Raw genomic sequence first — 55,206 nt, forward strand, 5'->3', positions numbered from 1 at the left:
TGCTCTGGATCGCGCGCTGGCCAATCACTTCTGCTCGAAGGTGATGGCACGGTCGGTATGGAACGCCTCAGTCGTGTAGCCCTGGCGCGCCTCTAGCGAAGCACTAGCCACGGGCGCATGAGAGCGCTTCTCTTTTGCGACTACAGGAGGCAAGTCAGTGAGCGGACAACCCAAAAAATTGCCTGAGGGCGGATTCCGTCGGCCTGTACTCGATCCACCTGACGAGGTCTCAACGCTTGTCGGTCGCGTGGTCGCACATTGGTCGTTCTTAGAGTGGCTGCTGCGCCAATGCACCTACACCCTGCTCGGCATCACGGACATACTCGGGCGAGTGGCAGTGCGCGATCCAAGGCCAGAAGAGCATGTCCGAATGATCCAGGAGCTGATGGAACTGGCGGGCTTCACTACTACCGTCAAACTTACCGAGTTGATGGAAGACCTGCGTTCGATTAAAAACCTGCGGGACAGCATCGTCCACGGCGTCTGGACGGAGAACATCGAGACTGGCCGACTGACGATCTTTGTTGACTCTGGGAACTGGACCCCACCCAAGATGCATGGGAAGGTGAGCCGGCGCGTTGTTCCAGAGGCGCGCGAAATAAATGCCGAGGGCCTAGAGTCTGTCCGGTCCGGTATTCATGAGGCGGCTCATCAGGTACAGCATCTCCTGATGGAACTGGAAAAGCAGGTGCTTGCATCGAACGGAACATATCCACCTGCACGTCCCTTGGGTCGTCGCGTCGATGATCCCAAAACAGGTACTTCGCAGCCCCGGCGTTCGGGTAGCTGATACCCACTCGCACGAACCCGTCCAAGCTCCAGGACACCAACCGCCTAACGTGCTGCGCGGCCACCGAGGCGTGCCGAGCTCAGGCGAAATAGGAGCCATTTTGTTGAGTTGCTGAGACTCAAGCTCGGCAAAAAAAGAAGCCGGCTCATCAGAGCCGGCTTCATCATTGCTGTTTTTCCCCGGATTTTCCCAAAAGACTCAGCAGGAGCCCTAAGTTGTTGATTTTAAAGGGAAAATTTGGTAGGCGCGATTGGACTCGAACCAACGACCCCCACCATGTCAAGGTGGTGCTCTAACCAGCTGAGCTACGCGCCTGGGTCTTGAAGCATGAGATTGTAGCAGAGGCCGCGCGCTGTTCTCGCGCGCTCACCGCCGCCGCGCCGAGCGCACGCCGGTCACTTCGCGCACCAGGCCCAGCACGCGGCCCAGCCGCGCCGAATCGCTCACTTCCACCGTGAACGTCATCCAGGCCGTGCCGCGCACGGATTGCGTCTGCACGCCGATCACGTTCATCTTCTCCTTGGCGAACACCTCGGAGATGTCGCGCAGCAGTCCCTGCCGGTCGGTCGCCTCGACCGCCACGTCGACCGGGTACACCGCGGTACCGTCGCCGCGGGGCCGGCCCCACTCGACGTCGATCACGCGCTCGGGCGTGCGTGCGGCGATCTCGCGGAAGTTGCTGCAATCGGTGCGGTGGATGCTCACCCCCTTGCCGCGCGTGACGAAGCCCGCGATGGCGTCCGGCGGCGCCGGCTTGCAGCAGCGCGCCAGCTGCGTCAGCAGCGAATCGATGCCCACCACCAGCACGCCGCCCTTGGGGGCGCGATCGGGCGCGCGCGCCTTCTTCAGCAGCAGGTAGTCGTCGGCCGGCAGCGGCGCCCCGGGCGGATTAAGGAGCGTCTCGATGTTGCGCAGCGAGTACTCGTCCTTGCCCACTACGAAGAACAGGTCCTCGGGCGTCTTGAAGCCCAGCTGGCTGGCCAGGTCGGTCTGCTTCATGGCCGTGCGGCCCTCGCGCTGCAGCAGCTTCTCGACCGCCTCCCGCCCGCGGGCGACCGTCTCGTGCCGCACCTGCTCGTTGAGCCAGGCGCGCACCTTGGCCCGCGCGCGATGGCTGGCCAGGAATCCGAGCTCCGGGTTGAGCCAGTCGCGCGACGGCCCGCCTTCCTTGGCCGCGACGATCTCCACGGTCTGGCCGTTCTGCAGCGGCGTGTTCAGCGTCACCATGGCGCCGTCGACGCGGGCGCCCCGGCAGCGGTGGCCCAGGCTGGTGTGCACGCTGTAGGCGAAGTCGACCGGCGTCGCCCCCTGCGGCAGCTCGACGATCGACGCCTGCGGCGTGAGCACGTAGATGCGGTCCTCGAACAGCCCCTCGGCCGAGCCGGCCAGGTCGCGCTCCCACGCCAGCAGCTGGCGCAGCACGGCGATCTTGGTGTCGTACTCGCTGGCCGCGGCGACGCCGGCGTAGCCCTTGGCGCCCGCCTCCTTGTAGGCCCAGTGCGCGGCGACGCCGTGCTCCGCATGGTCGTGCATGGCCTGGGTGCGGATCTGGATCTCGATCGGCCGGCCGGCGGCGTCGCGCACCACCGTGTGCAGCGACTGGTAGCCGTTCGGCTTGGGTCGGGCGATGTAGTCGTCGAACTCCGAGGCGATCGGCTCGTACTGCTGGTGCACCCAGGCGAGCGCGTCGTAGCAGTCGCGCACCTCGGGCACGATGACGCGCAGCGCCCGGACGTCGAACACCTGCGCGAAGTCGAGCGACTTGCCGCGCATCTTCTTGACGATGCTGTAGATGTGCTTGGGCCGCCCCTGCACCTGGGCCGCGACGCCCTGGGCCGCCAGTTCGTCCTGCAGCGCCGAGCGCAGGCGCTCGACATCGCCCTCGCGCTCCACGCGCTTCTCGTCCAGCAGGCGCGCGACCTGCTTGTACGTGTCGGGCTCCAGGAAGCGGAAGGCCAGGTCCTCCATCTCCCACTTGAGCTGCCAGATGCCCAGCCGGTTGGCCAGCGGCGCGAACACATGCAGCGTCTCGCGCGCCACGTCGGCCGGCGGCGTGGTCTTCTGGCCCGCGTGCCAGCGCAGCGTCTGAAGGCGCGAGGCCAGCCGCAGCATCACCACGCGCAGGTCGCGCGAGAACGCCAGCAGCATCTTGCGCACGTTCTCGGTCTGCACGCGCGGGTCGTCGCGCGCGCCGCCGTCGCCCGCGTCGCGCGCCTGGCGCTGCACGCGCACCAGGTGCGTGGTCTCCACCGCGAGCGCGGCATAGCTGTCGCCGAAGGCCTTGGCGATCACCTCCTGCGGCTTGTTCAGGTGGGCGCACGCGTAGACCAGGTAGCTGGCCGCCTGCATCGCCTCCGAGCCGCCCATGGACTTCAGGATGCCCGCCACGGCGTCGGCGTGCGCCAGCGTGTTCTCGCCGGTCTCCAGCGTCTCGCCCGCGATCAGCGGCTCGGCGAACGCGCGCGCCCGGGCCAGGGCGTGGGCCTGCTGGGGGAGCGCCTGTTCCGCCGCTGCGATCAGCTCGGGAACGGGGCCGCCCTCCACGGGTTCGGCCGTCTGCCGCTTCATGGCCGCAACAGGAAGGAGGTGACGGCCTCGACCTGGTCCGCCGCCACCAGGGTCGGCGCGTGGCCGACGCCGGGAAGCTCCAGCAGCTCGGCGCGCGGGCCGCGCTGCGCCATGGCCTGCGCGGTGGCGTGGGCCAGCAGGTCGGAGTCGGCGCCGCGCAGCAGCAGCGTGCGCGCGGTGATGGCGTCGTACAGGGCCCAGATCGCCGCCTCGCCCTGGGTGGCGGACTGCTCGGTGATGTCGCGCAGCGGCACCGCGATGGCCGGGTCGTAGTGGAGCGTGAAGCCGCCCTCGGGGTGCGGCCTGACCATCGGCTCGGACAGCGCCATCCACTGCTCGGGCGTGTGGGGCCCGAAGCCGGTGGAGATCTGCCACATGGCGTCGGCCGCCTGCGCGACGCTCTCGAACCGGCCCGTCTTGCCCAGGTAGGCGCCGATGCGCTGGATGGCCTGCCACTGGATCACCGGCCCGACGTCGTTGAGGACGAGGCGCCGCACCGGCGCGGGCAGCGGCAGGCCGGGCGTGCCGGCCACGGCCAGCCCGATCAGCCCGCCCATGCTGGTGCCCACCCAGGACAGGTCCTGCACCGGCGCCGCAGCATGCAGCTGGCCGAGCATGGCCAGCATGTCGGCGGCATAGGTCGGCAGCACGTAGCCCTGCGGGTCTTTCAGCCAGTCGCTGCGCCCGCGGCCCACCACGTCCGGACAGGCCACGCGGATGGCGCCGCCGGCGAGGTCCACCAGCGCCCGGGCGAGCACGTCGAAATCGCGCCCCTGGCGCGACAGGCCGTGCACGCACACGACCACGCGGGGCGCGGCGGGGTCGCCCCAGGCCCAGTACGCCATGCGATGGCCGCCCGCGGCGTCGGGACACGGTACGTAGTTCAGCGTAGGGGCCATCAGCGGGGAAACGTCCGATACTTCGCGCGCATCGTACCAACCACGAACGAAAGACAGCTTCCATGTCCATGCTCACCGGCAAAACCGCCCTCGTCACCGGCTCCACCAGCGGCATCGGCCTCGGCATCGCCAAGGCCCTGGCCGGCCAGGGCGCGAACATCGTGCTCAACGGCTTCGGCGACGTCGAAGGGCCCAAGGCCGAGGTGCAGAAGCTCGGCGTGAAGGTGGGCTACCACGGCGCGGACATGAGCAAGCCGGCCGAGATCGAGGACATGATGAAGGCCGCCGCCGCGCAGTTCGGCCGCGTCGACATCCTGGTCAACAACGCCGGCATCCAGCACGTGGCCCGCGTCGAGGACTTCCCGGCCGAACGCTGGGACGCGATCCTGGCCATCAACCTGTCCAGCGCGTTCCACGCCACCCGGCTGGCGCTGCCGGCGATGAAGGCCGCCAACTGGGGCCGCATCATCAACGTCGCGTCCGTGCACGGCCTGGTCGCCTCGGCCGAGAAGTCGGCCTACGTCGCCGCCAAGCACGGCATCGTCGGCCTGACCAAGGTCGTTGCGCTGGAGAACGCCACCACGGGCATCACCTGCAACGCCATCTGCCCGGGCTGGGTGCTCACGCCGCTGGTGCAAAAGCAGGTCGATGCCAAGGCGGCCGCCAACGGCTGGACCAACGAGGAGGCCACGAAGCGCCTGCTGGGCGAGAAGGAGCCCTCGATGCAGTTCACCACGCCCGAGGAGCTGGGCGAGCTCGCCGTGTTCTTCTGCTCCCCCGCCGCCAACAACGTGCGCGGCGTGGCATGGAACATGGACGGCGGCTGGGCCGCGCAGTGAGCCAGTGAGCCGACGTCAGGCCGCCAGCGCCAGCATGCGGTCCTGCGCCAGTTCGAAGCGCCCGCTGCCGGGCGCGTAATCCCAGCGCTCGATCCGGCACTGGCGCGGCTGGCCCGGGCGCGCCGACCAGCCGATCAGGTTCACCGAATTGCAGGTGCCGTGCCGCACCCGGCTGGACACGGCCGTGCCCGCCTGCACGCACCACATCGGCCGCGGCGTCGGCATCTCGCGCGCCGCCAGGTCGAGCACGTACGGCAGGTGGATGTGGCCGCCCAGCACGAGGTCCGCGCCGGCGCGCGACCACGCCTGCAGGGCCGCTTCCGCGCCGATGAGCCGGTCGTGCTCGTCCTCCGCCCGCAGCACGGCCGCGGGCTGGTGCGTCACCACGATGCGCAGCTGCCCCGCGCGGCCGCTGCGCAGCTGGTTGCACACGCGGGCGACCTGCGCGGCCGACACCTCGCCGTTCTTGTGGCGCGCGGGCCGGGTGGTGTTGACGCCCACCACGAGGAAGCCGTCGGTCTCGAGCGTGGGCTCCAGGCGCGGCCCGAACGCACGCAGGTAGCCCGCATACGGACGCAGCAGCCGGCCCATCACGTCGAACAGCGGGATGTCGTGGTTGCCCGGCAGCGCCAGCATGCGGCCGATGCCCAGCTCGCGGCAGAAGGCCTGGGCGGCGTCGAATTCCGCGCGCCGCGCGCGCTGCGTGATGTCGCCGCTGAACACCAGCACGTCGGCGCGGCGTTCGCGTGCGAGCGCCAGCAGGGCGGCCACGACGTCGGGTTGCTCGGTGCCGAAGTGGGTGTCCGACAGGTGCAGCAGCAGGCTCAGGGCAGGTTCCTCGGGAAGGCGGATTTCATTCGACGGCGACCCGGTCGGCCGGGGCGGGCATCATCAGCGTGAGCGGCGCGGACGCGACGGCGAAGCGCAGGGGCGGCGCCATCACCTCCACCTCCCCGTCGGCCGCGACCTTGAGCTTGCGGGCGCCCAGCACCTGCACGGTGAGGCTGCGAAAGGCAACGCCATCGACCTCGTCGGCGCCGCCCAGCCGCCCCAGCGCGCCGCGCAGCACGAGGCCCAGCAGCCGCCAGCTGCCGATCGGACGCAGCATCACGGCAGCGAGCCGGCCCTCCCCCGCGCGCGCCGCGACGCCCGGCTCCATGCCGATGCGCTGCAGCTGCAGGCGGTTGTTGCCGACGAACAGCGTGGGCGTGGTGACCCGCGTGCGCTGGCCGTCCATCTCGATCTCCAGCGCCATCTGCCGGCGCCACTGGAACAGGGTCACCAGGCCGGACAGCACGGCCACCCAGCGGTGGCGCCCGAGCTGCTGCTTGAACGACTCGCGATCCTGCAGCAGCTGGGGATACAGGCCCAGGCTCGCATTCACCAGGAACAGCCGCCCGTTCACCTCGCCCACCTGCACCGGTTCGGGCCGGGCGCCCAGCAGCGCCCGCGCGGCCTGCTCGAGGTCCTGCGGGATGCCGTGGTCGCGGCCGAACAGGTTGAAGGTGCCTTGCGGCAGCACGCCCAGCCGGCACCTGTGGCGCCAGGCGGCCTGGGCGACCGCGTTGATGGTGCCGTCGCCGCCGACGGCCACCAGCACGCCGTCTTCGGCCACCGCCTGCGCGGCGGCGGCATCGGCGGCGCGCGCAAGCTCGCGCGGGCCGGCGATCTCGACAAACCGGTGCTTGCGGCCCGCGGCGTCGAACACGCGCGAGAGGGTCTGCCGCGTGGCCTGCACGTCATGCTCGCCCGAACCGGGGTTGATGACGACGAACAGCTGGGGGCCGGCCGGCGGCGGATCGCGGGGCGGGAGGGAGTCGGGAGGGTCGGCCCACATGGCCGGCCGAGGTTAGGCCCCCGGTTGGGCCAGGCCCTGTCGGACGGCGGCTAGCGAAGCTGTACGGAACCCGACACGTTGACCACGACCGAGGCCTTGCCGGCTTCGACCGGCACCGGCGCATCGGCCGCGGGCGCGGCCTCGGCGGCCGCCATGCGTGCCATGGGCCGGATCGGGCCCATGTCCTGCGCCTGCACCGACACCTCGCGCAATGCATAGCCGTTGAAGCCGAAGCCGCGGGCCATCTCGCCCGCCTTGGCGCGAAAGCGCGCGATGGCCTGCGACTGCGCCTCGCGCTCGGCCTGCTCGCGCCGCTCGCGGCTGAGGCGAAAGCCCGAGCCGACCACGTTCAGGCCCGTCAGCCGGCCGGCCGTCTCGCTCACCCGCGCCACGTCGGTGCCTTCGAGCACCAGGTCGGCCATGCCGGTCCAGCTGGCGATGCGCCGGTCGCGGCCGTAGCGCGGCAGCACCGCGAAGTTGCCGGTGCGCACGTCCAGCGCGCCGGGCTGGGCGGACTTGCGCGCCTGCGCCAGCGCGGCATCCAGCGCGGCCTTGAGCTCGGCCTGCACCTTGCCCGGATCGGCGCCTTCGCGCACCGCCTGCAACTGGATGCTCAGCAGGTCGTGCGCGACCTCCACGGTGGAATTGGCCGACAGCTGCACCACGTTCTCGGGCACGGGCAGCACCTGGGCATGGCTCGTCGCTGCGGCGGCGACAGCGAGCACGACGGCGGAACAACGGATGAGTCTGGTGATGTGCATACTGGTCTCAACGCGCAAACCCAAGGGCGGGTTCACGCTCGAAAGTGATTCGCTCCCATGGGGGGCAACTTGTGTAACAGTGTGTCATTCAGCCCCGGGTTTCCCCGCACGGTCCTGTCCAACGCCCGCAGAATCGCCTCTGTTACAAATACGTTTGGAGCAACATGACACAAGCTGCAGCCCGCACTGACAAGATCCTGGTGGTCGATGACGATGCGCGCATCCGCGACCTGCTCAGGCGCTACCTGACCCAGGAAGGCTTCGAGGTCATCCTTGCCGAAGACGGCAAGGCGCTCAACCGTCTGATGCTCCGCGAGACCGCGGACCTCATCGTTCTGGACCTGATGATGCCGGGCGAGGACGGATTGTCCATCTGCCGCCGGCTGCGCGCGGCGAACGACCGCACCCCGATCATCATGCTCACCGCCAAGGGCGAGGACGTGGACCGCATCGTCGGCCTGGAAGTCGGCGCCGACGACTACCTCGGCAAGCCGTTCAACCCGCGCGAGCTGCTGGCCCGCGTGCACGCCGTGCTGCGCCGCCGCCCCGCCCAGGAAGCCCCCGGCGCGCCCTCCAGCGAGAACGAGGTGGTCAACTTCGGCCCCTTCGCCTTCGACCTGGGCGCCCGCACGCTGCGCAAGAACGGTGAGGAACTGCCACTGACCACCGGCGAGTTCGCGATGCTCAAGGCGCTGGTGCGGCATCCGCGCCAGCCGCTGTCGCGCGAGAAGCTGGCCCAGCTGGCGCGCGGCCGCGAGTTCGAACCCTTCGACCGCAGCCTGGACGTGCAGGTCTCGCGCCTGCGCAAGCTCGTCGAGCTCGATCCCGCCTCGCCGCGCTACATCCAGACGGTGTGGGGCGTCGGCTACGTGTTCGTGCCGGACGGCGCGGGCTGAGCGGGCACCATCGGGGCGCCGACCGGGGAACCGGCGCTCGCCGCGCGACAATGAGCATGCATTGCGCAGGAGCCCGGATCGATTCCGTGCCCGGCGCCCGACCACAATGATCCGAGGGGACATCACGAGAGCCGAAGCCACCGGGCCGGCGCCGCTGGAGACAGCGCCGGCACCGCTCGACATGCGTCCCAGGGTCGGCCTGTCCCTGTTCTGGCGCACCTTCTTCCTGCTGTCGCTGCTGCTGATCGGCTCGATCGTCGCCTGGCTGCAGACCTTCCGCGCGCTCGAGTTCGAGCCGCGCGCGGTGCAGACCGCGCAGCAGATCGCCTCGCTGGTCAACCTGAGCCGCGCCGCCCTGCGCTACTCGGACGCCATCGCGCGCGTCTCCCTGATCAAGACGCTGGCCGAGCAGGAAGGCGTGCGCATCCTGCCGAGCAAGCCGACGGACGTGTACCTGGTGTTCGATTCCAGCTCGCTGGACGAGCGCATCGCCGACGAACTGCTGTCGCGCCTGGGGCCAGGCACCGTGCTCGCCTCGGCGGTGAACGGCGAGAAGGGCTTCTGGGTCGGCTTCAAGATCGACGCCGATGCCTACTGGCTGCTGATGGACCGCAACCGGTTCACCAAGGTGGGCGGCCGCACCTGGCTCATCTGGCTGGTGACGGCCGCGGGCCTGTCGCTGGCCGGCGCCGCCGTCATCGCCCGCCTGATCAACCGGCCGCTCAAGCAGCTGTCCTTCGCCGCCAGCCGCGTGCGCGACGGCGACTTCGACGCCAGCCGGCTGGACGAGAAGGCCGTCACCAGCGAGATCCGCGAGGTGAACATCGGCTTCAACCGCATGGCCCAGCAGCTCGCCAAGATCGAGCAGGACCGCGCCGTGATGCTGGCGGGCATCTCGCACGACCTGCGCACCCCCCTCGCCCGCCTGCGGCTGGAAACCGAGATGAGCGTCTCGGACGCCGATGCGCGCGAGCACATGGCGGCCGACATCGACCAGCTCGACGCCATCATCGACAAGTTCCTGGACTACGCGCGGCCCGACCATGCCGAGCTCAAGCCGGTGAACCTGCGCGACGTGATCGATGCCTGCGTGTACGCGGTGCAGGACCACGACGACATGCGCATCCACGTCGACGTGCCCAAGACCCTGCACGTGCTGGCCGACGAGGTGGAGCTGGCCCGCGTGGTGTCCAACCTGCTGGAGAACGCGCGCCGCTACGGCAAGACGCCCGAGACGGGCATCGCCGTGGTCGACGTCGCGGCGAAGTCGCGCAACGAGTGGGTGCTGCTCAAGGTCCGCGACCACGGCATGGGCGTCGCGCCGGAGGCGCTGCCCAACCTGGTCAAGCCGTTCTTCCGCGGCGACGCGGCGCGCACCGCGGCCACCGGCGCCGGCCTGGGCCTGGCCATCGTCGACAAGACCGTGCAGCGCATGGGCGGCATCTTCGCGCTGGCCAACACCACCTCCGGCGGCCTGGCCGCGCACATCAAGCTGCAAAAGCCCAGGGCGCAGGTGGCGCAGCAGTCCGGCGGGACGCCGCAGCCCCGCGGCGAGCCGGTCACCTGACGCAGCGGCGCACCCGCGCGGTGCGCTGACGCGGGCCGGCAAGCGCGTCCTACCGCTGGGCCATGGCTGCCGCGGCCAGGATGGCGCATGGCCCCACCCGGCGTGGAACACGAGTCCCTCGAGGACGAGATGCGCGACACGGTCGAGGAAGCGCGCATGGTCATCCCCGGCGCGCAGGCGCTGTTCGGCTTCCAGACCATGGCGGTGTTCAACGAGCGCTTCGAGCAGCTGCCGGCAGCAGGCGTCGCGGCCTATCTCGCCGGGCTGGCCCTGCTGGCGCTGGCGATCGCGCTGCTGATGGCGCCTGCCGCCTGCCACCGGATGGCCGGCCGCGGCCAGGTCTCCCGGTCGCTGGTCGACCTGTCCTCGCGGCTCATCACGCTCGGCATGGTGCCGCTGGCGCTCAGCCTCGCGCTGGACGTCTACGTCGTGGTGCTGGCGACGGTCGACCAGCAGGCCGGCGCGCTGCTGGGCGGCGTGGCCGCGCTGCTGGTGTTCGGCGGCCTGTGGTTCGTGCTGCCGGCGGTGCGGCGGCACCGGCAGTCGCCGCGGGCGTAGGCCCTCGTCAGGCGGCGTGCAGCAGGACCACCGCGCGCGCCTCGATGCTCTGGCCCTGCCCGACGGGGCCCAGCTTCTCGGCCGTCTTGGCCTTCACGTTGACCTGCGACGGCGCCAGGTCCAGCGCCTTGGCGATCCGCTCGCGCATCGCCTCGATGTGCGGCGCGAGCCGCGGCGCCTGCGCGACCACCGTGCTGTCGACGTTGCCGATCGTCCAGCCGGCCTGCGCCACCCGGCGCGCCGCTTCGGTGAGCAGCAGCACGGAGTCCGCGCCCCGGAAGCGCGGGTCGGTGTCGGGAAAGTGGCGCCCGATGTCGCCCAGGCCGGCCGCGCCCAGCAGGGCGTCGGTGATCGCGTGCAGCAGCACGTCGGCGTCCGAATGGCCCAGCAGCCCGCGCTCGTATGGGATGGCGACGCCGCCGATGACCAGCGCCCGCCCGGGCACCAGCGCATGCACGTCCCAGCCTTCCCCGATCCTGATGTTCATCGCTGCCTGCTCCCGAGCACCGCCTCGGCCAGGGCAAAGTCCTCCGGCCAGGTCACCTTCACATTGAGCGCGCTGCCGGCCACCAGCCGCGGCCGCAGCCCCAGGGCCTCGACGGCCGAAGCCTCGTCGGTCACGGCATCGCCCGCCTGCGCCAGCGCGCGCCGCAGCAGCCCGAGCCGGAACATCTGCGGCGTCTGCGCCAGCCACTTGGCCGCGCGCGGCAGCGTCGCCGCGACCCGGCCGCCCTCCTCCTGCTTGAGCGTGTCGGCCAGCGGCTGCGCGAGCAGGCCGCCGACGTCGTCGTCCAGGCAGGCGTCGATCAGCCGGTCGATCCATTCCGGCCGCACCAGGCAGCGTGCGGCGTCGTGCACCAGCACCCAGTCGTCGTCGCCGGCGCCGCGGCGCGCGAGTTCCTGCAGGCCCAGGCCCACGCTCGCGGCGCGCGTGGCCCCGCCGCAGCGCGCCACCGCGTAGCCGGGCCCGTCCTGCAGTCGCGTGTCCTGCGGCGCCACCACGACCAGCACCGAGGCCAGCCGCCGCACCCGCGCGAGCGCGTCCAGCGTGTGCAGCAGCAAGGGGCGTCCGGCGAGCAGTTCGTACTGCTTGGGCCCCGCGGTGCCCGCGCGACTGCCCGTGCCCGCGGCCGGCACGAGCGCATGCAGGCGCACAGGGGAATTCGAAGGATGAGCAGCCGCCAAGATGGACGACATTCTAGAATTGGCCCACACCCCTCGCCTTCGTGCCGAGGGGTGTTTTGCATTTGCCCTCCTTCCCGATGGATCTCCCCAAGCTGTCCCCCGGCAAGCGCTTCGCCTTGCCGCGCCCGCCCGGTTCGGCCGACGCGCTGCTGCTCGCGCGCCTGGCCGCGCGCGAAAAGGCCGCCGGCCACCCCGTGGCCATCGTCACCAGCGGCGCGGCCGACGCGCAGCGGCTGCTGGACGAACTCGCCTTCTTCGAGCCCGGGCTGCGCTGCGCGCTGTTCCCCGACTGGGAGACGCTGCCCTACGACACCTTCTCGCCGCACCAGGACCTGATCAGCGAGCGGCTGGCCACGCTCTGGCGCATCTCGCAGGGCGAGGCCGACGTGGTGATCGTGCCGGCGACGACGGCGCTGTACCGCGTGGCGCCGCCGGCGTTCCTGGCCGGCTACACCTTCCACTTCGCCGTCAGGCAGAAGCTCGAGGAAGCCAAGCTGCGCGCGCAGCTCACGCTGGCCGGCTACAACCACGTGACGCAGGTGGTGAGCCCGGGCGAATACGCCGTGCGTGGCGGGCTGATCGACCTGTTCCCCATGGGCTCGCCGGTGCCGTACCGGGTGGACCTGTTCGACGACGAGATCGACTCGATCCGCACGTTCGATCCCGATTCGCAGCGCAGCCTGTACCCGGTGCCCGAGGTGCGGCTGCTGCCGGGTCGCGAGTTCCCGATGGACGACGACGCCCGCGCCAAGTTCCGCAGCCGCTGGCGCGAACTGCTCGAGGGCGACCCGACCCGCAGCCGCATCTACAAGGACATGGGCAACGGCGTCGCCACGTCCGGCATCGAGTACTACCTGCCCCTGTTCTTCGACGAGACGGCGACCGTGTTCGACTACCTGGGCCCGCAGGCGGCCCTGGTGCTGCACGGCGACGTGGAGCCGGCGTTCCAGCGCTTCTGGCAGGACACGAAGGACCGCTACCGGCTGCTGCAGGGCGACGCCGAGCGGCCGATCCTGCCGCCCGAGGCGCTGTTCCTCACCGTCGAGCAGTTCTATGGGCGGGCCAACGAGCACGCGCAGCTGGCGCTGCGCTCGGGCGTGCAGGACGTCGAGGACAGCGCGGTGTTCCGCAAGCTGCCCGACCTGTCGGTGGTGCGCGGCGCCGAGGACCCGCTGGCGCGCTTCAAGCAGCACCTGGCCGCGGGCACGCACCGCGCGCTGGTGGTGGCCGAGAGCGCGGGCCGGCGCGAGAGCCTGCTGGACTTCCTGCGCGCCAGCCACCTCGCGCCGCCCGCCTTCGAGTCGCTGGAGGAGTTCCTCGCCAGCGACGAGAAGCTGGGCATCGCCGCCGCGCCGCTGGCCGAAGGCTTCAGCTGGCCCGAGGAGGCGATCGACCTGGTCACCGAGACCGAGCTGTTCGCGGCCGGCGCCACCACGCGCCGGCGCAAGAAGCAGGAGCAGGTCAGCGACGTCGAAGCCCTGATCAAGGACCTGTCGGAGCTGAACGTGGGCGACCCCGTCGTCCACGCGCAGCACGGCATCGGCCGCTACCGGGGCCTGGTCAACATGGACCTGGGCCAGGGCAACACCGAGTTCCTGCACCTGGAATACGCCGAGAAGGCGACGCTGTACGTGCCCGTGAGCCAGCTGCACCAGATCAGCCGCTACACGGGCGTGTCGGCCGACGAGGCGCCGCTGCACAAGCTGGGCTCGGGCCAGTGGGAGAAGGCCAAGCGCAAGGCGGCCGAGCAGGTCCGCGACACGGCGGCGGAGCTGCTGAACATCTATGCCCGCCGCGCCGCGCGCGAGGGCCACGCGTTCCGCTTCTCACCGCAGGACTACGAGACCTTCGCCAACGACTTCGGCTTCGAGGAGACCGCCGACCAGGCCGCGGCCATCCATGCCGTGATCCAGGACATGATCTCGCCGCGCCCGATGGACCGGCTGGTGTGCGGCGACGTCGGCTTCGGCAAGACCGAGGTGGCGCTGCGCGCCGCCTTCATCGCCGTCACCGGCGGCAAGCAGGTGGCGTTCCTGGCGCCGACCACGCTGCTGGCCGAGCAGCACTACCAGACGCTGGTCGACCGCTTCTCCAAGTGGCCGGTCAAGGTCGCGGAAATGAGCCGCTTCCGCTCGCAGAAGGAGATCACCGCCGCCGGCAAGGGCCTGGCCGACGGCAGCGTCGACATCGTGGTGGGCACGCACAAGCTGCTGTCCGGCACGGTGAAGTTCAAGAACCTGGGCCTGCTCATCATCGACGAGGAACACCGCTTCGGCGTGCGCCACAAGGAGGCGATGAAGGCGCTGCGCGCCGAAGTCGACGTGCTCACCCTCACCGCCACGCCGATCCCGCGCACGCTGGGCATGGCGCTGGAGGGCCTGCGCGACCTGTCGGTCATCGCCACCGCGCCGCAGCGCCGGCTGGCGATCAAGACCTTCGTTCGCAACGAGGGCAACGGCGTCATCCGCGAGGCGGTGCTGCGCGAGCTGAAGCGCGGCGGCCAGGTGTACTTCCTGCACAACGAGGTCGAGACGATCGAGAACCGCCGCGAGCGCCTCGAGGCGCTGCTGCCGGAGGCGCGCATCGCCGTGGCGCACGGCCAGATGCCCGAGCGCGAGCTGGAGCGGGTGATGCGCGACTTCGTGCAGCAGCGCTACAACGTGCTGCTGTGCTCGACCATCATCGAGACCGGCATCGACGTGCCGACGGCCAACACCATCGTGATCAGCCGCGCCGACAAGTTCGGCCTGGCGCAGCTGCACCAGCTGCGCGGGCGGGTCGGCCGCAGCCACCACCAGGCCTATGCCTACCTGATGGTCCCGGACACCGAGGGCCTGACCAAGCAGGCGGCCCAGCGGCTGGACGCGATCCAGCAGATGGAGGAACTGGGCTCGGGCTTCTACCTCGCCATGCACGACCTGGAGATCCGCGGCGCCGGCGAGGTGCTGGGCGAGAACCAGAGCGGCAACATGCTGGAGGTGGGCTTCCAGATGTACAACGACATGCTGTCGGAGGCGGTGCGCTCGCTCAAGGCCGGCCACGAGCCCGACCTGCTGGCGCCGCTGTCGATCACCACCGACATCAACCTGCACGCCCCGGCCCTGCTGCCCGACGACTATTGCGGCGACGTGCACCTGCGGCTGTCGTTCTACAAGAAGCTCGCGACGGCCAGGACCACCGACCAGATCGACTCGCTGCTGGAGGAGATCGTCGACCGCTTCGGCAAGCTGCCGCCGCAGGCACAGAACCTCATCGACGTGCACCGGCTGCGCGTGCTGGCCCGGCCGTACGGCGTGGTGAAGGTCGACGCCGCCCCCGGCGTGACGAACGTCACCTTCCGCCCCAACCCGCCGGTGGACCCGATGCGCATCATCGAGCTGGTGCAGAAGAACCGGCACATCAAGCTGGCGGGCAACGAGAAGCTGCGCATCGAGCGCGAGCTCAAGGAGCCCAAGGACCGGGTGCAGATGGTGCGCGACATCCTGCGCGCCCTCGGCCAGCCGAAGGTCGCGGAGCCCGCGTAGCGGGCGCGCGACCTTCGTCCCCGCGCAGGCGGGGACCCAGCAGCGTACCGGAGCCCGCGTAGCGGGCGTGCGACCTTCGTCCCCGCGCAGGCGGGGACCCAGCAGCGTACCGGAGCCCGCGTAGCGGGCGCGCGACCTTCGTCCCCGCGCAGGCGGGGACCCAGCAGCGTACCGGAGCCCGCGTAGCGGGCGTGCGACCTTCGTCCCCGCGCAGGCGGGGACCCAGCAGCATGCCGGAGCCCGCGTCGCGGGCGCGCGACCTTCGTCGTGGCGACCAGGAAGCCCGCCGCCGGCAGCTCGGCAAGGGCGCCCATGGGACAAGTCCACCGTTGACTCCCGCCGGGGTCGGCCTAGACTGGGCCCATGAGCCGCGCTGCCCGCCGCCTGCTCTGCCTGCTGGCCCTGTGGCTCGCGATGCCCTGGACCCTGGCGGATGGCGTTGCCCGGCCGGTAGTCGTGCTGGCCATCGATGGCGCGATCGGGCCGGCCAGCGCGGACGACCTGCGGCGCGGACTCGCGCTGGCGACCCGCGAGCAGGCGCAGCTGCTCGTGCTGCAGATCGACACGCCCGGCGGGCTGGACACCGCGATGCGCAGCATGATCAAGGACATCCTGGCCTCGCCGGTGCCGGTGGCGGCCTTCGTCGCGCCGGGCGGCGCGCGGGCCGCCAGCGCCGGCACCTACCTCCTGTACGCCAGCCACGTCGCCGCCATGACGCCGGCCAGCACCCTCGGGGCCGCCACCCCGGTGGCCATCGGCATGCCCGGCGGCCCTCAGCCGGCCAACCCGCTGCCACCGGCCCGGCCGGCCTCGGGCGCCAGTGCGCCCACCCCGGCCGACGGCGGGGACGCCCTCGCCGCCAAGCGCATCGCCGACGCCGCCGCCTACATCCGCAGCCTGGCGCAGCTGCGCGGGCGCAATGCCGACTGGGGCGAGCGGGCCGTGCGCGAGGCGGTGAGCCTGTCGGCGCCGGAAGCGTTGCGGCTCAAGGTGGTCGACGTGGTGGCCACCGACGTGCCGGACCTGTTGCGGCAGCTGGACGGGCGCGAGCTGCGGCTGGCCGCCGGCGTGCAGCGGCTGCAGACGCGCGACGCGCCGGTGCGGACCTTCGAGCAGGACTGGCGCAGCCACCTGCTGGCGGCGATCACCAACCCCAGCCTGGCCCTGCTGCTGATGATGATCGGCCTGTACGGCCTGGTGTTCGAGTTCAGCAATCCGGGCCTGGTGGCGCCCGGCGTCATCGGGGGGATCTGCCTGCTGCTGGCCCTGTTCGCGCTGCAGATGCTGCCGGTGAACTACGCCGGCCTGGCGCTGATCCTGCTGGGCGTGGGCTTCCTGGTCGCCGAGGCGTTCGTGCCGAGTTTCGGCGTGCTCGGCCTCGGCGGCGTGGTCGCCTTCGCGTTCGGCTGCGTGCTGCTGATCGACAGCGACTCACCGGGCTGGGGCATCCCGCTGCCGCTGGTCGGCGCGCTGGCCCTGGTGTCGGCGGCGTTCGTCCTGCTGGTGGCCGGGATGGCCGCCAAGGCGCGGCGGCGGCCCGTGGTGACGGGGCCGCAGACGGTGGTCGGCGCCGGCGGCGAGCTGGAAGAGTACGCCGCCGGCCAGGGCTGGGCGCTGGTGCGCGGCGAGCACTGGAAGGTGCGCGGCCCGGCGCAGCTGCAGGCCGGCGACCGGGTGCGGGTGACCGCCCTGCGCGACGGCGTGCTGGACGTGGTGGCGGCCTGAAGCGGCCGGCGGGACAAGGAGAACGCAATGGTTGTCGGAAGCCTCGGCCTCGGCGTCTTGGCCATCCTGGCGGTGATGTTCCTCACCTCCGCCCTGCGCATCCTGCGCGAGTACGAACGTGGGGTGGTGTTCCAGCTCGGACGCTTCTGGAAGGTGAAGGGGCCGGGGCTGGTGATCCTGATCCCCGGCATCCAGCAGATGGTGCGCGTGGACCTGCGGGTGGTCGTCATGGACATCCCCAGCCAGGACGTGATCACGCGCGACAACGTCTCGGTCAAGGTCAACGCCGTGCTGTACTTCCGCGTGGTCGACCCGGCCCGGGCCATCATCCAGGTGGAGCACTACCTCGAGGCGACCAGCCAGCTGGCGCAGACGACCATGCGCGCGGTGCTGGGCAAGCACGAACTGGACGACCTGCTGGCCGAGCGCGAGCGGCTGAACCTGGACGTGCAGAAGATCCTGGACGCGCAGACCGACACCTGGGGCATCAAGGTCACCAACGTCGAGATCAAGCATGTGGACCTGAACGACACCATGGTCCGCGCCATCGCCCGCCAGGCCGAGGCCGAGCGCGAGCGCCGCGCCAAGGTGATCCACGCCGAGGGCGAGCTGCAGGCCTCGCACAAGCTGGCCGAGGCGGCCGAAGTGCTCGGGCGGCAGCCGCAGGCGCTGCAGCTGCGCTACCTGGAGACGCTGACGGTGATCGCCGCCGACAAGAACTCCACCATCGTGTTCCCGCTGCCGCTGGACATCCTCGGGCCGCTGCTGCGCCGGTTCGTCGCGCCGGGGCCGGACGTCTGACCGAGGGCCCGGCGCGGCCCGATGGGACAATCGCACCATGTCCCGCCATGAATTCGCGCCCGGCCTCGTCGTCCAGGGCGTCACCCCGCCGCTGCGCCTGCAGGATTTCCGGCTGATCGCCTTCGACATGGATTCCACGCTGATCAACATCGAGTGCGTGGACGAGATCGCGGATGCCGTCGGGCTGAAGGAGGAAGTGGCGGCGATCACCGAGGCCGCCATGCGCGGCGAGATCGCCGACTTCAAGGAGAGCCTGCGCCGCCGCGTGGCGCTGCTGCGCGGCGCGACCGTGGCCGACCTGGAGCTGGTCTACACCACCCGGCTGCAGCTGAACCCCGGCGCCGAGCGCCTGGTGGCGGCCTGCCAGGCCGCGGGCCTGAAGACGCTGCTGGTCTCGGGCGGCTTCACCTTCTTCACCGACCGCGTGCGCGACCGCCTGCGCATCGACTACACGCGCTCCAACGTGCTGGAGATCGAGTCCGGGCCCAACTGCGGGCAGCTCACCGGGCGCCTGGTCGACCAGCCCTGGGGCGACATCTGTGACGGCGTGGAGAAACGCAGGATGCTGCTGGAAACCTGCGCGGCGCTGGGCATCGGGCCGCACCAGGCCATCGCGGTGGGCGACGGCGCCAACGACCTGCCGATGATGGGCGAAGCGGGCCTGTCGGTGGCGTACCACGCCAAGCCGAAGGTGCGCGAGCAGGCGATGGTCTCGATCGAGCAAGGCGGGCTGGACCGCCTGCTCGAGATCGTGGGGTAACGGCCCGTCAGCCCGGCGCGTCGACCGTCTCGACGGCGATCGGCAGCCGCACGGTGAAGGTGCTGCCCTGGCCCGGCACCGAGTGCAGCCCGATGCGCCCGCCGTGCATCTCCACCGCATTCCTGACGATCGCCAGGCCCAGGCCGGTGCCCTGGATCGCGCCGACGTTGCTCGCGCGGTGGAACGATTCGAACAGGTGCGGCACCTCGTCGGCCGGGATGCCGATGCCCTGGTCGCGCACCTCGAACACCATCTCGCCGCCCTCGCGCCGCACCCGGAAGCCGACTTCACCCCCGTGCGGCGAGTACTTGATGGCGTTGGACAGCAGGTTGCCCAGCATGTGGCGCAGCAGCTTGTCGTCCCACAGCCCCCGGCCCACGCCGGGGCCCCACTCGGCGCTCACCCGGCAGGCGGACCGCGGGTGCTGGGCGCGCGCTTCGTCCACCAGGGCGCGGCACAGCGCGGGCAGGTCGACGTCGTGCGGCTTGAACTCCAGCATCTTGGCGTCCGCCTTGCCCAGCAGCAGCACCCGGTCGATCATGCGCGACATGCGCTGCACGCCGTCGGCGATGCTGTCCAGCGTCTCGGCGCGGTCGGTGGGCGACAGGCGATCGCCGTGGTGGCGCAACACCTCCTCGGCCGACAGGATGGCCGCCAGCGGCGTGCGGAACTCGTGGCTGGTCATGGCCACGAAGCGCGAGCGCAGCTCGTTCAGCGCCTTCTGCTGCTCCAGCGCCTCGCGGATCCCCGCCTCGGACTTCTTGCGTTCCGTGATGTCCAGGAAGGTCCAGATCACGCCCGAGTCGGGATCGTGCGGGCGCACGCAACTGCCGCCCATCTGCACCCAGAACAGCTCGCCGTCGCGCCGGCGCAGCTGGTGCTCGCAGGTGTAGGAGTTGGCGGCCAGCAGCGCCGCCCGGGCCTCGCGCCCGAACTGCTCCCACGCGGCCTCGTCCTTGTGGATGTAGATCGAGGTCTGGCCGATCAGCACCTGGCGCGGGTAGCCCAGCATCTGCGCGAACTTCTCGTTCACCCACTCGTGGCGGCGGTACACCGACAGCACGATGCCCACCACCGCGTTGTTCAGGATCGCCTCGCGCTCGGACATGGTCTTCTCCAGCCGCTGCTGCAACTGGCGGCGCTCGGTGAAGTCCATGACCGCCCACACCGTGCCCTGCCGCAGGTCCTGGGCGTTGACGGCCTTGCCGGTCAGCTGCACCCAGATGCGCGTGCCGTCGCGCCGGCGCAGTTCCAGCTCGCGCTGGTACACCTGGCCGCGCGCCACCGCCTGCGCGACCTCGCCGCCGACCGCCAGGTACTCCTCGCGCGAGACGTAGAACGGCTCCATCGACGTCACGCTCTCGTGGCCCACGTCCAGGATCTCGTACATCGCCCGGTTGGCCCACTTGAAGCGGCCCTGCGGCGTCAGGAATGCGATGCCCACCAGCGAGTTGTCGAGGATGACCTCGCGCTCCTCGAGCACCTGCTTGAGCCGCTCCTGCGACTGGCTCAGCGCCTGGACCATGGCGCGCTCGGCCGCGATGCGCGCCTGCGCCTGCTCCTTGAAGCGGCGCGCGACGTTGATGCGGTCGCCCAGCGCGAAGGACAGCAGCACCATCTCCAGCGCCGAGCCGATCAGCACCGCGTTGGAGGTCACCGCGTTGGACGGCAGCACGCCGATGTTGTGCATCGACAGGACCAGCACGCCCAGCAGCAGCAGCGCCCAGGCGGTGAAGAAGTAGCGCGCGCCGGCGTACTCGCGGCGGATGCTGATCCACGCGACCACGATCAGCGCGGTCACGCTCACGGGCGCCAGGAACGTGACGATGTACGCCGAGACCCGGTACGGCAGCGCCAGCCCGGCGGCCAGCCCCGCGATCCAGCCCGCGACCAGCACCAGCAGCAGCTTGTCCAGCCGCGGCATGCGCGCGGCACTGGAGAGGAACGCGCGCGCGAACAGCAGGCCGAAGACGGCCGCGGTTGCGTGCCCGGTGGGCAGCGCCACCTCGTTCCACCAGGTCAGCCCCGGCCACAGGAACTGTGCGCCCAGGCCGTTGAGTGCCGCCTGCCCCACGCCCATCGCCGCCACGAAGGCGACGTACAGCAGGTAGCCGCGGTCGCGGGTGGAGACGAACAGCAGCAGGTTGTAGAGCAGCAGGCCCAGCAGCAGGCCGAAGTACAGGCTCAGCGTGGCGTAGGTCGCCTGGTCGTGCGCCCACAGCGCCGCCGGGCGCCACAGCCGCGCCGGCGCCGACACCGTGCCGCCGGATGCCACGCGCAGGTACAGCGTGGCCGGCTGCCCCGGCGGCAGCCGGACCGCGAACACGTGGTTGCGGTGCGGGATCGCACGTTGCGCGAATGGCTCGGTATCGCCGCCGCGCTGCCGCACGAACCCGCCGCGGCCGTCGGGCGTGTACAGCTCGATGTGGTCCAGCGGGGGGTAGGCCACCTCGAGCATCCAGTCGGCCGGCACGCCGCGCGCGGGGCGCAGCGTCACCTGCAGCCAGTACGCCGAGGACGACAGGCCGAAATTGGGACCGCGCCCGATGGGCAGCACCGGCCGCAGGCGCGCCTGCGCCTCGGGGCGCCGCACGTCGTCGAACGTCAGGCGGCCCGAGGGGTCCTCGAGGTAGCTGAAGGCGCGCGACAGGTCGTAGCTGTCGTCCGCGCCCAGCGTGACCTCGCCCGCGGCCGCCGCGCCGGCCGCGAGCAGCAGCACGGCCACCAGCGCGAGCAGTCGGAGGATCACGCGCGCTCCACCTGGCGCCGGCCCGCCTCGACCGCGAAGCGCGCCAGCGTGGACACCCGGGCATCGCGGCGCGTGGCGTCGTCCAGCACGCGCAGCGTGGCCGTCATCCGCGCCGGGGTGAACTCGGCCACCCCGTAGCCGCGGTGCGCGCCCTCGGCAAAGACGAAGTGCGGGTTCTCGGCCAGCAGCGCCGGCAGCCGCTCGGGCGCCTTGGCCCGCGACGTGATGCTGGTGCCGCAGAACTCCACGCCGAGCGTGGCGCTGTCCGGGCGGTCGTAGTCGGCCTTGAGGTGGCCCACCCAGTTCTCGTGCACGTCGCCGCCCAGGAACACCGGATTGGCGACGCGGTGGCGCTGCAGCCCGTCGGTCACGCGCCGGCGCGCCGCCGCGTAGCCGTCCCAGCCGTCGTTCGAGAACCGTTGCGACGGGCCGGCGGCGGCGTCGCGCTGGCCGAACAGGGTCTGCTGCCCGACGACGGTCCAGCCCGGGGTGGCATCGCCGAAAGCCTGGTCCAGCCACTGCTCCTGCGCCGCGCCGAGCAGCGTGCGGTTCGGGTCGCGCCACGCGGCGCATGCGGCCGGATCGACGGTGCCGGCCGGCCGGCCCGACGGCGCGCACACCTGCGCGTCGCGGTACTGCCGCGCATCCAGCAGGAGCAGGTCGGCGAGGCGGCCGAAACGGTAGCGCGTGTACAGGCGCAGCTCGCCCGGCGCGCGGCCCGCGGCGAGCGCCTGCGCGAAGGCTGACGCCCGCACCGGCATGTGCTCGTAGAAGGCCTGGTAGGCGGCCGCGCGGCGGGCGGCGAAATCGGCAACCGTGTTCATGCCCCACGGGTAGGGATCGCCGGCGTGCTCGCCCGCATAGTCGTTCTGCACCTCGTGGTCGTCCCAGGTCACCAGCCACGGGCAGGCGGCATGCATGGCCTGCAGGTGCGGGTCGCTGCGGTGCAGGGCGTAGCGGTCGCGGTACTGCGGCAGCGTCTTCACCCAGCCCAGGGTGGGGAAGCTGCGCACCGCGGCGGTCGCGTTCGGGTACTCGTAGATGTAGTCGCCCAGGAAGACGACGGCATCGAGCGGCTCGTCGTGCATGTGGCGCCAGGCGCCGTAGTAGCCGTGCTCCCAGCGCTGGCAGGAGGCGTAGGCGACGCGCAGGCGCTGCGGCATCGCCCCGGGCAGCGGCAGCGTGCGCGTGCGGCCGACGGGACTGGCGGCGTCGCCGCAGGTGAAGCGGTAGTAGTACCAGCGGTCCGGCTCCAGCCCCGGCACCTCGGCATGCACGCTGTGCGCGAGCTGCGGCAGCGCGAGCGTCTCGCCCTGCCGCGCGATGCGGGTGAAGGCCTCGTCCTGCGCCACTTCCCAGCGCACCGGCAGCGCGGTGCGCCCGCCCTCGGGCAGCCCGCCGGACTCTGGCGCGAGGCGGGTCCAAAGCACGACCGAGTCGGTGGCCGGCGACCCGCTGGCCACGCCGAGCGTGAACGGCGGCGACGTCCAGCGCGGTTGCGCGTGCGCGCCGCGCGGCAGCCACGCCGTCGCGGCGGCGGCCGCGGCGAGTTGCAGCAGGCGGCGGCGGTCCGTGCGCGTGGGGTCGGTCATGGCCGAGTCACTATAGCAACTCATCCACGGCGACCGCAGCGCCGCGCCGGTCCCGGCGGCTCAGGCGGTGCGAAGTGCGATGCCGCGCACGCGCGCCAGCAGGAACACCACGATCGCCAGGTTCACCAGGTTCCACGCGATGCCGTTGACGAAGGCGGCGCGGTACGAGCCGGTCCAGTCGAAGACCGCGCCCGACATCCAGCCGCCCAGCGCCATGCCGAACAGCGTGGCCATCAGCACCGTGCCCACGCGGGCCCCGGCTTCGGCGGGCGAGAAATGCTCGCGCACGATCAGCGCGTACGAGGGGACGATGCCGCCCTGGAACAGGCCGAACAGGCCGGCGACCACGTACAGCGACACGACGCCGTCGAACGGCAGGAACAGGAGCAGCGCGATGCCCTGCAGCACCGAGCCGAGCAGCAGCGTGCGCAGGCCGCCGATGCGGTCCGAGATCCAGCCGGACGCCAGCCGGCTCACCACGCCCAGGCCCAGCATGAGCGACAGCATCTGTGCGCCCCGCGCCGCGCCGAACCCGAGGTCGGCGCAGTAGGCGACGATGTGCACCTGCGGCATCGACATCGCCACGCAGCAGGACACGCCGGCCACGCACAGAAGCGCCTGCGCGGTGGCGGGCCGCAGCCCCATCGGCCGGTCCGATCCGGTGGCGGCCACCCGCGCCTCGGCCGGCGCCGAGGCCGCGAACGACACCGGCGGCCGCGGCCGCAGCAGGCCGGCGAGCGGCAGCATGGCAGCCAGGCAGAAGACGCCCAGGCCGATGTAGGTCTGGCGCCAGCCGACGGCCTCGATGAAGTGCTGCAGCACCGGCGGCCACAGCGCCCCGGCCGCGTAGTTGCCGCTCATGCAGATGGCCAGCGCGATACCGCGCCGGCGGTCGAACCACTGCGAGGTGTCCGAGACCAGCGGCGCGAACGTGGCCGACGTGCCGAGCAGGCCCACCAGCACGCCCTGCGCGAGGGAGAAGGCGGCCAGGTTCGGCGACAGGCCGGCGGCGATGAAGCCGGTGCCGAGGCCCACGGCGCCGATGCCCACCGGGACGAGCACGCCGAAGCGGTCGGCGAGCCGCCCCATCGCGACGCCGCCGAGGCCGAACCCGACCATGGTGAGCGTGTGCGGCAGCGAGGCATCGCCGCGCGCCACGCCGAACTCGGCCTGGATCGCGGGCAGCACCACCGTCACCGAGTACATGCCCGAGCCGCCCAGCGTCATGAGCAGCAGCGACAGGGCCAGCCGCAGCCACGCGTACGGGGACTCGACGGCGGACCGCGGCGCGGGCCCGGCGCGAAAGAGGACGCTGGGGGTCATGCCCGCATTGGACCGTCTCGCACCGGGGCGCCCGCCCCGCACTTTCCATGATGGCGCCGCGCCCGCGGCCGGGCTTGCCGCCGTCGGACACAGCCGACAGCCACCGGTGCCCGGGGACGACCCGCCGGCGCGGCGCGAAGGCTATGGTGGAGCATGCCCCGAACCGAGCCCGCCGCCATGCAACGCACCGCTCCTCGCCACTTCTCCATGCTGCGGGGCTTCCACCTCGCCGACTTCTTCACCCTGGGCAATGCCGCCTGCGGCGTGGGCGCGGTGTTCCTGGCGATGCTGTACCTGGCCAGCGGCGACCTGGCGCACTTCTTCGCGTCGGCCGCGCTCGCGCCGGCGGCCCTGGTGTTCGACGTGCTCGACGGCCGCATCGCCCGCGCGCGCCACCAGCACTCGCCCCTGGGCCGCGAACTCGATTCGCTCTCCGACGTCATCTCCTTCGGCGTGGCGCCCGCGGCGCTGGCCTTCGCGGCCGGCGCGCAGGGCGGATGGGACGCGGCGGCGCTGGTGTACTTCGTCTGCTGCGGCGTCAGCCGCCTGGCGCGCTACAACGTCACGGCGGAGTCCCTGTCCGGGCAGGCCGGCAAGGTGGCCTACTTCGAGGGCACGCCGATCCCGACCAGCGTGGTGCTCACCGCGGTGCTGGCGCTGGCGGCCTGGGCCGGGCGCATCGGCGACGACGCGCTCTGGGGCGGCGTGCTCACCGTCGGCCCGTGGCAGTTGCACCCGCTGGTCCTGCTGTTCGTGCTCTCGGGCAGCCTGATGATCAGCAAGACCCTCCACATCCCCAAGCTGTGAAGCCGGCCGGCGCTCCCCGACCCGTGCGGCTGTTCACCGCCGTCTGGCCGCCCGCGCCGGTGCGCTCCGCGCTGCAGGCGCTGGCCGACCGGTGGCACTGGCCGGCCGGCGCCGCGCGGGTGGACGCCAGACGCTTCCACATCACCCTGCACTTCCTGGGCGACGTGCCCGCCGGCGGCGTCGACGCGCTGCGCGGCCAGCTCGACGTGCCCTTCACGCCCTGCACGCTGCCGCTGGACGCGGGCGGGCAGCGCGTCTGGCCGGGCGGCATCGCGGTGCTCGAACTCGGGGCGCCGCCGGCGCTGGAACGCCTGCATGCCCGGCTCGGCGAGGCGCTCGTGCGCGCGGGACTGCCGGCCGAGGACCGGCCCTGGCGCCCACACGTGACGTTCGCACGCAAGGCCTGGCACGCGCGGCCAGCGGCGAGCGCGGCCCTGCCCGCCTGGCGCGTGGCCGACGGCTACGCACTCGTGCGCAGCGTGCCTGGCCGGGGCTACGAGACGCTGCACGTGTTCCATCCGCGAGGTGCCTGAGCCGTGAGCGAGATCCTGTCTCTGCAGTTCCCGCCCGGGCATGGCCCGTTCGGACTACCGCGTGGCCCTTGGGGGCCATCCAGCTGGGAAAAACGCGCACGGGAGCGCCGGCAACCGGAACAATTGCTCGAGAACGTCGCAGTACCACCCATGCAAGACCGCCTCTCCTGGGCCCAATCCGCCTGTGCGCGTGTGATGCGGCCGCTCGTGCGGCTGGCACTCGGCATGGGACTCAAGCATCCGCACCTAGAGAGCATGCTGCGTGACCTGCTGCTCGACGAGGCCACGCGCCTGTGGCAACGCCAGGGCGTGCCCACGCCCAACATCAGCCAGCTCGCGGTGACCACGGGCCTGAACCGCAAGGACGTCACCGCCCGCGTGCGCCGGCCGGCCGACCCGCTGCCGCACACCGAGCTGTCGGCCGCGGCCAAGACCTTCACCCGCTGGTTCCAGCTCGCGAGCCAGGATCCGACGCTGCAGCGGCTGCCGGTCGCCGCCAGCGGCCAGGGCCTGTCGTTCGAGGACGTGGCGCGCGAGGCCAGCCGCGGCGACGTGCACCACCGCGCCGTGCTGGACGAGCTCATGCGGCTGGGCATGTGCGTGCGCGTCGACGCGACCCAGGTGGAGCTGACCTCCGAGGGCTTCGTGCCCACCGCGGACCTGCAGAGCACCCTGGCCTTCCTCGGCGACAACCTGCGCGACCACGCCAGTGCCGCCGTGTCCAACGCGCTCGGCGACGCGCCGCTGATGCTGGAGCGCGCCGTGTTCGCCGAGGGCCTGAGCGAGAGCGACTGCGACGCCGTCCACCAGCTGATGCGCCAGCGCTGGACCGCCATGCACCGCGAACTGGTGGCGCAGCTGTCCGAGGCGATCACCCGCAGCGGCGCCCGCGGCCCCAAGCGGTTGCGCGTGGGCGTGTACCTGTTCCAGGAAGACCGCGAGGGAGCGCCCGAATGAAGGCCGCGCTCGCCTCGCTCCTGCGGCGCGCCGCGCTGCTGCTGGCGCTGTCCACCGCCAGCTGCGGCGGCGGCGTGTCGGTCGATTCGGGGTTCGGCGCGGACGGCAGCCTCGGCGACGGCACCAGCGTCGCCGGCGCCGGTGGCGTGGGCTCCGGCGGCACCGGCATCTCGGGCGGCGAAGGGGTCGGCTCGGGCGGCACCGGCATCACGGCCGACTCGGGCATGGGCGCGGTCGACGGCTTCGGCAGCATCATCGTCAACGGCATCCGCTACGACATCTCGCGCGCCCGCATGGTGCTGAGCGACACGACCGCGCTGCGCCTGGGGATGACGGTGCGCGTCACCGGCAGCATCCAGCCCGACCTCGCCCAGGGCACCGCGACCCTGGTGGTCAGCGCGGCCGACCTGCGCGGCACCATCAGCGCCCTGGATGGCGGCACCGGCCGGTTCAACCTGCTCTCGGTGCAGGTCTCCACCGACGGCGCGACCGTGTTCGCCGGCGGGCTGGCCTCGGCCGCCGGCCTGGCCAACGGCATGCCCGTGCAGGTGCATGGGCTGCAGGACGCGGCGGGGCAGCTGCGCGCGACGCGCGTCGAGAAGCTGCCCGCGCTGCAGGACCTGGTGCTGACCGGCCCGGTCGAGCAGCTCGACGCGCGCGCCCAGACCTTCCGGATCGGCAGCCAGCGCGTGCGGTACGGCACCGCCACCTTCCCGGCGGACTGGCCCGCATCCAGCCTGGCCAACGGCAAGGTGGTCCGCATCCGCGCGCCTTCGGTGGCGACCGAGCTGGCCGCCACCGCCGTCGAGCCGACGTCGCCCGCCCCGCCGGCGGAGGGCTCGCGCCAGAGCCTGGGCGGCCTGGTCACCGACTACCTGAACCCGCAGTCGCTGCGCATCGACGGCATGCCGGCCGACGTCTCGGCGGCGCAGGTCTCGGGCGGCAACCTCTCGGGCCTGGGCAACGGGGCCCGCGTGGAGGCCACGGGCACGGTGGTGCGCGGGGTGCTGGTCGTGAGCAAGCTGAAGCTGCGCCAGCCCACCCAGACCGGGGACAAGGACGCGTTCAGCGCCCGCGGCAGCGTCGGCGCCCTGCGCTCGATCGCCAGCTTCAAGGTGCAGGACCAGGAGGTCGATGCGAGCGGGGCCCAGTTCGTCAACGGCACGGCCGCGCAGCTCGCCCCGGGCAGCCGGGTGCTGGTGACCGGCTCGCGCGTGAGCGACGACGTGCTGGTGGCCGACCGGGTGGAATTCCTGCCCTGAGCGGGCCCGGGTTCAGCGCAGCGGCGTGCCGCCGCTGGTGGAGAAGCCCGAGGGCCGGGTCGGCTCGAAGTCGTTGTGCTGGACCGGCTCGGGCGCCTGCAGCGCCGCGTCGCGGATGGCGAACAGCGCCTTCAGGTCCTCGGCCACCTCGTCGTCGCCGGCCGCGGCCAGCAGGTCCCGCATGGAGTTGCCGTCCGCCGCGGCCATGGCGCCCGGGCGCGAGGCGCCGACCTGCCACTCCCCGGCGCCGGGCAGTTCGCCGCCGGTGGTGGCGGTGATGCCCGCGAACTGCCAGGAAATGCTCAGCAGCCAGTCCCACGCGCGGGCGTCGAACTTCTCGATCTCGGCCATCAGGCCGCTCTGGAACGCGGGGATGTAGCCCAGCAGGCTGGCCTGGCCCTGCTTGACGACCAGTTGCACGTGCAGGCCGGTCTTGCGCTTGCTGGTGATGACCGGGAGCATGCGGCACTCGATCCAGTCGGAGGGCACCGCGTGCCGGCGCATGGTCTCGCGCAGCACCAGCTTGACCAGCTCGCGGCGGCTGGCCTCGCGCTCCGCGGCGTCGTCGTCGCGGTCGTCGCTCTCCTCGAACCGCGTGCCGGACGGCTGCGAATCGGCATCCGCGCCGCCCTTGTCCGGACCCTTGAAGATCTTGTTGAGCAAGCCCATCCGCGCATTATCACGCCGCGGCGGGCGTTCGGCGCGTCGGGGCTATTCGAGGAAGGCGGTCGCCAGGCGCACCCCGATGGTGAAGCCGCCGGCGCAGGGCTCGCAGCGCACCACCGTGGCCTCGCACCGCAGCGGGAAGTTGTGGCCGTCCAGCAGGTATTCGACCGTGAGCTCGATGCGCTCGCCGACGGCATAGGGGTCGCGCGCGGTGAAGGACAGGCCGCTGACGCTGACGTCGCGCGTCACGCCGCCCTGCCCGCTGCCCACGGTGACGGGCAGTTCCATCTCGAACCGCTCGGCGCCCCGCTTTTCCTCGCGCCGCCGCAGCGGCACCACCACCCTGGGTTCCACGATTGCCATCCTTGCACTCCCTCGCCGCGCTGGCGGCCGTGTCTTCGGGGCGGCCGGCGGATCAGCCGGTGCCGCCTTCCTGCAGCACGGCGTCCTCGAACAGCGGTTCGTCGAGCCGCACCGCGATGTTGAAGTTCTCGCCATGGCGCTCCACGCGCACCACGCGGCCGCTGCAGTCGACGCTGAAGGGGCGGCCCTCGAGGTCGTACTGCAGGCTGAGGGACACATGGGCACCCAGGTCGGGCGCCTGCGCGGCCTCCAGCAGCACCCCGGTGGCGCTGATGTCATGGCAGGCGCACTCCTCGCCTTCCATGGTGATCGGCAGCGCCAGCCCGAACCTTTCGGCCGAGCGTTGGCATGGCTGGACGTCTTGCATTTCCCTGTGTCTCCCCGGCGGTGTGACTCTGCACCTCGGCTGAGGGTAGGCGACCGCAACCCCTGACCTTGTAGGAGGCGGTCGTAACAGGCTGTCGGGATTGGCAACGGCCGGCGACAAGCCGGTCCGGGCCGCGAACCCGTCAGTCCAGCGGACGGAAATTCAGCCGGCGGGACGCCGCGGATGCAGCGGATAGGCGGGGTCGGTGTAGCCCGGCGTCGACGGGTGGCCCGGCGGCACCAGCGAGTCCACCAGCGCCTCGTCGCCGGCGTCGAGCGTGATGTCGAGCGCCGGCGCGTACGACTGCCACTGCTCCAGCGTGCGCGGGCCGGCGATCACCGAGCTCACCGCGTGGTGGCCGAGCACCCAGGCGGTGGCGAACTGCGCGAGCGTCACGCCCTTGGCCTGTGCATGCCCCTGCAGCTGCTGGGCGATGCGCAGCGACTCCTCGCGCAGCTCGGTCTCGGCGATGCGGCGGTCGCCACGGCCGGCGCGCGTGCCCGCCGCCGGCGCCTGCCCGGGCACGTACTTGCCCGTGAGCACCCCGCGCGCGATCGGGCTGTACGGCACCACGCCGATGCCGTAGTGCGCGCACGCCGGCAGGATCTCGACCTCCGGCATGCGGTTGAGCAGGTTGTAGTAGGGCTGGCAGGCGACCGGCCGCGGCATCCCCAGCTGCGCGGCGATGCGCACCGCCTCGGCGATGCGCCAGCCGCGGAAGTTCGACAGCGCCCACGCCCGCAGCTTGCCCGCCCTGACAAGGCTGTCGAGCGCGCGCAGCGGCTCTTCCAGGTCCATGCCCTCGTAGTCGCGGTGCAGGTACAGGATGTCGACGCGGTCGGTCTGCAGCCGGTGCAGGCTGGCGTCGACCTCGCGCAGCATCCACGAGCGCGAATAGTGGCCCTCGTTGGGCCGCTCGCCCATCTTGTTTCCCAGCTTGGTGGCGAGCACCCAGTGGTCGCGCTGGCCGCGCAGCAGCTGCCCGAGCAGGGTCTCGGAAGCGCCCTTGGTGTACACGTCGGCCGTGTCGATGAAGTTCACGCCGCGGTCGCGCGCGTCGGCAACGATCGCGGCCGCCTCGTCGGCGCCCGTCTGGTCGCCGAACATCATGGTGCCCAGGCAGAGGGCGGAGACCTGCAGGTTGCTGGCGCCGAGTCGTCGGTAGTGCATGGGCGCGCAGCTTACCGCGCCGGCGCGCGGCGCGTCAGCGCGCCTGCTGCTGCAGCATCCGCTCGAGTGCCGACTGGCCCGCGTCCAGCGCCTGGTCGGCGTCGTCGGGCAGCTGGCCCTGCGGCGAGAGCTGGTCCACCACCTCCGGCAGGATCTCCGAGAAGCCTTGCGCGATGTCCTGCTCGCCGACCCCGAGCCGGCCCGCCAGGCTCGCCAGTTCGTCGTCACCCAGCAGCTGGCGCGCGGCGTCCTGCGGCAGCGGATCGTTCGTCCCCGTCCCGACCCAGGAGTTCGCCTGGCCGCCGTAGCCCTGCTGGTTGACGCGCTGCAGGACGTTGCCGATGCCGCCGTTGCGGCGCACCCAGGCCATGACCAGCGGCAGCATCAGGGCCAGCAGGGCCGTGCGGCCGCCGCCCAGCCCGCCTCGCGGCGCGCCGGCGGGCACGCCACCCGGCAGGCCGCCGCCGCCGAGCACGCCACCGAGGATCGAGCCCAGGCCGCCCGGCAGGCCCCCGCCCGGCCCGCCGCCCGCGGGACCGCCGCCACCGGACGCGCCACCGCCCATCGAGCGGCCGAGCACGCTCGCCAGAATCTGTCCGATCAGGGGATTCGCCATGCCGGTCTCCATGCAATGAAGCCGGCAAGTTAAGGCGGCCTGCCGAGCCCGGGCGTAGGCCGAGGGCGCGAGCCCGGGGCGGCGCGCGGCGGGGTGCCAGGCCCGTCAGGCCGTGGCGAGCTGGGCCCGGGCCCAGCGGACGATGTCCTCGGCGCGCGTCAGGGCGCCGGGCTGGCGCGCCACTTCCCGCCCGCCGACGAACAGCGCCAGCGTGGGGATGCTGCGGATGTTCAGCCGCGCCGCGAGCGCCTGCGCCTGCTCGGTGTCGAGCTTGGCCACGCGCACCTGCGGCTCGAGCAGGCGGGCGGCCTGCTCGTACGCGGGCGCCATCATCCGGCAGGGGCCGCACCAGGGCGCCCAGAAGTCCACCAGCACGGGCAGCTCGCTGTGCGTGACCTGCCGCTCGAACGACGCGGCGTCCAGCGCGACGGGCTTGCCCTCGAACAGGGCCTGCTTGCAGCGGCCGCAGGTCGGCGCACTCCCGAGCTGGTCGCGGCGGACCCGGTTGGTGGCCTGGCAGGCGGGGCAGACGACGTGCAGGGTGGCATCCATGGTGATCGGGAGGTGGGGACGGCCCGCGGCGCTGCAAGCCCCGTCAATCGGCGCGAGCCGTCAGCACGCCCTCGGGCAACGGAGCGGGCAGGTCGATCGGGCCGACGCGCCGCTCCAGCCACACGGCCTCCTGCGCGCCTTCGCGCGCATGCTGGATGTGCCGCGTTGTCTGGATCGGCAGCGCGTCCGATGCCGTGCCGTTCCAGCCCGCGCGTCCGCGCGTGGAGAGGTTGTAGTAGACGGAGACGCCCTCCCGCAGCTTGGCCGCCTTCTGCTTGCGGTCGAGCCGCAGCGCGCCGATGCGCTGGCGGCTCCACACCGCCGCCTCGCGGATGTGCAGGGCCGCCGCGTGCACGGCCTCGACCACGTCGTCGGGGTCCCGCACGCCCAGGGCCGCCGCCGTCGCGGGCTCGAACTGCGCGATGCCGATGTTGGGTGTGCCGTCGCGGCTGGCGCCCGGGCGCGGAACCCAGTGCGTCTCCGCGTTGATGATCCCGTACACGTCCTGGAAACCGAGGCCGACCTCCTCGAGCCTGGCCTGGCGGGCGGCCGCCTTGGCCAGCATGAGGCGGGACCCCAGGTCGGGCGTGAGCAGCACGTCGGAGCCGATGCGCACCGGCTCCCAGCGCACGCGCTGCCTCAGCTGCGAGAAGTAGTCCTGCTGCGGCAACGGCGGCGGTGGCGGCAAGTCGCCCGCTTCGGCCGGACGTTGCCCGGCGACCTGCACCGCCGATGGCCTGGCGCCCGGGCCGGGGCGCACCCAGCCCTGCCACATGGCCAGCGCCAGCAGCTCGCACGCGGCGACCGCCGTCCCGCCGACGACCAGGGCGATCCGCTGGCTCAGCACGTCGTTGTTCTTCTTCGCATCGAACATTCAGGGAGCGGCGCCGCGGCGCGAAAGTTCATCTCGGCCGTTCGCGGATCCGAACGCAAGCACAGGCAAGCCACGCCGATAGCCCTTTCGAGCCGGTCAATGGCCCTGTCGGACCGGCGTCGAACACATCCTGCAACCCGTTGAGTTGGCCGATGGCATTTCTCCTACAGCGAGTCGCTCCAAACGGGAAAGCGGCTGAGGCTGGGAGAACAGACCATTCGACGCGACGTGTGTCGATTCGCGTCACTAACGCAACTTGGAGGCTATGAAATGTTCAAGGGACAACCCCGGGTCATCGTGACGGCTGCGCTGGCCGCCCTCTGGCTCACTGCTTGTGGCGGCGGCGGGGGCGGCAGCGACGCTCCGGCGCCCGGACCTGCACCCGCGCCCGCCCCGGCTCCCGCGCCGGCACCGGGACCCGCGCCCGCGCCGGCACCCGCTCCTGCGCCGGCACCGGCTCCGACCGCGATCTCCATCACCGCGGACACCCAGCTGCAGGCCAACAAGGCCTACGAGATCCAGGCCGCCTCCGCGGTCACGGTGACGCTGCCCGCCTCGGCCGGCCTGGCCGCCGGCGACACCGTGACCATCACCGGCGTCAGCGCCGCGCCGTTCACCGTCGCGCAGAATGCCGGCCAGACCATCCTCACCACGAACCTCACCGGCAACGTGGCCACCGGCACCACCTGGACCCCGCGCCTGGCGCCGGCCCAGTGGCACTGGGTGGCGACCAACACCACCGGCGACATCATGGTGGCCACCGACATCCCGGGCAGCGTGCACGTCTCCCTGGACGGCGGCGCCAACTGGACGGTCGCCAGCATGCTCAACGGCGGCACCCCGGTCGTCAGCCAGCCGTGGATCTCGGCCGACATGACGCCCAGCGGCGACCGCATCGTCGTGCTGGACTACGCCGGCGGCATGTACATGTCGACCGACAAGGGCGCGACGTTCAACCGCATCGACCAGGCCTTCAACGCCTCCAACAACCTCGAGTACGAGTCGGTGACGATGTCGCAGGACGGCCAGCGCATCGTCGCGGTCGTCAAGGACGGCCGGGTCTACACCTCGCAGAACGGCGGCACCACGTTCGTGGCCGCCACCGAGGGCGGCACCACGCTGTTGGACGCGTTCCGCGCGGTCGACGGCTCGGCCGACGGCAGCAAGGTCGTGGCCGCCAGCCAGGACGGCGACCTGCACCTGTCCACCGACGGCGGCCTGACCTTCACGGCCCTGCCGGTGACGGTGGGCGGCACCCCGGTGACCGACTCCTGGTACCGCGTGTCGATGTCCGCCGACGGCAACACCATCCTGGTGGCCGGCAACACCCAGTACCCGGTGCCCTCCAGCAGCACGGGCCTGTACGTCGGCAAGAACGTCGGCGGCACCTGGACCTGGACCCGCGCCAGCACGGTGACCGGCGACTACACCTCGGTGTCGATGTCGGCCGATGCCAGCATCATGAGCGCCACCCTCTCGGGCCCCGGCACGAGCGGCCAGGTGCTGATGTCCACCAACGGCGGCACGTCGTTCGCGACCCTGGCCACGCCGGGCACCGACACCAACTGGCGCGCGATGCAGATGTCGGCGGACGGCAAGTCGTGGATCCTGGCGGCGGGCACGTTCTTCGGCGCCGTCGGCCAGATGTACACCTCGATCGGCGGCCGCACGACCTACGGCACCACCGGCTCGATCGCCGGCACGCAGGGCAACGCGGTCGTGCTGCAGTACCTGGGCAACGGCCAGTGGAGCGTGCAGAGCGCCACCGGCGGCGCGTACACGATCAAGTAAGCAACAACGGCTGTCACACAGACCGGGAGGGAGAAACCGGGCTCGCAAGAGCCCGGTTTTTTTTCGCCCGCGCGGCGCGCATGGCCCGTTCGGGCTCGGTGCGCCGCTGACACCGCTGAGCCTCGCCGTCCTACGGCCAATGGCTGAGATGCCGCACCGCGGCGCGCCGGGGCGGCTTCCAGAATCGCCCGCGACACATTCGCGAAGGTCGCGAGGGAGAACCAAGATGTCGCAAGGGTCCATGGGCCTGTCGAAGGAACGTTGCCAGGCAATGGCGTTGTCGGCGCTGGCGGCGCTGTGGCTGTCCGCATGCGGCGGCGGTGGCGGCGGCACGGTCGATGCCGCGCCGGCGCCCAATTCCGGCCAGCTGGCCGGCAACGGCCCCGGGGCCCCTGCACCGGCACCCGCGCCCGCGCCGGCCCCCGAACCGGAAACCATTCCCTCGCCCGCACCGGCCCCGGCCCCGGCCCCGGCCCCGGCCCCGGCACCTGCACCTGCCCCGGCACCTGCCCCGGCACCTGCACCTGCCCCGGCCCCTGCACCTGCACCTGCACCTGCACCTGCACCTGCACCTGCACCTGCACCTGCACCTGCACCCGCACCTGCACCCGCTCCGGCACCTGCGCCCGCGCCCGCGCCCGCTCCTGCGCCCGCGCCCGCTCCTGCGCCTGCGCCTGCGCCTGCGCCTGCGCCTGCGCCTGCGCCTGCGCCTGCGCCTGCTCCCGCCCCCGCGCCCGCGCCGACTTCGCAGCAGGCCGTGCCCAACGGCAGCTACACGCTCGCGCCCGATGCCACGCAGACGTTCACCGTCACCCTGCCCCGCAACGAGTCGCTGCAGGCGGGCGACCGCGTGACGGTCGTTGGCGCCGGCAGCGGCCGCTGGGTGCTGGCCCAGAACGCGCAGCAGTACGTCGAGACCACCAACCTGCCCGGCAACGTCGTGCCCGGCACGACCTGGGTGCCGCGCGAACCCGACCCGGCCGCGGCCAACCTGCCGTGGTCCGGCACCGCGAGCTCGGCCAGCGGCAACCGCATCGCCGCGATCGCCAATCCGGGCGGCGTGTACCTGTCGCAGGACGGCGGCGCGACCTGGTCGCGCACCTCGCTGCCCAGCACCAGCTGGACGCAGGTGCAGATGTCCGCCGACGGCAGCCGCCTGGCGGCGGTGGGCGGCGGCAGCCTCTACGTCTCGGCGGACTTCGGCCAGACGTGGACGCAGCGCGGCACGGCGGTCGCCTGGACCTCGGTGCACATGGCCGACGACGGCCAGCGCATCGTCGGCGTGGGCGGCGGCGCGGTGCAGGTGTCCACCAATGGCGGCGTGACCTTCACCGCCGTCCCGGGCACCGCCAACACCGACTGGCGCGCGATCGCCGGCTCCGCCGACGGCCTGCGGCTGGTGGCGGCGGCGTCGCTCTACACGGGCGATGCGACGCGGCAAGGCGTGTACGTGTCCACCGACGGCGGCCTGACCTGGACGCGCCGGGTGGGCAACGGCAACTGGAGCTTCGCGTCCGCCAGCGCCGACGGCGCCCGCATGGCCGTCCTCGACAACGGCGGCAATCCGTGGGTGAGCGACGACGGCGGCGCGACCTGGACGGCGCGCTTCAGCTACAGCGGCTGGAGCGGCCTCGCGGTCTCGCGCGACGGCAGCGTCGTGGTGGCGCAGGAGCCGCGCAACGACGCCTACAGCCACCGCGGCTACGTCTTCATCAGCACCACCGGCGGCAACGACCCCTGGACCTGGAGCGCGGCCGACCTGAACCTCACGTGGCGCGGCATCAGCCTGTCCTCGGACGGCAACTGGATCGCCGCCGCGGACCACGGCGTCGACGGCACGGCCGGCGGCAAGATCTACACCACCACGGGCAACCGCACCGCGGGCGGCACGCTCGGCTCGATCTCGGGCGGCGCCGGCCAGCGCATCGAGGTGACGTACCAGGGTAACGGCCGCTTCACGGTGACCGGCTCGGCCGGCGGGGCGTTCACGATCCGGTGAGCGACCCGCCTCAGCGGCCGGCCCGCGAAGTCTGGGTCGGCCGCGGGAAGCCGTAGACCGTCTCGTTGAGGTGGCGCGTCACTTCGGTGATGTCCTCCTCGCTCCAGTTCAGGTTCGCCACGCCCTGCCAGCGCACCACCTGCGCGCGCAGCGACTCCCAGTCGCGCGCCAGGCGCTGGTCGCGCCAGTGCATCTGGCTGGTGTGGCACTCGACGCAGTGGTTGCTGTACAGCAGCGCGCCGCGGGTGGAGGGTGTCGCATCGCCGGACGACGTGGACTGGGCGAAGGCCGCCGGGGCGGCCAGCAGCAGGGCCAGGATGGTGCGCTCGATCGGCATGGCTCGACTCCCTTTCCGGACGCCGCAGGCGTCGCAGGACGAAGGCCCATGCTAGGCGGGGCGGCATGGCGGCAGTTGCGCCGCATCAAGGCAGGCGCACGCCGGCCAGGCACCATGGGGCCTTGCAACCGGAGGACCCCATGGCCGATTCGATCTCCCCGCCCGCCACGCCCCAGCGCAGCCTGGGCGTGCGCTTCGTGATGATGCTGCTGATGGGCATCGCGTTCCAGGTGGCGGCATCGCTGCTGGCCTTGCTGGCGATCCTGCAACTGGCGCTGGCGGCGCTCACCGACGGGCCGAACGCGCGCGTGCAGGCGTTCGGCGCCAGCCTGGGGCGCTACTTCGGCCACATCGTGCGGTTCCTCACCTTCGAGACCGACGAGGCGCCGTTCCCGTTCGCCGACTGGCCGGGCGCCTGAGCCGCTAGTTCAGGATGCGCAGGATGCGGCCCACGACCTCGTTGACGATCTGCTCCAGCGGATCGGCCTCGCGCTTGGGCTTGGGCTTGGGCCGCGGGATCTCGAACTCCGCCGCCGGATCGACCCAGCGCGAGCGCAACGCCTGCTGGAAGAAATCGCCGACGATGGGCAGCGCGCTGCGCGCGCCGGGCCCCCAGGCATCGGGCATGGTGATGCGCGGATCGTTGAATCCCACCCAGGCGCCGGCCGCGAGCTGGCGGTGCATCAGGATGAACCAGCCGTCGCTGTTGTCCTGCGTGGTGCCGGTCTTGCCGGCCACGTCGGCCTGGATGCCGTAGCGGCTGCGGATCGCCGTCGCGGTGCCCTCGTCGACCACCGCGCGCATGGCATTGACCAGCGTCAGCGAGGCCTGGCGCGGCATGCCCTGCGCCGAGCGCCCGGGCACGAACGCATCCAGCACCTTGCCCGACTTGTCCTCGATGCGCAGCACCACCAGCGGCTCCATCCAGAGGCCGGCGTTGGCGATGGCGCCATAGGCCGACACCATCTCGCGCAGCGTCACGGGGCTGGTGCCCAGCGCCAGCGAGGGCACCAGGTCCAGCCGGCTGTCGCGCACGCCCAGGCCCTGCGCGAGCTTGGCCACCTTGGCCGCGCCCACCCTGCCCATCACCTGGGCGGTGATCGAGTTGCGCGACTGCGCGAGGCCGTCGCGCAAGGTCATCGGCCGGCCGGTGGGCGGGGTGGCGTCCTTCGGGCTCCACACCTCGCCGCCGGGCCCGGGGATGGCCACGGCCTGGTCCACGAAGGTGTCGCTGGGCCGCAGGCCGTCGACGAAGGCGGCGCCATAGACGAAGGGCTTGAAGGTCGAGCCGGGCTGCCGCCGCGCCTGGCTCACGTGGTCGAACTGGTCCTGGGCGAAGTCGGCGCTGCCCACCCAGGCGAGCACATGGCCGGTGCGCGGGTCGATGGCGACGAAGCCGGCCTGCAGCAGCGCGCGCTCCTGCCCGGCCTTGCGGCGCCGGTCGGCCAGCGGCTGCAGCTGGGCCATCTGGCGGGCCACCGCCTGGTTGGCCGCGCGCTGCAGCTTGGCCTGGATCGTGCTGCGCACCACCAGCCCGTCGGAATGGATGTCGTAGCCGTTGCGGTCGGCCCAGGCGATGAGCCACTTGCGCACCAGCTGGGCCAGGTGCGGCGCCGGGCCGGTGTTCTCCTCCTGGCGCTCGAAGTCGATGCGCAGCGGCTGCTGGGCCAGCTGGCGCGCCCGCTCGGGCGCGAGCACGCCGCGCTTGGCCATCTGCGACAGCACGACGTTGCGGCGCTGGCGCGCGCGGTCGGGATTGAGCACCGGGTTGTAGTAGCTGGTGCCCTTGAGCATGCCGATGAGCGTGGCGCTCTCCAGCACGTCGAGCTCGCCCGCCGACTTGTCGAAGTAGGTGCGCGCGGCCATCTCGATCCCGTACGCGTTGTAGAGGAAGGGCACCGTGTTGAGGTAGGTCTCCAGGATCTCCTTCTTGCTGTAGACCGCCTCGATCTTCAGCGCCGTGATCGCTTCCTTGACCTTGCGGTGCAGCGTCGGCGCGCGCCCGATCTCGTCGGGGTACAGGTTGCGCGCCAGCTGCTGCGTGATGGTCGAGCCGCCCTGCCGGTTGCCGCGCAGCGTGTGCGCCACCGAGGCCGCGGTGCGCCGCAGGTCGATCCCGTGGTGCTGCCAGAAGCGGTGGTCCTCGGTGGCGACCAGGGCCTGGACCACCGTGGGCGAGACCTTGTCGAGCGGCACCCATTGCCGGTGCACGCGCTGGTAGCTGGCGAGCACCACGCCGTCGGCGGACACCAGCACCGCCGGCGCCTCCACCTTCGCCTTGCGCAGGTTCGAGATGCTGGGGGTGAAGGGCACCAGCACCAGCACGTACACCAGCGCCCCGGCCAGCAGGATCCACAGGGCCCGCCAGGGATGCGCGCGCAGGGCGAGCCACAGGCGCGTGGCGCGGTCGGAGATCGCGCCCGTGGCGCGTTGCAACGTGGGATTCATCGCGCGGGCGCGCTTTCGTCGGACTGCATCCCCACACTCTAGTCGGCTGGCGCGACCGGCTCGCGCGCGCCGCGCGACGAAGGCCAACGCGACGGCAGGCTTGTCAACGCCGTCCGACACCGGCGCTGGCACGCCAACACCACAATCGCCGCGACTTCCATCCCAACCCACCTCCATGCCGCTCCAAGAACCACGCGCGGGCCGCAGCGCCGGCCCTGCCCTGTCCGCCGCCGGCATGCCGGCGGGTCCGCTGCGCGACAGCATCGAATTCCTGCGCGGGTTCCTGCGCCATCCGGCGCAGGTGGGCTCGGTGATGCCCAGCTCCCGGCGCCTGGAGCGGCGACTGGTGCGCAGCGCGGGCATCGCGCAGGCGCGCACCGTCGTCGAGCTCGGGCCCGGCACCGGCGGCACCACCGCGGCCTTCCTGCAGGCGATGGGCGCCGGGGCGCGGCTGCTGGCGATCGAGCTCGATCCGACGTTCCACGAGCACCTGCGGCAGTCGCTGCGCGACCCGCGGCTGCTGCTCGAACTGGGCAGCGCGGAGCGGCTGGCCGACTTCCTGGCCGCGCGCCGCCTGCCGGCGCCGGATGCGATCGTCTCGGGCATTCCGTTCTCGACCATGCCGCCGGAGGTGTCGGACCGCATCGCCGCGGCGATCGCGCAGGTGCTGCGCCCGGGCGGGCGCTTCGTGGCCTACCAGGTGCGGGCGCACGTGGCGGACTTCGCCACACCCTACCTGGGCCGGCCCGACAAGCGCTGGGAAATCGTGAACGTGCCGCCGGTGCGGGTGTTCACGTGGACGAAGGCGGCGGCGGCTTCGGCACGCGCCTGACCGGCTGCCAGCCCGCGAACTGCGGGTAGTAGCGCGCGGTCACCGCGCCGTTGTAGTCCCAGGCGATGCAGCGCCCAAGGTGGTAGGGCGGCTCGGTGGTCTGCGCCGGCGCGATGCCGGCCAGGCGCCGCTCGCGCTCGCGCCACGGGAAGACGGTCTGGTAGGCGGCCGTGGCCATGTTGAACAGCAGCTCGCGCAGGTGCGTGCAGCCGCGCACGCCGCCCAGCGCTTTTTCGATCGCCTGGCGCCAGCCGGGGCCCAGCCGCGCGCCCACCATCTGCTGCATCGGGTCGTTCCCCTGCTGGCACTCCGGGAAGGGCGTGAAGTCCATCGAGGTCGCGATGGCGCGGATGGTCATCGACTCGTCGACGGTCAGCCGGATCCGCATGCCGTGGATGGGCGTGCCCGGCGGCATGTCCGTGCCGTCGGATCGTTCGAATCCGTAGGTCTTGACATCGGACATCTCGCCTTCGATGTCCCACAGGCCGTCGTCGCGAAGGAAACCGCGGTACGTGACCGCGCGGGTGTGCAGGTGCCGGCGCGCGGCCGGCTCGGGCAAGGGCATCCGGGTCAGGCCTCCAGCTTGGCCAGCGCCTCGCGCTTGCCCATCTTGCGCAGCGACGCGATGGCCTCCAGCTGCCTGGCGCGCGGGCGGGTCTTGCCCGACTCCCACTTGTAGACCGACAGGGCCGAGACGCCCAGGATCTTCGCCACCGCGGCGGCCGACAGGCCCAGGCGCTTGCGCTGCGCCGCCAGGCCCTTGGCCGAGAAGCGCAGGCTGGGCCCACCCTCCTCCTCGCCGGCCGCGGCCGGCGTCGCGCGGCTGCCGCCGCGCGACTGCTTGCGGACCAGTTGTTCCAGCGACTGCAGGCGGCGCTTGAGCGCCGCGATCTGGCTGCGGTATTGCGCAACCGATTTCTTCAGCTGTTGTGTTTCCGAACGCAGTTCCTTGCGCGCGACGCGCTGGATCTCGAGTTTCAGGACCGAGCCGATATTGGGCATGAGGTAGTTGATCGTCGTGGACCCCAGGCATTCCCTTCGCACCGCGGGATTCGCTTTGGGGCTGAGCCGTCCTCCGAGACCTCATCTTAGCCGCAACCCTGCAGTCATTGTTTGCAGTGGCTGCGAATCCGCTTCGCCTGCGACGGGGCGCGAATGCAAAGGATCCGGCCATCGCTGCGGCGCCGCGACCGGCCGGTCACGCCGTCAACGCGGCGGTCCCTCTGTCGGACGATGGGGGGCCGCACCCGCGCGCGGCACCGACACCCGGTAGGACGGGAGCGCCGGAGCCTCCGGCCCCATGTTGTCCGAAATCATCGAACAGGCGCTGCCGGTGGCCATCCGGCGCGCGGCGCGGGCCGACCCCGGGCGGGGCCAGGGCTGGACAGTGCGGATCGAGGCGCCCGGCCTCACGCGCGAGTTGCGGCTGGCGAGCCAGGAGCAGGTGGGCCGGCTGACGCTGGAACTCGAACGCCTGGGCTTCGTGCTGCAGGTCGACGACGACGGCGGCGCGGCCGACTTCGTCTTCACGCTGGACGAAATGGCGGCTTCGGCCGGCTGAACGCTCAGGCGTTCACCGCCCGCAGCACCGGGCGCACCTGGTGCGTCTGTCCATCGATCTTCGCCGTGGGCAGCTGGTAGGCGCGGTCGTCGAACAGGTCGACGCCCACCTGCAGCTGCTCGATCCACTCCAGGAACTGCGCGATCGCCGCCTTGCCCTGGATGGGCGCGCCGTGCTGGGGCACGATCATCGCGATGGGCAGCTGGCGCGCCATGCGCACCCACATGCGCAGGATCTTGTTGGACACCATGTAGCGCCGGTGGAAGCCTTCCATGCGCGGGATGTGCGCCTGCAGGTCCGTGACGGGCGTGGCCGCCTCGGCGCCGCCCATCAGCGACACGCCGAGGTCGCCCGTGAAGAGGATGCGGCTGACCGGGTCCCAGAACTGGAAGTTGCCCTCGGCGTGCATGAAGTGCGCGGGCACGAGGTGCAGCTCGCTGCGCCCCAGCAGCAGGCGCCCGCCCGCGTCGGGCACGCCGATCACGCGGTTGTCGGTCTTGCCGACCTTGGTGAAGTGCGGCGCGAACCGCTCCCAGATGCGCGAGATCACGAGCTTGGCCTTGGTGCTGGTCAGCCAGCGGTCCAGCGACGCGATGATGTCCGGGTCGGCGTGCGAGGCCAGGAGGTAGCTCAGGCCCTGCGGCGGGAAGAAGCGGCCGATCGTGAGGAACAGTTCGTTGAATGCCAGGTTGCCGCCCGGGTCGAGCACGGCCCCCTCGCCGTGGTCGACGATGAGGAACTGGTTGGCCTGCACGGCCTGGCCGTCCTCCTCCACCAGGTTGGTGAACATCAGGCACGCGTGGTCCTTGTTGCGGAACAGCTCGATCGACATGGAGGTGGAAGGGTCCTGCGGTGAATGGGTGGCGTGGGCCATGCGGGCGACGAGGGCCGTGCCGCATGCGCTTGGGAAGTGCCCTCGGGCACGGGGCGCGATGATCCGCAGTCGAGGCGCCCGGGTGCTTGCGCTGGATCAATCGCGGCGGCGCCGGCGCGCGCGCCTCCACCGCATCGTCAGCAAGACGACAGCCACCACCGCGGCCAGCGCAGGCAGCAGCACCGACTGCCATTGCTGCAGCGCCTGCAGGATCTGCTCCCAGCGACCGCCCACGTAACGCACCCCGTAGACCAGCAGCGGCAGTTCGACCAGGCCGGCGCCGCCGTCGAACAGCAGCAGGTGCCGGTACGGCATCTTCAGCGAGCCGGCGGCGAACAGCAGCGCGGTGCGCATGCCGGGCATGAAGCGCACCGCGAACAAGTAGGCCGGGCCCCAGCGGCGCATCGTCGCCTGCACGGCGTCGAGCCGCGACGGCGGCAGCGCGCGCGCGGCCAGGCGGTGCTGCAGCAGCCGCGCGCCGAACCGGTGGCCCCAGTGGAAGATCAGCGCGTCGGCGCACAGCACGCCGCACCACGCCACGCCCACCAGCGGCAGCGGCTCCATCACGCCCTGCAGCGTGAGCGCCGCGGCCACCATCAGCAGGATGTCCTCGTTGATCGGCAGGCCCAGGCCGCTGGCGGCCAGCACCCCGAACACCAGCGCATAGGCCGGCGCGCCCTGCAGCGCCTGCAGGAAGCCCATCACCGACGCCATCACGTCCATCACACCGCCCAGGCCGGCTTGCGCAGCGCGTGCTCGAGGAACTCGATCAGCCGGCGCGTCTTGGGCAGCACGTGCTTGCGCGACGGGTACACCGCATAGACGCCCAGCTCGCCGGCCCGGTACGCGGGCAGCAACTCGACCAGCTTGCCGGCGGCCAGATCCGGCCCGACGAGGAAGCTGGGCTGCAGCACGATGCCCTGCCCCGCCAGCGCGGCGGCGCGGCAGGTGTCGCCGTTGTTGGTGCGCATGACGGGCTGCGTGCGCACGCGCACCTCGCCCTTGGGCCCCTGGAACATCCACTCGTCGCGCTGCGACCAGTGCGTGTATGCGATGAGGTCGTGCCCGCCCAGGTCGTCGGGCGTCTTCGGCCGGCCGCGCCGGCGCAGGTAGGCGGGCGACGCGCACAGCACCACGCGCGTGCTGGCCAGCTGCCGGCTGACCAGGCTGGAGTCGGGCAGCTTCGCGATGCGCACCGCCAGGTCGTAGCCCTCGTCGACCAGGTCGACCACGCGGTCGGCCAGCGTCACCTCCAGCTGCACCCGCGGGTAGAGCGCGCGAAAGCGCCCCCACAGCGGCGCCAGGTGCAGGATGCCGAAGGTCACCGGCACGTTGATGCGCAGCACGCCCGTGGGCTCGGCGGTGCGGGCACTGATCTCGGCCTCGGCGTCGTCCATGCCCGAGAGCAGCTCGCGCACGCGTGCATGGAACAGCTGGCCTTCGGCCGTGGGCGACAGCCGGCGCGTGGTGCGCTGGATCAGGCGCACGCCCAGCCGCGACTCGAGCTCGGCCACGTGCCGCGACACGGCGGGGCGCGACATCTGCAGCGCCTCGGCCGCGCCCGCGAAGCTGCCCGCGTCGATCACGGCGGCAAAGACGCGCATCTGGTCGAACCGGTCCATCGTTCCAGCTTCCGAAACAATCCATGCCGATTCTGCGCCTTTATTTCCTCCCCGGCCGCTCCTACAGTGAGGTGACCGTGCCGGACGTCCCGGCACCCCAGGAGTCCCCGCCATGTCCCGCCTGCCCTCGCTCTTCGTCTCCCACGGCGCGCCGACGTTCGCCATCGAGCCGGCCCAGGCCGGCCCGGCGCTGCGCCAGCTCGGCCGCCAACTGCCGCGCCCACGCGCGGTGCTCGTGCTGTCGCCGCACTGGGTCACGCCCGGCGTGCGCGTGACCTCGGGCGCGAAGCCGGCCACCATCCACGACTTCGGCGGCTTCCCGCAGGAGCTCTACCGCATCCAGTACCCGGCGCCGGGCGCGCCCGAGGTCGCGGCGCGCGCGCTGCAGTTGCTGGTGGCGGACGGCTGGAATGCCGCCGCCGACGAGCACCGCGGGCTGGACCATGGCGCGTGGGTGCCCGTGCGGCACCTGTTCCCCGACGCCGACGTGCCGGTGCTGCAGGTCTCGATGCCGCGCGACCTCGACCCCGCCGGCGCGGTGCGCCTGGGCCGCACGCTCGCCCCGCTGGCCGCCGAGGGCGTGCTGATCGTCGGCTCGGGCAGCATCACGCACAACCTGTACGAGTTCCGGCACGAGGTCGGCGCCGCCGGCGCGGACTACGCGCACGAGTTCGTCGACTGGGCGCGCCGCGCGGTGCAGCACCACGACGAGCACGCGCTGGTCGACTACCTGCGCAGCGCGCCGCATGCGCAGCGCGCGCACCCCACGCCCGACCACTACCTGCCGCTGCCCTTCGCGTTCGGCGCGTCGGACGCGACCGCGCCGGTGCGGGTGATCGACGGCGGCATGACGTACGGCACGCTGGCGATGGACGCCTACCTGTTCGGCCAGGAGCCGGCCCTGGAGCCCGCCGGTGCCTGACGCCCTGGCCGTCCACCAGCCGGCGTCGCCGCAGCAGCTGGTCCTGCTGTTCCACGGCGTCGGCGCCGAAGCGACCGGCCTGGTGCCGCTGGGCCGCCGGCTCGCGCGCGACTTCCCCGACGCGGCGATCGCCAGCGTGCCGTCGCCCTTCGTGTCGGACCTGGGCCGGGGCCGCCAGTGGTTCTCGGTGCTGGGCGTGACCGAAGCGAACCGCGTGCAGCGCGTCGCCGACGCGATGCCGCTGTTCGTCGACACGGTCCGCGACCTGCAGGGCCGCTTCGGCCTCGGCCCGCACGCCACCGTCCTGGCCGGCTTCTCGCAGGGCGCGATCATGGCGCTGGAATCGGTGCGCCTCGGCCAGGGCCTCGCGCGGCGCGTCGTCTCGCTGGCCGGCCGGTTCGCTGTGCTGCCGGACCATGCGCCGGGCGCGGTGACGCTGCATTTCCTGCACGGCGAGCACGATCCGGTGATCCCCGCGGCGCTGGCCGCGGCCGCGGCCCAGCGGCTGCGATCGCTGGGCGCGGACGCCACGCTGGACGTGCTGCCGGCCACCGGCCACGAGATCACCGCGGCGATGCAGGAGCTGCTGGTGGAGCGGCTGCGCCCTGCATCGGCGCGCGTCGGCTGAACTCACTGGAACGCAGGCGGCGTTCGAGCGGGCGCGCTGGCCGGATCGCGCAGCAGTCACGCGCCGCGGCCCCGCGCGCCCGGCCTTCGTGGCGCCGGGCCCGGTGGGTTCTCCCTAGGACGGCGCCCGGCCCGCCGGGCGTAGATTGCGCCGAGTCGTGCCGAGCACCGAGCCGACACCCAAGGAGACAAGCCATGACGCAACGCACCCGCCGGGCCTGGGTGGCCACGGCCATCGCCGCCCTGTCCCTGGGCGCCACCGCCCTCCCCGCCGCCGCGCAAGGCAACTACCCGAGCCGGCCGATCACGCTGATCGTCCCCTGGGGCGCGGGCGGCGGCACCGACGCCACCGCGCGCATCGTCGGCAGCCTGCTGGAGAAGGAGCTCGGCCAGCCCATCAACGTGGTCAACCGCACCGGCGGCAGCGGCGTGGTGGGCCACGCGGCCATCGCCTCGGCGCCGCCGGACGGCTACACCCTCGGGCTGGCCACGGTGGAGATCGGCATGATGCACTGGCAGGGGCTGACCGAGCTCACCAGCGCCTCGTACACGCCCATCGGGCTGGTGAACGCCGATCCGGCCGGCATCCAGGTGCGCGCCGACGCGCCGTACAAGGACGTCAAGGACCTGCTCGCGGCCATCAAGGCCAACCCCGGCAAGTTCAAGGCCTCGGGCACGGGCCAGGGAGGCATCTGGCACCTGGCGCTGGCCGGCCTGCTGCGCGACCAGAAGATCGACCCCGCCGCCGTGGCGTGGGTGCCCAGCAACGGCGCGGCGCCCGGCCTGCAGGACATGGTGGCCGGCGGCGTCGAGATCGCGCCGGTGTCGCTGCCCGAGGCGCGCTCGCTCATCGACGCCGGCAAGGTCAAGAGCCTGGCGATCATGAACGACAAGCCGGCCGCGCTGTACCCGAAGGTGCCCACGCTGAAGGCGGCGATCGGCAGCGACTGGACCATGGCCGCGTGGCGCGGCATCGTCGCGCCCAAGGGCCTGCCCAACGACATCCGCGACAAGCTCGCCGCCGCCGTGCGCAAGGTCGCGGCCAGCAAGGACTACAACGAGTTCATGGCCAGCCGCGGCTTCGGCGTGGTCTATGCCGCGCCGGACGAGTTCGGCAAGTTCATGGCCAAGTCCGACCAGGAACTGGGCGCCACGATGAAGGCCGTCGGGCTGGTGAAGTAGGCGTGAAGCTCAACGACGCCGTCTTCGGCCTGCTGCTGTTCGCCCTGGGCGCCACGGTGCTGGCCGCCATCCAGGGCTATCCCAGGATCCCCGGCCAGCCGGTGGGCCCCGCGCTGTTCCCGGGGCTGATCGCCACGGGCCTGTGCATCGGCGGCCTGCTGCTGGTCGCGCGCGGCTGGAAGGCGCGCGGCGAGCAGCCCTGGCTGCAGTGGGAGGACTGGGTGCGCTCGCCGCGCCACGTGCTGGGCTTCGCCGTGCTGGTGGGCTCGGTGGTCCTCTACATCCTGGCCTCCGACAGGCTCGGCTTCCTGCCCACCGCCGCGGCCATCCTGCTGGCCCTGTTCCTGGTGCTGAAGGTGCCTGCCCGGCGCGCGGTCCTGCTCGCCGTGGTCGCCGCCCTGGTCGTGCACTTCGCCTTCTACAAGCTGCTGCGCGTGCCCCTGCCCTGGGGCCTGCTTCAAGGAGTCGCCTGGTGACCTTCCACGCCGTGCTCCAGGCCTTCGCGATGGTGTTCGAGCCGACCACCCTGCTCGCGATGCTGTTCGCGTCGCTGTTCGGGCTGTTCGTCGGCGCCGTGCCGGGCCTCACCGCCACCATGGCCACCGCGCTGCTCGTGCCGGTGACCTTCTTCATGGCGCCGATCCCCGCGATCGCGACCATGGTGACGGCCACCGCGATGGCGATCTTCTCCGGCGACGTGCCGGGCTGCCTGCTGCGCATCCCGGGCACGCCCGCCAGCGCCGCCTACACGGACGAAGCCTATGCGCTCACGCGCAAGGGCCAGGCCGAGATGGCGCTCGGGGCCGGCCTGGTGTTCTCCGCCGTCGGCGGCCTGTTCGGCACCGTGGTGCTGATCCTGGCCGCGCCGGCGCTGGCCGAGTTCGCGCTGCATTTCAGCTCGTTCGAGTACTTCTGGCTGGTGCTGCTGGGGCTGACCTGCGCCGTCTTCATCACCAGCGACCAGCCGCTCAAGGGCCTGATCACCCTGTTCCTGGGCCTGCTGGTCGCGTGCGTGGGCCTGGGCAATCCGGCGGGGTTCCCGCGCTTCACCTTCGGCAACGCCGAGATGACCGGCGGCATCGGGATGATCGCCATGATGATCGGCATGTTCGCGATCTCGGAGGTGATCCGGTTCGTCGTCGACACCAGCCCGCCCGCGGAACTGGTCGTCGACCATGTCGGCAACGTGCTGAAGGGCCAGTGGGCGCTGGCCAAGAAATACCCGGTGCAGATCCTGCGCGGCAGCGCGCTGGGCACCGCGGTGGGCGCCCTGCCGGGCGCCGGCGCCGACATCGCCGCCTGGATGTCCTATGCGATGAGCAAGAAGTTCAGCAAGGAGCCGCAGAAGTTCGGCACCGGGCACATCGAGGGCATCGTCGAATCGGGCTCGGCCAACAACAGCGCGCTGGCCGGCGCCTGGATCCCGGCCCTGGTGTTCGGCATCCCCGGCGACAGCATCACCGCCATCGTGATCGGCGTGCTGTACATGAAGAACATGAACCCGGGCCCGACGCTCTTCACCACCAACCCGCAGAACATCTATGCGGTGTTCCTGCTGTTCATCGTGGCCAACATCATCATGATCCCGCTGGGCCTGCTGTGCATCAAGGTGTCCAAGCAGATCCTGAAGGTGCCGCGCAACGTGCTGATGCCGCTGATCCTGCTGTTCTGCATCGTCGGCACCTTCGCCATCAACAACTCGCTGTTCGAGGTGACGGTGATGCTGGTGGCCGGGCTGGTGGCCTACCTGCTGGAGGCCAACCGCTTCCCGATCGCACCCGCCATCCTGGGCGTCGTGCTGGGCGGCATGCTGGAGGAGAACTTCATCACCTCCATGATCAAGAGCGACGGCAACCTGGGCGCCTTCTTTGCGCGCCCCATCGCCGCCGGCCTGGCGGTGCTGACCCTGGTGGTCTGGTTCGCGCCGCTCGTGCTGCGGCTCGCGCGCGGCCGCCGGCCCGTCCCGGCCTGACGCGCGGCCGGCGCGCCCCTCAGGCGTCGATGCCGTCGGCCGGCAGGTTGGCCGGCGCGTAGCCGGCGACGGCGGCCATGCGCCGCCGGATCGACGGATCGATGAACAGGCCGGCCCCGCGCGGGAACGACCGCTCCTTCTGCGGCAGCCGGGCGAACACGCCCTCGAGCCAGGGCGCGTGCGCGCCGGCCGCGGGATCGGCGCGGATGCCCCGCGGCGGCGGCGCGAACCGCAGCTCGCGGCGCGCCAGTTCGTCCACCATCCACAGCAGCGCGGCGTCGGCCAGGCCGCATTCGCCCCACGGGTAGCCGCCGCCCACGTCCGCGTGCGCGCCGGGGAACAGCCGCTGCACCACGCCTTCGCGCGGATTCCACAGCGTGGCTGGGAAGTTCACGCGCCGCTCGTCCAGGCTGACGGCATGCAGCCCGTGCCGCACCTTGGGCGACAGGTCCAGGTCGGCGAACTGGAACTGGTCCAGCTGGTTGCCGTCGTCGTCGAACACCGGCACGCCCAGCGAGCCCACGGTGTCCCAGACGGCGACGGCCTCGATGCGCCCGACGTCGACGGTCTCCTCGCCGGCCCGCAGGTCGCGCCGGGCGAACCCCGGCAGGTCCATCAGCCCGAGCAGGAACTTCTCGCGCACCGCGCCGTTCTTGCGCGCCGCGCACTTCTGGCGGTACTGGCGCCAGACCGTGATGCCCAGGCTGTACGCGAGGTCCTTGTCCTGCAGGTCGAACTTCGGGCCGAGCAGACCTTCGCTGCAGATCATGCCGGCCAGCGCCCGCGCCGTGTACGCGCCGCGGCTGAAGCCGGCGACGACCACCCGGTCGCCCGGCTGGTAGTGGCGGCTGATGAAGGTGTAGCCGCGCACGATGCGCGCGATCACGCCGGCGCCCAGCGCGCCGCCGAGCAGGCGCCCGATCGGGTTGGCGCTGTCACCCACGCCGTGCAGGTACTTGGCCACCTGCAGCGGCAGCCCGGTCGGGCCGGTGAGCTTCTTCTCCTGCTCGTCCTTCAGGCGGATCGAGTCCCAGCCGTTGTCGCCGTCCAGCAGCAGGAACAGCTTGAGCACGTTGGTGATGTCGGGCACGCCGTCGGCGTTCTCGTCGACGCCCGGGCCATTCCAGGTGCCGTCGGCACAGAAGACGATGTTCTTCGCGGTGGCCATGCGCTCCTCCAGGGATGTGGACGCCGCACTCTGCAGGGACCGCTGCAGCCATGTCACTGTCAATCCCTGCAGTCCCGACGGACGGCACCCGCAGCCCCCGCGCGCCTTCCAGGCTCCCTCACTGCCACCCGTAGCGCCGCAGGTAGGCGCCCTTCACCAGCGAGACCACCAGCACGTATCCGGCCAGCAGGCCGAGCGCCCAGGGCCAGAAGGCCGCCGGCAACGCCTGCAGGCGCAGCTGCGGCGCGAGCGGGCCCATCACCAGCCACAGGCCGGCGGCGCTGACCGCCAGCGTCGCCAGCACCAGCGGCATCCCCGGCCGGCTTTGCAGCAGCGGCACCCGCGGCGTGCGCAGGGTGTGCACCACCAGCGTCTGCGTGAGCAGGCCCACCACGAACCAGCCGGACTGGAACAGCGTCTGCCGGGCCGGCGAGTCGGCGCCGAACACGAACCACAGGACGGCGAACGTGGCCAGGTCGAACACCGAGCTGACCGGCCCGAACCACAGCATGAAGCGCCCGATCCCCCCGGGGTTCCAGTGCAGCGGCCGGCGCACCAGGTCGTCGTCGACGGCATCGAAGGGGATCGCGCCCTGCGACAGGTCGTACAGCAGGTTCTGCACCAGCAGGTGCAGCGGCAGCATGGGCAGGAAGGGCAGCGCGACGGCCGCCACCAGCACCGACAGCACGTTGCCGAAGTTGGAGCTGGCCGTCATGCGGATGTACTTGAGCATGTTGCTGAAGGTCCGGCGGCCCTCCACCACGCCGTCGTCCACCACCAGGAGGCTCTTTTCCAGCAGGATGATGTCGGCCGCCTCGCGCGCGATGTCCACCGCCTGGTCGACGCTGATGCCGATGTCGGCGGCGCGCAGCGCCGGCGCGTCGTTGATGCCGTCGCCCAGGAAGCCCACCACGTGCCCGCGCGCGCGCAAGGCCCGCACCACCCGCTCCTTGTGCAGCGGCGACAGCCGCGCGAACACCTGCCAGCGCTCCACGTTCGCCGCCAGCGCGGCGTCGTCCAGCGCGTCCAGCGCGTCGCCCAGCACGACCGCGTCGTGCGCCAGGCCCACCAGCCGGCACACCTCGGCGGTCACCACCTCGTTGTCGCCGGTCAGCACCCGCACGGTGATGCCGTGCGCGGCCAGCTCGCGCAGCGCCGGCGCGCTCGAGTCCTTGGGCGGGTCGAGGAAGGCCACGTAGCCCTGCAGCGTCAGCTCGCGCTCGTCGCCCACCGAATAGGCACGGCTCTCCGCGGGCAGCTCGCGCGTGGCCACCGCCACGATGCGCAGGCCCTCGCGGTTGAGCCGGTGGGCCACCTCGCCCACCCGGACCAGCACGTCCGCGCCGAGCGGCAGCACCTGCGTGCCCTGGCGCACGCGCGTGCACACCGACAGCACCTCCTCGAGCGCGCCCTTGCACACCAGCAGGTGGCCGAGCCCGCGCTGCGCCACCACCACCGACATGCGCCGGCGCTGGAAGTCGAACGGCACCTCGTCGACCTTGGCGTACTCGCTCTCCAGCCTCAGTTCGGTGGGCAGCTCCACGTGGGCGAGCACGGCGTGGTCCAGCAGGTTGCGAAGGCCCGTCTGGTAGTGGCTGTTGAGGAAGGCGAACCGCAGCACCTCCTCGTCCGGCTCGCCCCAGGCGTCGATGTGGCGCTTGAGCACCACCTGGTCCTGCGTGAGCGTGCCGGTCTTGTCGGTGCACAGCACGTCCATGGCGCCGAGGTTCTGGATCGCGTCCAGGCGCTTGACCACCACCTTGCGGCGCGACAGCAGCACCGCGCCCTTGGCGAGCGTGCTGGTCACGATCACGGGCAGCATCTCCGGCGTGAGCCCCACCGCGACCGACAGCGCGAACAGGGCCGCCTCGGCCCAGTCGCCCTTGGTGAAGCCGTTGACCAGCAGCACCAGCGGCACCATCAGCGCGGCGAACCGCAGCAGCAGCCAGCTGACGCTGTTGACGCCGGCCTCGAACGCCGTCTGGTGGCGCTCGTCCTGCACGATGCGGCCGGCCAGCATGCCCAGGTAGCTGTCGTGCCCCGTGGCGACCACCACGACATGCGCCGTGCCCGACACCACGCTGGTGCCCATGAACAGCAGGTTGGGCGCAGCCAGCACGGCCTGCCCCGGTGCCGGCCCGTGGACGAATTTCTCCACCGGCATCGACTCGCCCGTCATCGCCGACTGGCTCATGAACAGGTCCTTGGCCGAGAGCACGCGGCAATCGGCGGGCACCAGGTTGCCGGCCGACAGCAGCAGGTGGTCGCCCGGCACGAGCTGCGCCGTCGGCAGCTCGCGCTCCTGCGCCGGACCGTCGCCGCCACGGCGCAGCACCGTGGCCTGGCTGGCCACCATCGCCTTGAGCCCTTCGGCCGCGCGGCTCGAGCGCCCCTCCTGCAGGAAGCGCATGCCGGTGGACAGCAGCACCATCGAGCCGATGACCAGCGCCGCCTTCAGGTCGCTGGTGGCCCACGACACCCCGGCCAGGGCGGTGAGCAGCACGTTGAACGGGTTGCGCCAGCATTGCCACAGGTGGCGCCACCAGGGCAGCGGCTTCTCGTGCTGGACCTCGTTCGGTCCGTACCGCGCCAGCGCCTCGGCAGCCGCCGCCTCGCTCAGGCCATCGGCCGTCGAGCCGAGCGAGGCGAGCAGTTCCGCCTCGTCCGCCAGGGCCGCGTGCCGCAGGGCCTCCTCGCGCGCCCGCGGCAGCGCCTCGGGCAGCGTGGCCGGCGCCGGCCGCATCGACTCCAGCAGCCACCGGCGCACGAAGTGCCGGCGCAGGTGGTGCCGGCGCAGGAAGCGCGCGAACGGGTGGCTGTCGGCCCGCAGCCGCGGGCCCGGGAGCCAGGCTGCCCGGATCGCCCGCGACCGGCCGCCGACCGCCATGTGGGCCTCAGGCCGGCATCGCGACCCCGAGCCTGTCGGCCCAGGGCTGGAGTGCGGGCAGGATGCTCTCGTGCAGCAGCACGCCCTCTTCGCGCTGCCGCCCCGCGAGCTCGAAGCCACGCTCGCCCGGCAGGCGGACGGGCCGATTCGCATCGGCCGGGCGCGACGCGCGGCACTGGCGCGCGACCTCGCCCATCTGGCGCTCGAAGCCCGCGCGGCCCGCGAACGCCTCCGGATCCAGCACCTGCAGGAAGACGGTGGCGCCCCACCCTTCGCGCGGATCGGCGCGGCCATGCCCCGCCAGGCCGCCGGTCAGCGCCTCCACCAGCAGCGACAGGCCGTAGCCCTTGTGGCCCGAATCCAGCCCGCCCAGCGGCAGGATGGTTCCCCTGGGCTCGTTGAACAGCACGGCGGGGTCGTCGCTCGGCCGGCCCGCCCCGTCGATCAGCCAGGGCGCCGGTAGCCGCCCGCCCTGCTGGTGCAGCCGGTTGGTCAGGCCGTTGGTGGTGGTCGAGGTCGAGATGTCGATCGACACCGGCGCGCCGCCGGTGGGAAAGGCGGCGGAGATCGGGTTGGGCGTGAACACCGGGTCCAGCCCGCCGAAGGGGGCGACGCTGGCCGAGTTGGCATCCGACGAGGCGAGCAGCAGGACCAGGCCCTGGTCCGCCGCGCGCCGGTGGTAGCTGGCCAGGCTGGCGATGTGGTGGCTGCGGCGGATGACCACCGTGCCGGTGCCCACGCGGCGCGCGCGCTGCGCGGCCTCGTCGAGCGCGCGCAGCACCAGCCAGGGACCGGGCAGCCGCCGGCCGTCCCAGGTCAGCGCCGCCTCGCGGTCGGCGATCACCTCGGGCTCGCCGTCCACGCGCATCGTGCCGGCTTCGATCTCGCGCAGGTACGAGGCCAGCAGCGCCAGCCCGTGCGTGGTGTGTCCCATCAGGTCGCCCTCGACCAGCACGTCGGCGACGGCCGCGGCCTTGGGCTGGGGCAGGCCCGCGGCCTGGAGCAGTTGCAGGGCGAACCGGGTGAGCGCGTCGGCGGCGTGGCGGCGGGTCATGGGCGGCGGGGGAGTGGGACGTGTCGGCAGTCTACGTCCGCGGCCCTCTCTGCGCCGCCCTTCCGTCCCGCGCTCCGCGTCGCCCTCCGGCGGCGCGGCCTCAGGCGCGCTTGCGCCTTGGCACCACGCTCAGTTGCACGGTCGCCCTGGCCGGCGCGGCGCCCACCGCCACCTGCTGCGGCGGCAGGTCGATCAGCTGGTCGGCCTGCCAGACGCGCAGGCGCACGCTGCCCTCGGGCACGGCGTCGAAGGCCGCCTGGCCGTCGCCGTTGGTGAGCGCCGCCCAGGGCGTGTCGCTCACGTAGACGAAGCCGCGCATGGACGCGTGCAGGTGGCAACCCAGCAGCACCGGGCCGGGCTTGTCGAACGCGGCCTCGGCCCCCTTGCCGGCCTTGCCGTCGGGGCGGCCCTCCAGGCGCAGCTCGAAACCGCCGCCGTGGCCGGCGTCGAAGTTCTGCACCCCGGCGGCCGATCCGCGGACGTGGTGCTCCCAGGGATCGTTGTTGACGAAGCTGGCGCGCGCGCCGACGCCGACGAGGGAGACGGCGGGCACGAAGCGCATCTTCTCCTGCGTGATCGTGAACCGGGTGGGCAGTGCGGGGCGCGCGGCGCCGCCCGCGGGCGGCACGAGCACCACCACCGCGTCGGGCACGGGCCTGCCCTCGCGGTCGACGACGGTGACCTGCAGCGCGCCGGCCCGCGCCAGCGGCGGCAGGACGAGGGCAAGGGTGAGCGCGAGGCGCCAGGGGCGGAACGGCATGGCGGATGCTCCCGTTCAGCGCACGATGTGCCAGACCTTGTTGTAGTTGTCGCCGTACTTGTCGCCCGGCTCCTGGTCCTCCGGCCACGTGTAGAGCGGCTTGCCCCGGAAGGCCCACTGGCGCCTGCCGTCGTCGCGCACCACGACGGAGTAGTCACCGGCGGTGCGGTCGTCCGCCCGGGCCAGCAGCGGCGGCCACTTGACCGCGCAGTCGCCGTTGCACGCCGACTTGCCGCTGTGGGCCACGTCGCGGTCGAAGGTGTAGAGCGTCATGCCCCTGGCGTCGACAAGCATGCCGTCCTTCATCGCGGCGGGGGCGGGGGCGGACGGCGTGGACGCGCAGGCGGCCAGCAGCACGGCCGCGGCCAGGGACAGGATGGTCTTGGTCATGGGGCTCTCCTCCAGGCGGCAAACGGGGCCTGTACCGGAGCGAACGACGGCCACGGCCGAGTTATTCCATCGTTCGGCGCCGCACCGCCAATTTGTTCACGACAATCGCCGCACGGGCCCGGTCGCCCCACGGCACCGGCGAAGTGCGCTAGAACGCACCACCGTCCGATCCATCCCCGTCCCACTTTCTCGATCCATGCCCGCAGTCGCCCGCTCCGCCCTCGCCGCCCTGCCCCTCG

The 55,206-nt window shown here is 72.2% G+C and carries 54 protein-coding genes and 1 tRNA gene (2 of these 55 cut by a window edge); 25 read left to right on the forward strand and 30 right to left on the reverse strand.

The window, feature by feature from the left end:
- Together AC3ANR_RS13470 and AC3ANR_RS13475 are read left to right on the forward strand one after the other, a co-directional pair.
- Positions 1-79, forward strand: partial view of a HEPN domain-containing protein gene (locus tag AC3ANR_RS13470; protein ID WP_488288613.1) — the final stretch only. It extends 638 nt beyond the left edge of the window; 79 of the gene's 717 nt are visible here — the last part of the coding sequence; its start codon lies beyond the left edge, outside the window; its stop codon occupies positions 77-79.
- A gap of 78 nt (positions 80-157) precedes the next feature.
- Entirely contained in the window at positions 158-790 is a 633-nt protein-coding gene (locus AC3ANR_RS13475; RefSeq protein WP_488288614.1) for a hypothetical protein, read from the forward strand.
- A 238-nt stretch (positions 791-1,028) separates the two neighbouring features.
- Here AC3ANR_RS13475 and AC3ANR_RS13480 read toward each other — a convergent pair.
- From AC3ANR_RS13480 to AC3ANR_RS13490, 3 genes are all read right to left on the reverse strand, one after another.
- Positions 1,029-1,105 (reverse strand) — tRNA-Val (locus tag AC3ANR_RS13480).
- Between the two features lie 51 nt (positions 1,106-1,156).
- Positions 1,157-3,358 carry a RelA/SpoT family protein gene (locus tag AC3ANR_RS13485; RefSeq protein WP_488288615.1) on the reverse strand — a complete coding sequence of 734 codons (2,202 nt, stop codon included), beginning with the start codon at positions 3,356-3,358 and terminating at the stop codon, positions 1,157-1,159.
- Positions 3,355-4,260, reverse strand: coding sequence for an alpha/beta fold hydrolase (locus AC3ANR_RS13490; RefSeq protein ID WP_488291813.1), 906 nt, complete (start codon positions 4,258-4,260; stop codon positions 3,355-3,357). The genes AC3ANR_RS13485 and AC3ANR_RS13490 overlap by 4 nt, the downstream gene beginning before the upstream one ends.
- A gap of 65 nt (positions 4,261-4,325) precedes the next feature.
- Between AC3ANR_RS13490 and AC3ANR_RS13495 the strand changes: the two genes are divergently transcribed.
- Positions 4,326-5,096, forward strand: coding sequence for a 3-hydroxybutyrate dehydrogenase (locus AC3ANR_RS13495; protein ID WP_488288616.1), 771 nt, complete (start codon positions 4,326-4,328; stop codon positions 5,094-5,096).
- A 15-nt stretch (positions 5,097-5,111) separates the two neighbouring features.
- On the opposite strand, the gene AC3ANR_RS13500 is transcribed toward AC3ANR_RS13495, so the two are convergent.
- The 3 genes from AC3ANR_RS13500 to AC3ANR_RS13510 all read right to left on the reverse strand — a co-directional run bounded on the left by AC3ANR_RS13500 (position 5,112) and on the right by AC3ANR_RS13510 (position 7,694).
- On the reverse strand, positions 5,112-5,867 hold the full coding sequence (locus AC3ANR_RS13500) for a metallophosphoesterase family protein (RefSeq protein ID WP_488288617.1): 756 nt from the start codon (positions 5,865-5,867) through the stop codon (positions 5,112-5,114).
- An 82-nt stretch (positions 5,868-5,949) separates the two neighbouring features.
- Entirely contained in the window at positions 5,950-6,933 is a 984-nt protein-coding gene (locus tag AC3ANR_RS13505) for a diacylglycerol/lipid kinase family protein (protein WP_488288618.1), read from the reverse strand.
- 50 nt (positions 6,934-6,983) lie between these two features.
- Entirely contained in the window at positions 6,984-7,694 is a 711-nt protein-coding gene (locus tag AC3ANR_RS13510; protein WP_488288619.1) for an SIMPL domain-containing protein, read from the reverse strand.
- 164 nt (positions 7,695-7,858) lie between these two features.
- On the opposite strand from AC3ANR_RS13510, the gene ompR reads away from it, so the two are divergent.
- From ompR to AC3ANR_RS13525, 3 genes are all read left to right on the forward strand, one after another.
- Positions 7,859-8,590 carry an osmolarity response regulator transcription factor OmpR gene (gene ompR / locus AC3ANR_RS13515; RefSeq protein WP_427912525.1) on the forward strand — a complete coding sequence of 244 codons (732 nt, stop codon included), beginning with the start codon at positions 7,859-7,861 and terminating at the stop codon, positions 8,588-8,590.
- 106 nt (positions 8,591-8,696) lie between these two features.
- Positions 8,697-10,157, forward strand: a complete 1,461-nt coding sequence (locus tag AC3ANR_RS13520) for a sensor histidine kinase (RefSeq protein ID WP_488288620.1) — start codon at positions 8,697-8,699, stop codon at positions 10,155-10,157.
- A gap of 87 nt (positions 10,158-10,244) precedes the next feature.
- A complete protein-coding gene (locus tag AC3ANR_RS13525) occupies positions 10,245-10,715 on the forward strand; it encodes a DUF6328 family protein (protein ID WP_488288621.1) in 471 nt (156 codons plus the stop codon).
- Positions 10,716-10,722: 7 nt separating this feature from the next.
- Here AC3ANR_RS13525 and ispF read toward each other — a convergent pair whose 3' ends face one another.
- Complete coding sequence (gene ispF, locus AC3ANR_RS13530; protein WP_488288622.1) at positions 10,723-11,202, reverse strand: 2-C-methyl-D-erythritol 2,4-cyclodiphosphate synthase; 480 nt, start codon at positions 11,200-11,202, stop codon at positions 10,723-10,725.
- Positions 11,199-11,912 (reverse strand): 2-C-methyl-D-erythritol 4-phosphate cytidylyltransferase, encoded by a 714-nt coding sequence (ispD, locus tag AC3ANR_RS13535; protein WP_488288623.1) that lies wholly within the window; start codon positions 11,910-11,912, stop codon positions 11,199-11,201. Before ispD ends, ispF begins: the two co-directional genes overlap by 4 nt.
- Positions 11,913-11,977: 65 nt before the next feature.
- On the opposite strand from ispD, the gene mfd reads away from it, so the two are divergent.
- The 4 genes from mfd to serB all read left to right on the forward strand — a co-directional run bounded on the left by mfd (position 11,978) and on the right by serB (position 18,710).
- Positions 11,978-15,424: a transcription-repair coupling factor gene (gene mfd / locus AC3ANR_RS13540; protein ID WP_488288624.1), complete on the forward strand. Its 3,447-nt coding sequence runs from the start codon at positions 11,978-11,980 to the stop codon at positions 15,422-15,424.
- Positions 15,425-15,787: 363 nt separating this feature from the next.
- Positions 15,788-17,149, forward strand: a complete 1,362-nt coding sequence (locus tag AC3ANR_RS13545) for an NfeD family protein (RefSeq protein WP_488288625.1) — start codon at positions 15,788-15,790, stop codon at positions 17,147-17,149.
- A gap of 27 nt (positions 17,150-17,176) precedes the next feature.
- Complete coding sequence (locus AC3ANR_RS13550) at positions 17,177-17,950, forward strand: slipin family protein (protein ID WP_488288626.1); 774 nt, start codon at positions 17,177-17,179, stop codon at positions 17,948-17,950.
- 37 nt (positions 17,951-17,987) lie between these two features.
- Positions 17,988-18,710 (forward strand): phosphoserine phosphatase SerB, encoded by a 723-nt coding sequence (serB, locus tag AC3ANR_RS13555; RefSeq protein WP_488288627.1) that lies wholly within the window; start codon positions 17,988-17,990, stop codon positions 18,708-18,710.
- 7 nt (positions 18,711-18,717) lie between these two features.
- Here the strand turns inward: serB and AC3ANR_RS13560 are convergent, their stop codons facing one another.
- From AC3ANR_RS13560 to AC3ANR_RS13570, 3 genes are read right to left on the reverse strand one after another with little or no spacing between them, the layout of a single operon-like run.
- Positions 18,718-21,459, reverse strand: coding sequence for a sensor histidine kinase (locus AC3ANR_RS13560; RefSeq protein ID WP_488288628.1), 2,742 nt, complete (start codon positions 21,457-21,459; stop codon positions 18,718-18,720).
- Positions 21,456-23,051, reverse strand: coding sequence for an alkaline phosphatase D family protein (locus tag AC3ANR_RS13565; RefSeq protein WP_488288629.1), 1,596 nt, complete (start codon positions 23,049-23,051; stop codon positions 21,456-21,458). The genes AC3ANR_RS13560 and AC3ANR_RS13565 overlap by 4 nt, the downstream gene beginning before the upstream one ends.
- Positions 23,052-23,111: 60 nt before the next feature.
- Positions 23,112-24,374: an MFS transporter gene (locus AC3ANR_RS13570; protein ID WP_488288630.1), complete on the reverse strand. Its 1,263-nt coding sequence runs from the start codon at positions 24,372-24,374 to the stop codon at positions 23,112-23,114.
- A gap of 177 nt (positions 24,375-24,551) precedes the next feature.
- Between AC3ANR_RS13570 and AC3ANR_RS13575 the strand changes: the two genes are divergently transcribed.
- The 4 genes from AC3ANR_RS13575 (at position 24,552) to AC3ANR_RS13590 (ending at position 27,933) form a co-directional block, all read left to right on the forward strand.
- Complete coding sequence (locus tag AC3ANR_RS13575; protein ID WP_488288631.1) at positions 24,552-25,181, forward strand: CDP-alcohol phosphatidyltransferase family protein; 630 nt, start codon at positions 24,552-24,554, stop codon at positions 25,179-25,181.
- A gap of 23 nt (positions 25,182-25,204) precedes the next feature.
- The gene (thpR, locus tag AC3ANR_RS13580) at positions 25,205-25,714 is read left to right on the forward strand and encodes an RNA 2',3'-cyclic phosphodiesterase (protein WP_488288632.1); all 510 of its coding nucleotides are present in this window, start codon (positions 25,205-25,207) and stop codon (positions 25,712-25,714) included.
- A gap of 195 nt (positions 25,715-25,909) precedes the next feature.
- On the forward strand, positions 25,910-26,671 hold the full coding sequence (locus AC3ANR_RS13585) for a DUF6502 family protein (protein ID WP_488288633.1): 762 nt from the start codon (positions 25,910-25,912) through the stop codon (positions 26,669-26,671).
- Positions 26,668-27,933, forward strand: a complete 1,266-nt coding sequence (locus AC3ANR_RS13590; RefSeq protein ID WP_488288634.1) for a DUF5666 domain-containing protein — start codon at positions 26,668-26,670, stop codon at positions 27,931-27,933. Before AC3ANR_RS13585 ends, AC3ANR_RS13590 begins: the two co-directional genes overlap by 4 nt.
- 12 nt (positions 27,934-27,945) lie before the next feature.
- Here AC3ANR_RS13590 and AC3ANR_RS13595 read toward each other — a convergent pair whose 3' ends face one another.
- The 7 genes from AC3ANR_RS13595 to AC3ANR_RS13625 all read right to left on the reverse strand — a co-directional run bounded on the left by AC3ANR_RS13595 (position 27,946) and on the right by AC3ANR_RS13625 (position 32,541).
- Positions 27,946-28,602 carry a hypothetical protein gene (locus AC3ANR_RS13595; protein WP_488288635.1) on the reverse strand — a complete coding sequence of 219 codons (657 nt, stop codon included), beginning with the start codon at positions 28,600-28,602 and terminating at the stop codon, positions 27,946-27,948.
- A gap of 42 nt (positions 28,603-28,644) precedes the next feature.
- Positions 28,645-28,962 carry a PilZ domain-containing protein gene (locus tag AC3ANR_RS13600; RefSeq protein ID WP_488288636.1) on the reverse strand — a complete coding sequence of 106 codons (318 nt, stop codon included), beginning with the start codon at positions 28,960-28,962 and terminating at the stop codon, positions 28,645-28,647.
- Between the two features lie 52 nt (positions 28,963-29,014).
- Positions 29,015-29,329, reverse strand: coding sequence for a PilZ domain-containing protein (locus AC3ANR_RS13605; RefSeq protein ID WP_488288637.1), 315 nt, complete (start codon positions 29,327-29,329; stop codon positions 29,015-29,017).
- A 162-nt stretch (positions 29,330-29,491) separates the two neighbouring features.
- On the reverse strand, positions 29,492-30,499 hold the full coding sequence (locus AC3ANR_RS13610; RefSeq protein WP_488288638.1) for an aldo/keto reductase: 1,008 nt from the start codon (positions 30,497-30,499) through the stop codon (positions 29,492-29,494).
- A 34-nt stretch (positions 30,500-30,533) separates the two neighbouring features.
- Positions 30,534-31,115: a YidB family protein gene (locus tag AC3ANR_RS13615; RefSeq protein ID WP_488288639.1), complete on the reverse strand. Its 582-nt coding sequence runs from the start codon at positions 31,113-31,115 to the stop codon at positions 30,534-30,536.
- 105 nt (positions 31,116-31,220) lie between these two features.
- The gene (gene trxC, locus AC3ANR_RS13620; RefSeq protein ID WP_488288640.1) at positions 31,221-31,667 is read right to left on the reverse strand and encodes a thioredoxin TrxC; all 447 of its coding nucleotides are present in this window, start codon (positions 31,665-31,667) and stop codon (positions 31,221-31,223) included.
- Positions 31,668-31,710: 43 nt separating this feature from the next.
- The gene (locus AC3ANR_RS13625; protein WP_488288641.1) at positions 31,711-32,541 is read right to left on the reverse strand and encodes a lysozyme family protein; all 831 of its coding nucleotides are present in this window, start codon (positions 32,539-32,541) and stop codon (positions 31,711-31,713) included.
- Between the two features lie 270 nt (positions 32,542-32,811).
- Here AC3ANR_RS13625 and AC3ANR_RS13630 point away from each other — a divergent pair, with 270 nt between their 5' ends.
- Together AC3ANR_RS13630 and AC3ANR_RS13635 are read left to right on the forward strand one after the other, a co-directional pair.
- Positions 32,812-34,332, forward strand: coding sequence for a WD40/YVTN/BNR-like repeat-containing protein (locus AC3ANR_RS13630; protein ID WP_488288642.1), 1,521 nt, complete (start codon positions 32,812-32,814; stop codon positions 34,330-34,332).
- 757 nt (positions 34,333-35,089) lie between these two features.
- Positions 35,090-36,331 carry a WD40/YVTN/BNR-like repeat-containing protein gene (locus AC3ANR_RS13635; protein WP_488288643.1) on the forward strand — a complete coding sequence of 414 codons (1,242 nt, stop codon included), beginning with the start codon at positions 35,090-35,092 and terminating at the stop codon, positions 36,329-36,331.
- A 10-nt stretch (positions 36,332-36,341) separates the two neighbouring features.
- Here AC3ANR_RS13635 and AC3ANR_RS13640 read toward each other — a convergent pair whose 3' ends face one another.
- Complete coding sequence (locus tag AC3ANR_RS13640; RefSeq protein ID WP_488288644.1) at positions 36,342-36,668, reverse strand: cytochrome C; 327 nt, start codon at positions 36,666-36,668, stop codon at positions 36,342-36,344.
- 140 nt (positions 36,669-36,808) lie between these two features.
- On the opposite strand from AC3ANR_RS13640, the gene AC3ANR_RS13645 reads away from it, so the two are divergent.
- On the forward strand, positions 36,809-37,087 hold the full coding sequence (locus tag AC3ANR_RS13645; protein ID WP_488288645.1) for a DUF4389 domain-containing protein: 279 nt from the start codon (positions 36,809-36,811) through the stop codon (positions 37,085-37,087).
- 4 nt (positions 37,088-37,091) lie between these two features.
- On the opposite strand, the gene AC3ANR_RS13650 is transcribed toward AC3ANR_RS13645, so the two are convergent.
- Entirely contained in the window at positions 37,092-39,116 is a 2,025-nt protein-coding gene (locus AC3ANR_RS13650) for a penicillin-binding protein 1A (RefSeq protein ID WP_488288646.1), read from the reverse strand.
- A 175-nt stretch (positions 39,117-39,291) separates the two neighbouring features.
- On the opposite strand from AC3ANR_RS13650, the gene AC3ANR_RS13655 reads away from it, so the two are divergent.
- Positions 39,292-39,948 carry a class I SAM-dependent methyltransferase gene (locus tag AC3ANR_RS13655; RefSeq protein WP_488288647.1) on the forward strand — a complete coding sequence of 219 codons (657 nt, stop codon included), beginning with the start codon at positions 39,292-39,294 and terminating at the stop codon, positions 39,946-39,948.
- Here AC3ANR_RS13655 and AC3ANR_RS13660 read toward each other — a convergent pair.
- On the reverse strand, positions 39,908-40,513 hold the full coding sequence (locus tag AC3ANR_RS13660) for a DUF2889 domain-containing protein (protein ID WP_488288648.1): 606 nt from the start codon (positions 40,511-40,513) through the stop codon (positions 39,908-39,910). The genes AC3ANR_RS13655 and AC3ANR_RS13660 overlap by 41 nt on opposite strands.
- A 5-nt stretch (positions 40,514-40,518) precedes the next feature.
- Positions 40,519-40,992: a helix-turn-helix domain-containing protein gene (locus AC3ANR_RS13665; protein WP_488288649.1), complete on the reverse strand. Its 474-nt coding sequence runs from the start codon at positions 40,990-40,992 to the stop codon at positions 40,519-40,521.
- Positions 40,993-41,248: 256 nt separating this feature from the next.
- Here AC3ANR_RS13665 and AC3ANR_RS13670 point away from each other — a divergent pair, with 256 nt between their 5' ends.
- A complete protein-coding gene (locus AC3ANR_RS13670; protein WP_488288650.1) occupies positions 41,249-41,509 on the forward strand; it encodes a hypothetical protein in 261 nt (86 codons plus the stop codon).
- 4 nt (positions 41,510-41,513) lie between these two features.
- Here AC3ANR_RS13670 and AC3ANR_RS13675 read toward each other — a convergent pair whose 3' ends face one another.
- From AC3ANR_RS13675 to AC3ANR_RS13685, 3 genes are all read right to left on the reverse strand, one after another.
- Entirely contained in the window at positions 41,514-42,341 is an 828-nt protein-coding gene (locus AC3ANR_RS13675; protein WP_488291814.1) for an oxygen-binding di-iron domain-containing protein, read from the reverse strand.
- A 138-nt stretch (positions 42,342-42,479) separates the two neighbouring features.
- Positions 42,480-43,106 (reverse strand): DedA family protein, encoded by a 627-nt coding sequence (locus tag AC3ANR_RS13680; protein ID WP_488288651.1) that lies wholly within the window; start codon positions 43,104-43,106, stop codon positions 42,480-42,482.
- A complete protein-coding gene (locus tag AC3ANR_RS13685) occupies positions 43,106-44,005 on the reverse strand; it encodes a LysR family transcriptional regulator (RefSeq protein ID WP_488288652.1) in 900 nt (299 codons plus the stop codon). The genes AC3ANR_RS13680 and AC3ANR_RS13685 overlap by 1 nt, the downstream gene beginning before the upstream one ends.
- A 112-nt stretch (positions 44,006-44,117) precedes the next feature.
- Here AC3ANR_RS13685 and AC3ANR_RS13690 point away from each other — a divergent pair, with 112 nt between their 5' ends.
- The 5 genes from AC3ANR_RS13690 to AC3ANR_RS13710 all read left to right on the forward strand — a co-directional run bounded on the left by AC3ANR_RS13690 (position 44,118) and on the right by AC3ANR_RS13710 (position 48,708).
- Positions 44,118-44,927: a dioxygenase family protein gene (locus AC3ANR_RS13690; RefSeq protein ID WP_488288653.1), complete on the forward strand. Its 810-nt coding sequence runs from the start codon at positions 44,118-44,120 to the stop codon at positions 44,925-44,927.
- Positions 44,920-45,555 carry an esterase gene (gene ypfH / locus AC3ANR_RS13695; RefSeq protein ID WP_488288654.1) on the forward strand — a complete coding sequence of 212 codons (636 nt, stop codon included), beginning with the start codon at positions 44,920-44,922 and terminating at the stop codon, positions 45,553-45,555. Before AC3ANR_RS13690 ends, ypfH begins: the two co-directional genes overlap by 8 nt.
- Positions 45,556-45,749: 194 nt before the next feature.
- Positions 45,750-46,736, forward strand: coding sequence for a tripartite tricarboxylate transporter substrate binding protein (locus AC3ANR_RS13700; RefSeq protein ID WP_488288655.1), 987 nt, complete (start codon positions 45,750-45,752; stop codon positions 46,734-46,736).
- A gap of 2 nt (positions 46,737-46,738) precedes the next feature.
- Positions 46,739-47,212 carry a tripartite tricarboxylate transporter TctB family protein gene (locus tag AC3ANR_RS13705; protein WP_488288656.1) on the forward strand — a complete coding sequence of 158 codons (474 nt, stop codon included), beginning with the start codon at positions 46,739-46,741 and terminating at the stop codon, positions 47,210-47,212.
- 29 nt (positions 47,213-47,241) lie between these two features.
- Entirely contained in the window at positions 47,242-48,708 is a 1,467-nt protein-coding gene (locus tag AC3ANR_RS13710) for a tripartite tricarboxylate transporter permease (RefSeq protein WP_488291815.1), read from the forward strand.
- A gap of 19 nt (positions 48,709-48,727) precedes the next feature.
- Here the strand turns inward: AC3ANR_RS13710 and AC3ANR_RS13715 are convergent, their stop codons facing one another.
- The 5 genes from AC3ANR_RS13715 to AC3ANR_RS13735 form a co-directional block, all read right to left on the reverse strand.
- A complete protein-coding gene (locus AC3ANR_RS13715; protein ID WP_488288657.1) occupies positions 48,728-49,876 on the reverse strand; it encodes a T6SS phospholipase effector Tle1-like catalytic domain-containing protein in 1,149 nt (382 codons plus the stop codon).
- 118 nt (positions 49,877-49,994) lie between these two features.
- Positions 49,995-52,706, reverse strand: a complete 2,712-nt coding sequence (mgtA, locus tag AC3ANR_RS13720; protein WP_488291816.1) for a magnesium-translocating P-type ATPase — start codon at positions 52,704-52,706, stop codon at positions 49,995-49,997.
- A 64-nt stretch (positions 52,707-52,770) separates the two neighbouring features.
- Positions 52,771-53,817, reverse strand: a complete 1,047-nt coding sequence (locus AC3ANR_RS13725; protein WP_488288658.1) for an Ldh family oxidoreductase — start codon at positions 53,815-53,817, stop codon at positions 52,771-52,773.
- Between the two features lie 100 nt (positions 53,818-53,917).
- Positions 53,918-54,577, reverse strand: coding sequence for a cupredoxin domain-containing protein (locus tag AC3ANR_RS13730; protein ID WP_488288659.1), 660 nt, complete (start codon positions 54,575-54,577; stop codon positions 53,918-53,920).
- A 15-nt stretch (positions 54,578-54,592) separates the two neighbouring features.
- On the reverse strand, positions 54,593-54,967 hold the full coding sequence (locus AC3ANR_RS13735) for a COG4315 family predicted lipoprotein (RefSeq protein ID WP_488288660.1): 375 nt from the start codon (positions 54,965-54,967) through the stop codon (positions 54,593-54,595).
- Between the two features lie 196 nt (positions 54,968-55,163).
- Between AC3ANR_RS13735 and AC3ANR_RS13740 the strand changes: the two genes are divergently transcribed.
- Positions 55,164-55,206: the 5' end (the start) of a MipA/OmpV family protein gene (locus AC3ANR_RS13740; RefSeq protein WP_488288661.1), read on the forward strand. It continues 824 nt past the right edge of the window; only the first 43 of its 867 coding nucleotides appear in the window; the start codon lies at positions 55,164-55,166; the stop codon falls past the right edge of the window.

Source organism: Ramlibacter sp. JJN2-2R (genome assembly GCF_057747835.1).

Coding starts and splice junctions, on each gene's coding strand:
- AC3ANR_RS13485 (WP_488288615.1), bottom strand. CDS start 3,358: ATGAAGCGGCAGACGGCCGAACCCGTGGAGGGCGGCCCCGTTCCCGAG.
- AC3ANR_RS13495 (WP_488288616.1), top strand. CDS start 4,326: ATGCTCACCGGCAAAACCGCCCTCGTCACCGGCTCCACCAGCGGCATC.
- AC3ANR_RS13505 (WP_488288618.1), bottom strand. CDS start 6,933: ATGTGGGCCGACCCTCCCGACTCCCTCCCGCCCCGCGATCCGCCGCCG.
- AC3ANR_RS13510 (WP_488288619.1), bottom strand. CDS start 7,694: ATGCACATCACCAGACTCATCCGTTGTTCCGCCGTCGTGCTCGCTGTC.
- ompR (WP_427912525.1), top strand. CDS start 7,859: ATGACACAAGCTGCAGCCCGCACTGACAAGATCCTGGTGGTCGATGAC.
- AC3ANR_RS13520 (WP_488288620.1), top strand. CDS start 8,697: ATGATCCGAGGGGACATCACGAGAGCCGAAGCCACCGGGCCGGCGCCG.
- AC3ANR_RS13525 (WP_488288621.1), top strand. CDS start 10,245: ATGGCCCCACCCGGCGTGGAACACGAGTCCCTCGAGGACGAGATGCGC.
- ispF (WP_488288622.1), bottom strand. CDS start 11,202: ATGAACATCAGGATCGGGGAAGGCTGGGACGTGCATGCGCTGGTGCCC.
- ispD (WP_488288623.1), bottom strand. CDS start 11,912: ATGTCGTCCATCTTGGCGGCTGCTCATCCTTCGAATTCCCCTGTGCGC.
- mfd (WP_488288624.1), top strand. CDS start 11,978: ATGGATCTCCCCAAGCTGTCCCCCGGCAAGCGCTTCGCCTTGCCGCGC.
- AC3ANR_RS13545 (WP_488288625.1), top strand. CDS start 15,788: ATGAGCCGCGCTGCCCGCCGCCTGCTCTGCCTGCTGGCCCTGTGGCTC.
- AC3ANR_RS13550 (WP_488288626.1), top strand. CDS start 17,177: ATGGTTGTCGGAAGCCTCGGCCTCGGCGTCTTGGCCATCCTGGCGGTG.
- serB (WP_488288627.1), top strand. CDS start 17,988: ATGTCCCGCCATGAATTCGCGCCCGGCCTCGTCGTCCAGGGCGTCACC.
- AC3ANR_RS13565 (WP_488288629.1), bottom strand. CDS start 23,051: ATGACCGACCCCACGCGCACGGACCGCCGCCGCCTGCTGCAACTCGCC.
- AC3ANR_RS13570 (WP_488288630.1), bottom strand. CDS start 24,374: ATGACCCCCAGCGTCCTCTTTCGCGCCGGGCCCGCGCCGCGGTCCGCC.
- AC3ANR_RS13575 (WP_488288631.1), top strand. CDS start 24,552: ATGCAACGCACCGCTCCTCGCCACTTCTCCATGCTGCGGGGCTTCCAC.
- AC3ANR_RS13585 (WP_488288633.1), top strand. CDS start 25,910: ATGCGGCCGCTCGTGCGGCTGGCACTCGGCATGGGACTCAAGCATCCG.
- AC3ANR_RS13590 (WP_488288634.1), top strand. CDS start 26,668: ATGAAGGCCGCGCTCGCCTCGCTCCTGCGGCGCGCCGCGCTGCTGCTG.
- AC3ANR_RS13595 (WP_488288635.1), bottom strand. CDS start 28,602: ATGGGCTTGCTCAACAAGATCTTCAAGGGTCCGGACAAGGGCGGCGCG.
- AC3ANR_RS13600 (WP_488288636.1), bottom strand. CDS start 28,962: ATGGCAATCGTGGAACCCAGGGTGGTGGTGCCGCTGCGGCGGCGCGAG.
- AC3ANR_RS13605 (WP_488288637.1), bottom strand. CDS start 29,329: ATGCAAGACGTCCAGCCATGCCAACGCTCGGCCGAAAGGTTCGGGCTG.
- AC3ANR_RS13610 (WP_488288638.1), bottom strand. CDS start 30,499: ATGCACTACCGACGACTCGGCGCCAGCAACCTGCAGGTCTCCGCCCTC.
- AC3ANR_RS13615 (WP_488288639.1), bottom strand. CDS start 31,115: ATGGCGAATCCCCTGATCGGACAGATTCTGGCGAGCGTGCTCGGCCGC.
- trxC (WP_488288640.1), bottom strand. CDS start 31,667: ATGGATGCCACCCTGCACGTCGTCTGCCCCGCCTGCCAGGCCACCAAC.
- AC3ANR_RS13625 (WP_488288641.1), bottom strand. CDS start 32,541: ATGTTCGATGCGAAGAAGAACAACGACGTGCTGAGCCAGCGGATCGCC.
- AC3ANR_RS13630 (WP_488288642.1), top strand. CDS start 32,812: ATGTTCAAGGGACAACCCCGGGTCATCGTGACGGCTGCGCTGGCCGCC.
- AC3ANR_RS13640 (WP_488288644.1), bottom strand. CDS start 36,668: ATGCCGATCGAGCGCACCATCCTGGCCCTGCTGCTGGCCGCCCCGGCG.
- AC3ANR_RS13645 (WP_488288645.1), top strand. CDS start 36,809: ATGGCCGATTCGATCTCCCCGCCCGCCACGCCCCAGCGCAGCCTGGGC.
- AC3ANR_RS13650 (WP_488288646.1), bottom strand. CDS start 39,116: ATGAATCCCACGTTGCAACGCGCCACGGGCGCGATCTCCGACCGCGCC.
- AC3ANR_RS13655 (WP_488288647.1), top strand. CDS start 39,292: ATGCCGCTCCAAGAACCACGCGCGGGCCGCAGCGCCGGCCCTGCCCTG.
- AC3ANR_RS13660 (WP_488288648.1), bottom strand. CDS start 40,513: ATGCCCTTGCCCGAGCCGGCCGCGCGCCGGCACCTGCACACCCGCGCG.
- AC3ANR_RS13670 (WP_488288650.1), top strand. CDS start 41,249: ATGTTGTCCGAAATCATCGAACAGGCGCTGCCGGTGGCCATCCGGCGC.
- AC3ANR_RS13675 (WP_488291814.1), bottom strand. CDS start 42,341: ATGTCGATCGAGCTGTTCCGCAACAAGGACCACGCGTGCCTGATGTTC.
- AC3ANR_RS13680 (WP_488288651.1), bottom strand. CDS start 43,106: ATGGACGTGATGGCGTCGGTGATGGGCTTCCTGCAGGCGCTGCAGGGC.
- AC3ANR_RS13685 (WP_488288652.1), bottom strand. CDS start 44,005: ATGGACCGGTTCGACCAGATGCGCGTCTTTGCCGCCGTGATCGACGCG.
- AC3ANR_RS13690 (WP_488288653.1), top strand. CDS start 44,118: ATGTCCCGCCTGCCCTCGCTCTTCGTCTCCCACGGCGCGCCGACGTTC.
- AC3ANR_RS13700 (WP_488288655.1), top strand. CDS start 45,750: ATGACGCAACGCACCCGCCGGGCCTGGGTGGCCACGGCCATCGCCGCC.
- AC3ANR_RS13710 (WP_488291815.1), top strand. CDS start 47,242: ATGGTGTTCGAGCCGACCACCCTGCTCGCGATGCTGTTCGCGTCGCTG.
- AC3ANR_RS13715 (WP_488288657.1), bottom strand. CDS start 49,876: ATGGCCACCGCGAAGAACATCGTCTTCTGTGCCGACGGCACCTGGAAT.
- AC3ANR_RS13725 (WP_488288658.1), bottom strand. CDS start 53,817: ATGACCCGCCGCCACGCCGCCGACGCGCTCACCCGGTTCGCCCTGCAA.
- AC3ANR_RS13730 (WP_488288659.1), bottom strand. CDS start 54,577: ATGCCGTTCCGCCCCTGGCGCCTCGCGCTCACCCTTGCCCTCGTCCTG.
- AC3ANR_RS13735 (WP_488288660.1), bottom strand. CDS start 54,967: ATGACCAAGACCATCCTGTCCCTGGCCGCGGCCGTGCTGCTGGCCGCC.